Source organism: Pseudooceanicola sp. HF7 (genome assembly GCF_011806405.1).
In the GTDB taxonomy this organism is placed as follows: domain Bacteria; phylum Pseudomonadota; class Alphaproteobacteria; order Rhodobacterales; family Rhodobacteraceae; genus Pseudooceanicola.
In genome coordinates this window covers 1-57,540 of the sequence record NZ_JAATOW010000021.1, presented here as the reverse complement: position 1 = coordinate 57,540, position 57,540 = coordinate 1, and the positions used below count along the sequence as shown (strand labels likewise).

At 65.5% G+C, this 57,540-nt stretch carries 47 protein-coding genes, 2 tRNA genes and 1 pseudogene (1 of these 50 only partly in view); 21 read left to right on the top strand and 29 right to left on the bottom strand.

Features of this window, described 5'->3' with window-relative positions:
• Positions 1-816: the 5' portion of a TRAP transporter substrate-binding protein gene (locus tag HCZ97_RS12965; protein ID WP_167689136.1), read on the bottom strand. The gene continues 159 nt to the left of window position 1, outside the view; 816 of the gene's 975 nt are visible here — the first part of the coding sequence; it begins with the start codon at positions 814-816; its stop codon lies beyond the left edge, outside the window.
• A gap of 21 nt (positions 817-837) precedes the next feature.
• Positions 838-2,121 carry a TRAP transporter large permease gene (locus HCZ97_RS12960; protein ID WP_175581719.1) on the bottom strand — a complete coding sequence of 428 codons (1,284 nt, stop codon included), beginning with the start codon at positions 2,119-2,121 and terminating at the stop codon, positions 838-840.
• Positions 2,122-2,349: 228 nt separating this feature from the next.
• On the opposite strand from HCZ97_RS12960, the gene HCZ97_RS12955 reads away from it, so the two are divergent.
• On the top strand, positions 2,350-3,261 hold the full coding sequence (locus HCZ97_RS12955; protein ID WP_167689134.1) for a LysR family transcriptional regulator: 912 nt from the start codon (positions 2,350-2,352) through the stop codon (positions 3,259-3,261).
• An 81-nt stretch (positions 3,262-3,342) separates the two neighbouring features.
• Here the strand turns inward: HCZ97_RS12955 and HCZ97_RS12950 are convergent, their stop codons facing one another.
• Positions 3,343-6,474 (bottom strand): efflux RND transporter permease subunit, encoded by a 3,132-nt coding sequence (locus HCZ97_RS12950; protein ID WP_167689133.1) that lies wholly within the window; start codon positions 6,472-6,474, stop codon positions 3,343-3,345.
• 20 nt (positions 6,475-6,494) lie between these two features.
• Complete coding sequence (locus HCZ97_RS12945) at positions 6,495-7,688, bottom strand: efflux RND transporter periplasmic adaptor subunit (RefSeq protein ID WP_167689132.1); 1,194 nt, start codon at positions 7,686-7,688, stop codon at positions 6,495-6,497.
• Between the two features lie 144 nt (positions 7,689-7,832).
• On the opposite strand from HCZ97_RS12945, the gene HCZ97_RS12940 reads away from it, so the two are divergent.
• Positions 7,833-8,540, top strand: a complete 708-nt coding sequence (locus tag HCZ97_RS12940; RefSeq protein ID WP_167689131.1) for a TetR/AcrR family transcriptional regulator — start codon at positions 7,833-7,835, stop codon at positions 8,538-8,540.
• A gap of 52 nt (positions 8,541-8,592) precedes the next feature.
• Here the strand turns inward: HCZ97_RS12940 and HCZ97_RS12935 are convergent, their stop codons facing one another.
• Positions 8,593-9,237: an SGNH/GDSL hydrolase family protein gene (locus HCZ97_RS12935; RefSeq protein WP_167689130.1), complete on the bottom strand. Its 645-nt coding sequence runs from the start codon at positions 9,235-9,237 to the stop codon at positions 8,593-8,595.
• Between the two features lie 270 nt (positions 9,238-9,507).
• Here HCZ97_RS12935 and HCZ97_RS12930 point away from each other — a divergent pair, with 270 nt between their 5' ends.
• On the top strand, positions 9,508-10,770 hold the full coding sequence (locus HCZ97_RS12930; protein WP_167689129.1) for a sodium:proton antiporter: 1,263 nt from the start codon (positions 9,508-9,510) through the stop codon (positions 10,768-10,770).
• Between the two features lie 92 nt (positions 10,771-10,862).
• Here the strand turns inward: HCZ97_RS12930 and HCZ97_RS12925 are convergent, their stop codons facing one another.
• A complete protein-coding gene (locus tag HCZ97_RS12925) occupies positions 10,863-13,235 on the bottom strand; it encodes an arylsulfatase (protein ID WP_167689128.1) in 2,373 nt (790 codons plus the stop codon).
• A 267-nt stretch (positions 13,236-13,502) separates the two neighbouring features.
• A tRNA-Leu gene (locus HCZ97_RS12920) sits at positions 13,503-13,588 on the bottom strand.
• 277 nt (positions 13,589-13,865) lie between these two features.
• On the opposite strand from HCZ97_RS12920, the gene HCZ97_RS12915 reads away from it, so the two are divergent.
• Together HCZ97_RS12915 and HCZ97_RS12910 are read left to right on the top strand one after the other, a co-directional pair.
• On the top strand, positions 13,866-14,444 hold the full coding sequence (locus HCZ97_RS12915) for a YqaA family protein (RefSeq protein ID WP_167689127.1): 579 nt from the start codon (positions 13,866-13,868) through the stop codon (positions 14,442-14,444).
• A gap of 1 nt (position 14,445) precedes the next feature.
• Positions 14,446-14,907 carry a disulfide bond formation protein B gene (locus HCZ97_RS12910; protein WP_167689126.1) on the top strand — a complete coding sequence of 154 codons (462 nt, stop codon included), beginning with the start codon at positions 14,446-14,448 and terminating at the stop codon, positions 14,905-14,907.
• A 15-nt stretch (positions 14,908-14,922) separates the two neighbouring features.
• Here HCZ97_RS12910 and HCZ97_RS12905 read toward each other — a convergent pair whose 3' ends face one another.
• The 9 genes from HCZ97_RS12905 to pdxH form a co-directional block, all read right to left on the bottom strand.
• Entirely contained in the window at positions 14,923-16,896 is a 1,974-nt protein-coding gene (locus HCZ97_RS12905; protein ID WP_167689125.1) for an MDR family MFS transporter, read from the bottom strand.
• A gap of 132 nt (positions 16,897-17,028) precedes the next feature.
• Complete coding sequence (locus HCZ97_RS12900; protein ID WP_167689124.1) at positions 17,029-18,021, bottom strand: DUF456 domain-containing protein; 993 nt, start codon at positions 18,019-18,021, stop codon at positions 17,029-17,031.
• A 158-nt stretch (positions 18,022-18,179) separates the two neighbouring features.
• Positions 18,180-18,410, bottom strand: a complete 231-nt coding sequence (locus HCZ97_RS12895) for a DUF2188 domain-containing protein (RefSeq protein WP_167689123.1) — start codon at positions 18,408-18,410, stop codon at positions 18,180-18,182.
• Positions 18,411-18,631: 221 nt separating this feature from the next.
• Positions 18,632-22,273, bottom strand: coding sequence for a vitamin B12-dependent ribonucleotide reductase (locus HCZ97_RS12890; protein ID WP_167689122.1), 3,642 nt, complete (start codon positions 22,271-22,273; stop codon positions 18,632-18,634).
• A gap of 558 nt (positions 22,274-22,831) precedes the next feature.
• Positions 22,832-23,386: a cytochrome b gene (locus HCZ97_RS12885; protein WP_217701784.1), complete on the bottom strand. Its 555-nt coding sequence runs from the start codon at positions 23,384-23,386 to the stop codon at positions 22,832-22,834.
• A 247-nt stretch (positions 23,387-23,633) separates the two neighbouring features.
• A tRNA-Pro gene (locus HCZ97_RS12880) sits at positions 23,634-23,710 on the bottom strand.
• A gap of 71 nt (positions 23,711-23,781) precedes the next feature.
• On the bottom strand, positions 23,782-24,378 hold the full coding sequence (locus HCZ97_RS12875) for a DUF192 domain-containing protein (protein ID WP_167689121.1): 597 nt from the start codon (positions 24,376-24,378) through the stop codon (positions 23,782-23,784).
• Between the two features lie 29 nt (positions 24,379-24,407).
• Complete coding sequence (locus HCZ97_RS12870; protein WP_368484371.1) at positions 24,408-24,929, bottom strand: cold-shock protein; 522 nt, start codon at positions 24,927-24,929, stop codon at positions 24,408-24,410.
• A 149-nt stretch (positions 24,930-25,078) separates the two neighbouring features.
• Positions 25,079-25,699, bottom strand: coding sequence for a pyridoxamine 5'-phosphate oxidase (pdxH, locus tag HCZ97_RS12865; protein WP_167689119.1), 621 nt, complete (start codon positions 25,697-25,699; stop codon positions 25,079-25,081).
• A 340-nt stretch (positions 25,700-26,039) separates the two neighbouring features.
• On the opposite strand from pdxH, the gene fabI reads away from it, so the two are divergent.
• The 3 genes from fabI to gpt are packed head-to-tail and all read left to right on the top strand — an operon-like array spanning position 26,040 to position 27,994.
• Positions 26,040-26,846, top strand: a complete 807-nt coding sequence (gene fabI, locus HCZ97_RS12860) for an enoyl-ACP reductase FabI (protein WP_167689118.1) — start codon at positions 26,040-26,042, stop codon at positions 26,844-26,846.
• 2 nt (positions 26,847-26,848) lie between these two features.
• Entirely contained in the window at positions 26,849-27,460 is a 612-nt protein-coding gene (locus tag HCZ97_RS12855; RefSeq protein WP_254871508.1) for a LysE family translocator, read from the top strand.
• Between the two features lie 12 nt (positions 27,461-27,472).
• Positions 27,473-27,994: a xanthine phosphoribosyltransferase gene (gpt, locus tag HCZ97_RS12850; protein WP_167689117.1), complete on the top strand. Its 522-nt coding sequence runs from the start codon at positions 27,473-27,475 to the stop codon at positions 27,992-27,994.
• A 77-nt stretch (positions 27,995-28,071) separates the two neighbouring features.
• On the opposite strand, the gene HCZ97_RS12845 is transcribed toward gpt, so the two are convergent.
• Positions 28,072-28,938: an NAD(P)H-binding protein gene (locus HCZ97_RS12845; RefSeq protein WP_167689116.1), complete on the bottom strand. Its 867-nt coding sequence runs from the start codon at positions 28,936-28,938 to the stop codon at positions 28,072-28,074.
• A 105-nt stretch (positions 28,939-29,043) separates the two neighbouring features.
• Here HCZ97_RS12845 and HCZ97_RS12840 point away from each other — a divergent pair, with 105 nt between their 5' ends.
• The 3 genes from HCZ97_RS12840 to HCZ97_RS12830 all read left to right on the top strand — a co-directional run bounded on the left by HCZ97_RS12840 (position 29,044) and on the right by HCZ97_RS12830 (position 32,866).
• Entirely contained in the window at positions 29,044-29,499 is a 456-nt protein-coding gene (locus HCZ97_RS12840; RefSeq protein ID WP_167689115.1) for a helix-turn-helix domain-containing protein, read from the top strand.
• Between the two features lie 257 nt (positions 29,500-29,756).
• Entirely contained in the window at positions 29,757-30,929 is a 1,173-nt protein-coding gene (locus HCZ97_RS12835) for an aminotransferase (protein WP_167689114.1), read from the top strand.
• Positions 30,930-31,027: 98 nt separating this feature from the next.
• Positions 31,028-32,866, top strand: a complete 1,839-nt coding sequence (locus HCZ97_RS12830) for a SurA N-terminal domain-containing protein (protein ID WP_167689113.1) — start codon at positions 31,028-31,030, stop codon at positions 32,864-32,866.
• Positions 32,867-32,994: 128 nt separating this feature from the next.
• On the opposite strand, the gene HCZ97_RS12825 is transcribed toward HCZ97_RS12830, so the two are convergent.
• Entirely contained in the window at positions 32,995-34,170 is a 1,176-nt protein-coding gene (locus tag HCZ97_RS12825; RefSeq protein ID WP_167689112.1) for a divergent polysaccharide deacetylase family protein, read from the bottom strand.
• A gap of 217 nt (positions 34,171-34,387) precedes the next feature.
• On the opposite strand from HCZ97_RS12825, the gene trpD reads away from it, so the two are divergent.
• From trpD to lexA, 6 genes are all read left to right on the top strand, one after another.
• The gene (trpD, locus tag HCZ97_RS12820; protein ID WP_167689111.1) at positions 34,388-35,404 is read left to right on the top strand and encodes an anthranilate phosphoribosyltransferase; all 1,017 of its coding nucleotides are present in this window, start codon (positions 34,388-34,390) and stop codon (positions 35,402-35,404) included.
• On the top strand, positions 35,401-36,057 hold the full coding sequence (locus HCZ97_RS12815) for a uracil-DNA glycosylase (protein WP_167689110.1): 657 nt from the start codon (positions 35,401-35,403) through the stop codon (positions 36,055-36,057). The genes trpD and HCZ97_RS12815 overlap by 4 nt, the downstream gene beginning before the upstream one ends.
• The gene (gene trpC / locus HCZ97_RS12810) at positions 36,054-36,875 is read left to right on the top strand and encodes an indole-3-glycerol phosphate synthase TrpC (RefSeq protein WP_167689109.1); all 822 of its coding nucleotides are present in this window, start codon (positions 36,054-36,056) and stop codon (positions 36,873-36,875) included. The genes HCZ97_RS12815 and trpC overlap by 4 nt, the downstream gene beginning before the upstream one ends.
• A 12-nt stretch (positions 36,876-36,887) precedes the next feature.
• Positions 36,888-37,361, top strand: coding sequence for a cyclic pyranopterin monophosphate synthase MoaC (gene moaC, locus HCZ97_RS12805; protein ID WP_167689108.1), 474 nt, complete (start codon positions 36,888-36,890; stop codon positions 37,359-37,361).
• Positions 37,358-38,530, top strand: coding sequence for a gephyrin-like molybdotransferase Glp (glp, locus tag HCZ97_RS12800; RefSeq protein ID WP_167689107.1), 1,173 nt, complete (start codon positions 37,358-37,360; stop codon positions 38,528-38,530). Before moaC ends, glp begins: the two co-directional genes overlap by 4 nt.
• A gap of 115 nt (positions 38,531-38,645) precedes the next feature.
• Positions 38,646-39,347 (top strand): transcriptional repressor LexA, encoded by a 702-nt coding sequence (gene lexA, locus HCZ97_RS12795; RefSeq protein WP_167689106.1) that lies wholly within the window; start codon positions 38,646-38,648, stop codon positions 39,345-39,347.
• Here lexA and HCZ97_RS12790 read toward each other — a convergent pair.
• The gene (locus HCZ97_RS12790) at positions 39,341-41,419 is read right to left on the bottom strand and encodes a ComEC/Rec2 family competence protein (RefSeq protein ID WP_368484370.1); all 2,079 of its coding nucleotides are present in this window, start codon (positions 41,417-41,419) and stop codon (positions 39,341-39,343) included. The two genes, lexA and HCZ97_RS12790, sit on opposite strands and share 7 nt — an antisense overlap.
• Positions 41,420-41,501: 82 nt before the next feature.
• Between HCZ97_RS12790 and gltX the strand changes: the two genes are divergently transcribed.
• On the top strand, positions 41,502-42,911 hold the full coding sequence (gene gltX, locus HCZ97_RS12785) for a glutamate--tRNA ligase (RefSeq protein ID WP_167689104.1): 1,410 nt from the start codon (positions 41,502-41,504) through the stop codon (positions 42,909-42,911).
• Between the two features lie 76 nt (positions 42,912-42,987).
• Positions 42,988-44,283 carry a citrate synthase gene (gltA, locus tag HCZ97_RS12780; RefSeq protein WP_167689103.1) on the top strand — a complete coding sequence of 432 codons (1,296 nt, stop codon included), beginning with the start codon at positions 42,988-42,990 and terminating at the stop codon, positions 44,281-44,283.
• A gap of 181 nt (positions 44,284-44,464) precedes the next feature.
• Here the strand turns inward: gltA and HCZ97_RS12775 are convergent, their stop codons facing one another.
• From HCZ97_RS12775 to HCZ97_RS12730, 10 genes and pseudogenes are all read right to left on the bottom strand, one after another.
• Complete coding sequence (locus tag HCZ97_RS12775; protein WP_167689102.1) at positions 44,465-45,241, bottom strand: enoyl-CoA hydratase-related protein; 777 nt, start codon at positions 45,239-45,241, stop codon at positions 44,465-44,467.
• Between the two features lie 72 nt (positions 45,242-45,313).
• Positions 45,314-45,742, bottom strand: coding sequence for a cytochrome c-type biogenesis protein (locus tag HCZ97_RS12770; protein WP_254871512.1), 429 nt, complete (start codon positions 45,740-45,742; stop codon positions 45,314-45,316).
• A 65-nt stretch (positions 45,743-45,807) separates the two neighbouring features.
• Positions 45,808-47,766 carry a heme lyase CcmF/NrfE family subunit gene (locus HCZ97_RS12765; protein WP_167689101.1) on the bottom strand — a complete coding sequence of 653 codons (1,959 nt, stop codon included), beginning with the start codon at positions 47,764-47,766 and terminating at the stop codon, positions 45,808-45,810.
• 107 nt (positions 47,767-47,873) lie between these two features.
• Positions 47,874-48,464: a holin family protein gene (locus HCZ97_RS12760; protein WP_167689100.1), complete on the bottom strand. Its 591-nt coding sequence runs from the start codon at positions 48,462-48,464 to the stop codon at positions 47,874-47,876.
• Positions 48,455-49,069: a holin-associated N-acetylmuramidase gene (locus tag HCZ97_RS12755; RefSeq protein WP_167689099.1), complete on the bottom strand. Its 615-nt coding sequence runs from the start codon at positions 49,067-49,069 to the stop codon at positions 48,455-48,457. The genes HCZ97_RS12760 and HCZ97_RS12755 overlap by 10 nt, the downstream gene beginning before the upstream one ends.
• Before the next feature lie 98 nt (positions 49,070-49,167).
• On the bottom strand, positions 49,168-49,614 hold the full coding sequence (ccmE, locus tag HCZ97_RS12750) for a cytochrome c maturation protein CcmE (RefSeq protein ID WP_167689098.1): 447 nt from the start codon (positions 49,612-49,614) through the stop codon (positions 49,168-49,170).
• A gap of 9 nt (positions 49,615-49,623) precedes the next feature.
• On the bottom strand, positions 49,624-50,652 hold the full coding sequence (gene argC, locus HCZ97_RS12745) for an N-acetyl-gamma-glutamyl-phosphate reductase (protein WP_167689097.1): 1,029 nt from the start codon (positions 50,650-50,652) through the stop codon (positions 49,624-49,626).
• 94 nt (positions 50,653-50,746) lie between these two features.
• Complete coding sequence (locus HCZ97_RS12740; protein WP_167689096.1) at positions 50,747-51,559, bottom strand: glutamate racemase; 813 nt, start codon at positions 51,557-51,559, stop codon at positions 50,747-50,749.
• A 3-nt stretch (positions 51,560-51,562) separates the two neighbouring features.
• Positions 51,563-51,670, bottom strand: a pseudogene (locus HCZ97_RS20610) (acyltransferase); the annotation flags it as partial.
• A 175-nt stretch (positions 51,671-51,845) separates the two neighbouring features.
• The gene (locus HCZ97_RS12730; RefSeq protein WP_167689095.1) at positions 51,846-55,256 is read right to left on the bottom strand and encodes an indolepyruvate ferredoxin oxidoreductase family protein; all 3,411 of its coding nucleotides are present in this window, start codon (positions 55,254-55,256) and stop codon (positions 51,846-51,848) included.
• A 179-nt stretch (positions 55,257-55,435) separates the two neighbouring features.
• Between HCZ97_RS12730 and HCZ97_RS12725 the strand changes: the two genes are divergently transcribed.
• Both HCZ97_RS12725 and HCZ97_RS12720 read left to right on the top strand, forming a co-directional pair.
• Complete coding sequence (locus HCZ97_RS12725) at positions 55,436-56,353, top strand: LysR family transcriptional regulator (RefSeq protein WP_167689094.1); 918 nt, start codon at positions 55,436-55,438, stop codon at positions 56,351-56,353.
• 557 nt (positions 56,354-56,910) lie between these two features.
• The gene (locus tag HCZ97_RS12720) at positions 56,911-57,216 is read left to right on the top strand and encodes a hypothetical protein (RefSeq protein ID WP_167689093.1); all 306 of its coding nucleotides are present in this window, start codon (positions 56,911-56,913) and stop codon (positions 57,214-57,216) included.
• Positions 57,217-57,540 lie beyond the last annotated feature (324 nt).

The window sequence follows — 57,540 nt, the reverse complement described above, 5'->3', positions numbered from 1 at the left end:
TTCCAACGCCCATTCGCGGTTCACGGCGATGCCCTCGGCAATCGCCTCATCGACCCAAGCCTGCTCTTCCTCGGTCAGGAAGCTGTACCAGTCGTCAGACAGCATGATCACCTTGGGCACCGGGCCCGCCTTCAGCGGCGTGAAGTAGTCCAGCAGCTCGACCTGGCCGGCGGCCACGACGGTCGAAGGCGGATTGAAGTGCCCCACCGCAACGCCGGTCTGCAGCGCGTTCGGGGTCTCGGCCCAGCTGACGACCGTGGGCTTGGCGCCCCATGCGGACATGTAGGTCACCTGGTCGCCATTCTGGGCGCGCAGACGCATGTCGTCCAGATCCGCCATCTTCGTTACCGGCTTTTCGGTGTTGAACAGGCCAAGGGAGCCGCCGCGCATGGCGAAACCGGCCACCTTGATCCCGAGGCGGGAGGCCTCTTCGTTGATCCGGTCCAGCGCATCGCTCTCTTCGACCATGACGTCAAAGGAGGCCTCATCCGAGGTCAGGAACGGCAGGAACAGCGTGGAGGCCCACTTGGAGGCCTTCATCAGCGAACCGCCGTTGCCGATGTTGACCGCGATCAGGCCCTGGCTGGTCTGGTCGAAGCGGTCGCTTTCCTTGCCCATTGTGTTGGACGGATGGACAGTGACGCCGACACCATGCTCGGCCATGCTTTCGGCGAAGGCATTGATGAAGACATATTCCGCGTCGTTCTGCAGATCCTCGGTCCCGGCGAAGGCGATGACCACGTCATCCATGGCCATGGCGGCGGTGCCGGTCAGCGCAGCAAGGCTGACGGAGGCGGCAAGAAGGGTCTTTTTCATTGGTTTTCTCCTGTTGGTAGGTCAGTTCATGAGGCCGAGGTACCTCGGCAAGGTCAGGGAGATCGCGGGGACGTAGATCAGCACGCCCAGCAGGATCAGCTCGACAATCAGGAAGGGCAGCGTCGCGCGCACCAGGCGCCAGTAGCCAATGTCGACCACGGTCGACAGGATCAGCAGCACGCCCCCAAGCGGCGGGGTCAGCAGGCCGACGGTCAGGTTGAAGCCGACCAGGATGCCCATGTGTACCGGGTCGACACCCAGGGCGATCGCGGGCGGGATCAGCAGCGGGCCCAGCAGGGCCACGGCGGCCTTCACGTCCATGATCATGCCGGCGACCAGGAAGATGATGTTCAGCACGATCATGTAGCCGGTGGCGCTCAGCCCGATGTCTCCGATCAGCTCGGCCAGCTTGCGCGGCAGCTGCTCGACCGATGTGAGGTAGCCGAAGGTCGCGACAGCCACGAGGATGATGAAGACGGCGCCAGACAGCAGCACGGTGCGGTTCAGCGCCTCGCAGACGTCGCGCCGGGTCAGCTTGCCATAGAACATCCCCACGGCCAGCGCCGCGATGGAGGCCACGCCCGCCGCTTCCGCCGGGGTCATGAAGCCGAAAAGGATGCCCGAGAGGATGATCACCGGCAGCGACAGCGCCGGCAGCGCCTGAAAGAGAGAGGGCCAGAAGGCCGGAATCTCGGATCCCTTGCCACCGGGATGGCCGTGGCGATGCGCCATGATCGCGTTGACCACCATCAGCACGGCGGCCAGCATCAGCCCCGGCACCACGCCGGCGGCGAACAGCGCCACGACGGAGGTGTTCAGCAGCGCCCCGTAGAAGATCAGGATGATCGAGGGCGGGATGATCGGCCCGATGATCGACGAGGCTGCGGTGATCGCCGTCGCGTAATCGCGCGAATAGCCCTGCCGCTCCATCTCAGGGACCAGCGTGTTGCCAAGCGCGGCGGCATCGGCGGTGGCCGATCCGGAGATACCGGCGAAGAAGACAGAGGTCAGGATGTTCACATGCGCCATGCCGCCCTTGAAGCGGCCCAGCATGGACAGCGAAAAGCGGATCAGCGCCTGGGTCACACCGCCCCGGTTCATCAGCTCGCCGGTCAGGATGAACAGCGGCATGGCCAGGAAGGCAAAGACATCCAGCTGGCTCATGGCGCGCTGCGGCAGGGCCGCAAGGAAGCGCGCCTGGTCCTGGGTGAAGAACCCGACGATGGTGGCACCGCCGACGAAATAGGCGATAGCCGAGCCCGAAAGCAGCGTCGCGAAGAGGAAGAGGAACGGTAAGATCGGCATCAATATCTCCTTTCAGCGGAGACAACTGAACCCGAACCTCATAGGCAACACGATAAATATTGTCCAACCCATACATTCCACGTATAGGTTGCGCTGGTTTGTAACGTGAAATTGCCGTTGCGACAGCCTGTGCAAGCGCGGCCCGGCGCGATCCGCTGACCGGGCGGCCGCGGCGCCTGCGACGGCATGATGAAAAAATGAGCGCTGAAAAGCCTTGGGGATGGACAGATGAACGGCATCAACCTGCACCGGCTCCAGGTTTTCCGGACGGTTTTCGAAAACGACAGCGTCAGTGCCGCAGCCCGCGCCATGCGCCTGTCCCAGCCCACCATCAGCCGCCACCTGCAGATCTTCGAGGATGAGCTGGGCCTGACCCTGTTCCGCAACATCTCCGGTCGGCTCGAACCCACCTGGGAGGCACAGCGCCTTTACGCGGAAAGCGGCGGGCTGTTCGAGCGGCTGGGACAGGTCGAACGCTCGGTGGACTCGATCCGGCGCGGCAAGCAGGAGGCGCTGCGCATCATGGCCACGGCGGCGCTGGCCAATTCCGTGCTGCCCGACGCCATCGGCAGGCTGCACGGCCAGTTCCCCGACCTTGAGGTCGTGCTGGATGGCGGGCGGCAGGGCAACCAGCTGCCGGCCCTGCAGGAAGGATCCGTAGATCTGGGCGTCGGTGGCGCCTGGGGCAACAGGCCGGAGCTGCGGCAATGGATCATCGGGATGATGCCGCTGGTGGCCGTGGTGCCACCCGATCACCCCCGCGCGGAGGAAGAGGTCTTTGACCTCGCCTGGTTGCAGGGCTGCGACTACGTCAACCACAACATCCACGCACCGCTTGGCGCGCTGGTGGAAGCCGCGCTGACCCGGCGCGGGATCGAACCCCGCCGCCGCCTGACCGCGCTCAGTATTCCCTTCGCGGTGGGCCTGGCCCGGGGCGCGGGCCTGTGCACCGTGGTCGATCAGCTTTCGGTCAGCGCGCTGCGGGGCTCCGGCATGCGGATGCTGCCCCTGGCCGATCCGCTTGAGCTTGAGCTGGCGGTGGTCCAGCTGGCCAACCGGCCAGAGCGCAGTCCGGTCACCGCCTTCGTCTCTGCCATGCGCAGCGCCTATAGCCGCGTCCTGGCAGAGCCCCTTAACTGAAGCGGCCGCCCACGCACACAGAAAAAGGCCCGGCCCCTCAACGGGGACCGGGCCTTCTTTCCCGTCACATCAGGCCGGGTGTCAGCCTGCGCGGGCCGCCGCGCGGGCCTCTTCCCGGACCTTACGGGATCCGAACAGCCGCATGACCCCGACGAAGAACAGCGGCACGAAGAGCACGCCCAGCACCGTGGCAGAGATCGTGCCGGCCAGCACCCCTGCCCCGATGGCATTGCGCCCGCCTGCCCCCGCGCCGGTCGACAGGACCAGCGGCAGCACGCCAAGCGAAAACGCCATGGAGGTCATGATGATCGGCCGGAACCGCAGGCGCGCGGCCTCGATCGTGGCAGTCAGAAGGTCTTCGCCATCCTGAAGCCGCTCGCGGGCGAATTCCACGATCAGGATCGCGTTCTTGCCCGTCAGACCGATGACCGTCAGCAGGCCCACCTGGAAGAAGACGCCGTTTTCATAGCCGCCCATCCAGGCCCCGATCAGCGCGCCAAGCACACCGATCGGCATGGCCAGCATCACCGCGAAGGGGATCGTCCAGCTTTCGTACAGCGCTGCCAGCGACAGGAAGATCGCCGCCAGGGACAGCCCGTAAAGCAGGCCGGCTGCATTGCCGGACTCGCGCTCTTCCAGCGACAGACCGGTCCACTCCAGCGCGAAGCCGGGCGGAAGCTGGTCGACCAGGCGCTCCATTTCGGCCATCGCCTCGCCCGAACTGACGCCCGGCGCCGGAGAGCCCTGGATCTGCATCGCGGGCACACCGTTGTAGCGGTAGATCCCCTGCGCGCCCATTTCCCAATTGCCCGTCGCAAAGTTGGACAGCGGCACCAGCCCGCCGGAGGCATTGCGCACCCGCCAAAGCTCGGTATCCGTCGGGGTGGCACGGGAATCCCGGTTGCCCTGCACGTAGACGCGCTTGATCCGGCCGCCATCGATGAAATCGTTGACGTAGGTCCCGGCCCAGGCCGTCGACAGCAGGCTGCTGACATCGGTCGCGGTGACCCCCATCGCCCCGGCCTTGCGCCAGTCGATGTCCAGGTTGTACTGCGCCGCATCCTCAAGCCCGTTGGGCCGGGCAGAGCCGATCAGCGGGCTTTGCGCCGCCATGCCCAGCAGCTGGTTGCGGGCCTGCATCAGCTCTTCATGGGTCTGGCTGCCCCGCGCGGTCAGGTAGCTGTCAAAGCCGGAGACGTTGCCCAGCTCCGTCACCGCAGGCGGCACCACGGGGAAGACCATGGCATCGCGGATCTGCATCATCGCGCCAAAGGCCCGCCCGTTGATCGCCTGCACGCTTTGCGAGGGATCGGTCCGCTCGGACCAGTCCTTGAGCCGCACGAAGGCCAGCGCCATGTTCTGCCCCTGCCCGGCAAAGCCGAAACCGACGACGCCAAAGATGGCATCCACGTTCTCGGCTTCCGCGTTCAGGAAGTAATCCTCGACCTGGCTCAGAACGGCCTCTGTCCGCTCCATGGTGGCACCCGTGGGGGTCTGGATCATCACGAACATGATGCCCTGATCCTCTTCCGGCAGGAAGCCGGTGGGCGTGCGCATGAAGAGAGAGACCATGGCCGCGACCAGCATCAGGTAGATGACGCCAAGGCGGACGGGACGCCGCACGATGAAGCGCACCGCCCCGGCATAGCGCCCGGTCAGACCGTCGAAGCCACGGTTGAACAGGCCGAAGGGCCCGCGCTTGGTCCCGTGGCCGGTGTTCTTCAGCATCGTGGCGCAAAGCGCCGGCGTCAGGGTCAGCGCGACCACCACGGACAGCGCCATGGCCGACACGATGGTGACGGAGAACTGCTGGTAGATTACCCCTGTGGAGCCACCGAAGAAGGCCATCGGCACGAAGACCGCCGAGAGCACCATGGCGATGCCGATCAACGCGCCGGTGATCTGGCCCATGGACTTGCGCGTGGCCTCGACAGGCGACAGGCCCTCTTCCTCCATCACGCGTTCGACGTTCTCGACCACCACGATGGCGTCATCCACCAGCAGGCCGATGGCCAGCACCATGGCCAGCATGGTCAGCGTGTTGATGGTGAACCCAAGCGCTGCCATGATCCCGAAGGTGCCCAGCAGCACCACCGGCACGGCCAGGGTCGGGATCAGCGTGGCGCGGAAGTTCTGCAGGAACAGGAACATCACCAGGAAGACCAGCCCGATAGCCTCGATCAGCGTGTGCATCACGGATTCGATGGAGATTTCCACGAAGGGCGTGGTGTCATAGGGCACCACGTATTCGACGCCTTCCGGGAAGAAGGCCGCGAATTCCTCCATCCGGTGGCGCACCGCCTCGGAGGTCGACAGCGCGTTGGCGCCCGGCGACAGGCTGATCGCCATACCGGTTGCCGGCTGGCCGTTGTAGCGCGAGGTGAATTCGTAGCTTTGCGCCCCGATCTCCACGTCCGCCACGTCGTCCAGCAGCACGAGGCCGCCGTTGGTATTGGCCCGCAGCACGATCTGACGGAAGTCCTCGGGCGTCTGCAGCAGCGATTGCGCGGTGATCGTGGCGTTCAGCATCTGCCGTTCCGCCGTGGGACGGCTGCCGAAGGCCCCGGCAGAGATCTGGGCGTTTTGCGCCCGCACCGCGGCCACGACATCCGCCGGCGTGATTTCATAGGAGGACAGCCGCGACGGATCCAGCCAGATGCGCATCGCGTAGGGCGACCCGAAGACCTGGACAGAGCCGACACCGGTCACCCGGCTCATCTCGTCCACGATATTTGTCTGCAAGTAGTCGCTCAGGTCGGTCTCGTTCATGCTCCCGTCAGAGGAGATGAGCGAGATCACCATCAGGAACCCGGCCGAGGATTTCTGCACCTGGATCCCCTGCCTCTGCACGCTTTCGGGCAGCAGCGGGGTGGCCTGGCTCAGCTTGTTCTGCACCTGCACCTGGGCGATGTCGGGATCTGTCCCGGTCTCGAAGGTCAGCGTGATGGAGGCCGCGCCGGCAGCAGAGGAGTTGGACGACATGTAGCGCAACCCGTCCAGCCCGGTCATCTGCTGTTCGATGACCTGGGTGACGGTATTGGCCACGGTCTGGGCCGAGGCGCCGGGATAGACCGCACGCACGGCGATGGTTGGCGGCGCGATCTGGGGATACTGCGCCACCGGCAGGGTGAGGATGGATAGAAGTCCCACACCCATGATGAGGATGGAGATCACCCAGGCGAAGATCGGGCGATCAATGAAGAAACGGGCCATGTCTGCGAAGGCTCCTTGGGTCAGTCCTGCGCCGCGGCCGGGGCCGCAGAGGGATCGGTCTGGGTTTCGGCAGGCGCCGCGCGCTCTTCAGCGTTCACGGTCGCGCCGGGCGCAACCTTCTGCAGCCCTTCGACGATGATGCGGTCCCCGGGCGCCAGCCCGTCAGAGACGACCCACATGTTGCCCTTGTCCTGAAGCACGGTCAGCGCGCGGGGTTCCACCACGCCTTCGGCATTCACGATCATTGCCGTGGGGTTGCCGTCGCGGTCCCGCGACACGCCTTCCTGGGGCGCAAGGTAGACACCCTCTACCGTGTTGGTCGGCATCTCCACCTGGACATACATGCCGGGCAGCAGGAATTCGTCCGGGTTGGCGAATTCCATCCGCAGCTGGATCACCCCGGTCTGTTCATCGACATGGGGTTCGGCCGCGGTCAGCTGACCGGTGTGCTCATAGGTGCTGCCATCGGCCAAGGTCAGTTCGACCTCGGCACTGTCGGCCCGCGGCTCGGTGGCACCCGATCCGCGACGCCAGGCCAGCAGGTCCGCCGCCGATTGCGTCACATCCACGTGGACCGGGTCCAACAGACGGATGGTGGCCAGCGGCGTGGTCTGGCTGGCGGTGACCAGGGCACCCTGGCTGACCTCGGACAGGCCGATCTGGCCGGAAAGCTCGGCGCGGATCTCGGTCCGTTCCAGCTGGATCTGGGCAGAGCGCAGCTGCGCATCCGCCACTTCCACGGCGGCCTGGGCCACGTCGCGCGACGACAGCGCATCATCCAGCGCCTGCTCACTTGAAACGCCGCGTTCGCTCAGCTTCTGCATCCGCGTATATTCGCGCTGCGCCGCGCCCAGCTGCGCCTTGGCCTGGGACAGGCTGGCGCTGGCCTGTGCCACGCTGGCCTCGTAGGTCATCGGGTCGATCTGGTACAGCAAGTCCCCCGCCTCGACCGCGGTCCCTTCGCTGAACAGGCGCTTGGTGATGACACCATTGACCTGCGGACGCACCTCACTCTGGGCAGAGGCCCGGACCCGGCCCGGCAGGGTCGAGGTCAGCGTCAGGGTTTGCGGCTGCATGGTCACCACCGTCACCGTGGGCGGCGGCATCCCTTCCTGCGCGCGCGCCGGCGTGGAAAACGCCGCCAGGGCGATCAACAGGCTCGTGGCGGACACGATCAGGGAGCTGACACCATGCCCTTTGTATGTCTGGGCCATTTTCGGCTCCTTGCTATGCGACGGGGACAATCGGCTTGCAGCCAGGCCCCAACTGAAAATATGAAGACTGCGCAGTCTCATAATTTGAGGCGCAGAGGATGTGCAAGCCCATACTGCGGCGCGGCGTAAATGTGTGGTGACTCAGTGACCGAAAATCAGCGAAGCGATCAAGACGGGGGCGAACCGCGCTCCGGCTGCTGCGAAGGCCGTGGCAAGCCGGGCCGCCCAGTGGTCTATTCGGCCGATGAACGGCGCCGGATCATCCTGGACGTGCTGGACAAGCGTTTCGGATCGGGCGGCGTGCAGATGCTGACCATCAGCGCCATTGCCCGGGAATCCGGCATGTCACGCCGCACCCTGTATGAGCTGTTCGAGGACCGCGACGGCCTTCTGATGGCCTATATGGAGCGGCTGGTAGACCAGTGCCTGCAACCGCTCGCACCCGAGCAACACGCCCTGCCCCTTGAGGACCGTCTCAGGCTTCTGCTGGCCCGCCGCCGCAAGCCGAACTGGGACATGCCGCTTGCGATCCTGCGCCATGCGGTGGTGTCCGGCCCCGACTCCCCAGAATTCGGGCGCCGCTGTCTTGAGATCGGTCCGCGTCGCTGGGAATCCCTGATCTGCATGGAGCTTGACCGCTCTGTCAGCCGCGAAGAGCTGCCAGCCGATTTCGACAGCCGTGCAGCAGCGGAACTGCTGCGCGACATGATCCAGATCCCCGTGCTGGACCCGATGCTGGATGACACCTTCCGCCCCGATGAGGCGACGATCAACGCGCGGATGAACCTGGGGTTGAAGGTCTTCCTGTCCGGGATCGGTCTGCAACCCGGCAAGAACGCCCCGGAAAGCTGATCTGCAAGGGGCGCGCGGCCCGCGAAACGGGAACGCCCGCGCGACCCCGCCCTTATCGTTTCAGAAGTGGCGCGATCTGCTCTGCGATCCGGGCCGATCCCTTCGGCGACGGATGAGTCTTGTCAGAGGCGAAAAGCGTCAGGTCGTCAGGCCGGAAGCGTTCGTCCATGTCCACCAGCGTCACGCCCGCATCCGCTGCCGCCATCCGGCCCAACCGGGTTTCCAGCACCTGGTAGGGCGCTTCGCAGCTGGTGCCCGCATAGGCCGGCGCGGTGTAGTAATCCGCCCAGATCACCTGTGCCCCGCGTTGCCGCAAATCGCCCACAAGCGCCGGGATCGCGCCGCCGGTCCCGTCTTCGGTGATCAGCTGGTCCAGCACATCGCCGCAATCGGAACACTCGCAGCGCCCGGCAAGGTCATTGGCGCCCCCGTTCAGTACGATCCAGGGCGCCGTGACCCCGCTCAGCTGGCTGGGGATGTTCAGCGGGCCCGCCCCGCTCATGACCCGCGCCAGGGGCAGCGACACATCCCCGACCGGCTCGCGCAGCTCGGCCTCAAGCCGGTCCGCGACGGACCCACCGGCAGAGCGGTTCCAGGCCATGACGGAATCACCCGCCACCACGATACGGGCATCTTCGGGCACGCCGCGACCGCAGGCGGCCAGTAACAGGAGAGGGAACAGGATCAGGCGTTTCATGGCGGGAAAGATGGTCCTCGCCGTGACGCCGGCAAGGCACGCGCGCTGCCAATCGCGTGAGCTGCGCCCCTGGCCGGGCGCGCTTGGCTGCCGCCGAAATGCCCGCGTCCCGAGGGGATATCGACACAGCTTCGCGGCCCAAGACCCCCATTCCGGCCGAACCGGCCCTGATTTCGCCCGTCAACGCGCTATCTGCCCAAAGGCAGCATTCGGCTGCCCCCAACAACAGCCCCGGCCCTGCGCCTAAACCCGGACGGACCTGAACAGACTATGACCTCGGACGCATTCTTCGGCCTCAACCCCTACCATATCGCCCTGGCCGTGATCGGCGTGATCGTCATATCGGCGCGCTGGCTGCCCCGCCTCGTGTCGCGGGATGAACCGGCCTCAGCCCCGCTGATGATCATCTTCGGTGCCGCCGCCGCGCTGCTCGTGCCCGGAATGCCGGCGATCCCGGACCCGCGCACCGCAACCGGCGCATGGGAGGTCGTCAGCGAACTGGCCGTGATCGTGGCGCTTTTCGGCACCGGCATGCGCATCGACAGCCTGCGGCCCTGGCGCAAATGGGGCCCGACGGCGCGCCTGCTGGCGGTGGCCATGCCGCTGACCATCGCCTCGGTCGCCCTGCTGGGCTTCCACCTGGGCGGGCTGACCGCCGCCGGGGCGATCCTGCTGGGCGCGGTCGTGGCGCCGACCGACCCGGTGCTGGCCGCCGATGTCCAGGTCGGCCCCCCGCAGGAGGGGCAGGAACACCCTGTCCGCTTCACCCTGACGACAGAGGCCGGGCTGAACGACGGGCTGGCCTTTCCCTTTGTCTACATGGGTCTGATCGTGGCGGCAGAGGGGCTGAACCCCGGCGCCTGGGCGCTGGAGTGGCTGGCCCTTGACGTGGTTTACCGCATTGCCGTGGGCGCCCTTGCCGGCTGGGCCGGTGGCCGCGCGCTGGCGCTGGTGCTTTTCGCGGTCCCCAAGGGCGCGCCGCTTGCCAACACCGGATCCGGCGTGGTGGCCCTGGCCGGTGTCCTGCTTTGCTACGGTTCGACCGAGCTTATCGAAGGCTACGGCTTCATCGCCGTCGCCGTCATGGGCATGACCCTGCGCCGGATGGAGGAAGACCACCAGTTCCACCGCCAATTGCATGATTTCACCGAATCCATCGAACATGCGCTGACGGCCGTTCTGCTGATCGGCCTTGGCGCCATCCTGCCGCTGGTCTTTGCCCAGCTGACCTGGACCCATGTCGCGATCGCGCTGGTGCTGATCCTGGTCATCCGGCCCCTGTCGGGCTGGATCAGCCTGATCGGCACCCGGATGCCGCACCGCGACCGCGCCGTCATTTCCGTCTACGGCGTACGCGGCATCGGCTCGATCTACTACCTCTGCTACGCGATGACCCACATGCAGTTCGTGGACGAAGCCCAGCTCTGGGCGCTTGTCGGGCTCATCATCCTGCTCTCCACCATCCTGCACGGCTTCAGCGTCAGCTGGGCGATGCGGCGGATCGAGGACCAGGCGCCCGCCCCTTCAGACTGAAAAACCGTGACAGCGCTCAGCTGCCACGGTTTCCGGGCTCAGGGCCCTTGTTCGTCGTCCTGCGCAACGGCAGGCGATGACCGCGTGTCGCCTTACTGCAGTTCCACCGTGACCTGCTTGATCCTACCGGTGAAGGCAAAGGGCGCCTCTTCGCGGTAGGCCGGCGTCACTGTCGAGCCCAGGTCCATGCCGATGTCCAGCGTCTCTGTTGCCGAGTAGCGCGAGGGCACGACCTTCTCGATATCGCCGCTGGCGACCTCGGTCCCATCAACAAGCAGCTTGGCCGTGCCGCCCGTGACCTCTTTCCCGGCCTCGAAGGGAAGCTGCTCATAGATCATCGTCACGCTATGCGCGCCCGGCTCCAGCGGGGTTTCACCGGCAACCCGGTACACCTCCTTGGCGAAGAAGTTGAACTCATAGACCGGCACGCCGTCCTCAAGATACAGCGTGTAGCCGGCCGATGAGCCGCCGTTGGCGATCATCACGCCGCTTGCGCCCTCTTCCGGCACCTCGATTTCTGCCGTGATGGTGTGAGAGCGCTGGTAGGCCGGCGCGGCACTGCCTTCGGGAACCCGGGTCGTGCCCGGCGCATAGTTGAACACGTCCCGCCCACGGGTGACCGAGGGGCGCTCCGGGTTCAGGGCCCGATCAGAGAAGCGATCGTCCAGCGGGTAGACCTGGAACTTCTCGGCCTCTTCATCGAACATCGCCTGCAGCTCTGCCAGCTTCTCGGGGTTCTCGGCTGCAAGGTCATGGGCCTGCGCGAAGTCCTCCTCGATGTTGTAGAGCTCCCAGGTGTTATTGTCGAAACCGACCGAGCCGGTCAGCTCCCAGGGGGCGCCGTGGAAGGACGCGGCGACCCAGCCGTCATGGTAAAGCGCGCGGTGCCCGCCGGTCTCGAAGTACTGGGTGTCCCGCGTTCCGGGCGCTTCGGCATCGTCAAAGCTGTATTCCATGCTGACGCCCGCCATCGGGATCTGCTCGGCCCCATTCACCACCTCCGGTTCCGGAATGCCGGCGGCCTCCAGGATGGTCGGGGCGATATCCACGGCATGGTGGAACTGTGTCCGGATGCCGCCGGTATCGCTGATCTGTGCCGGCCAGCTGATGACCATGCCGTTCCGGGTGCCCCCGAAATGCGACGGCACGCGCTTCATCCACTGGAACGGAGAGGACCCCGCCCAGGCCCAGCCGACAGGATAATGGTTCTCATGCAGCGGGCCGCCGATCTCGTCCATCACGGGCAGCTGGTCTTCGACCGTGTCGGGCACGCCGTTCTGGGTCATCATGTTGTTCAGCGTGCCGGTGATGCTGCCCTCCGCGCTGGGTCCGTTGTCGCCCGCGATCAGGATGACCAGCGTGTTTTCGGCGCCGGGCATGCTGCGCACCTTCTCGATCAGGCGGCCGATTTCATGATCGGTCTGCGCCAGGAAGCCGGCAAAAACCTCCTGGTGCTTGCTGAAGAGCTTTTGCGCATCCGCATCCAGCGAATCCCAGGCCCGGATCTCTTCCGGTCGCGGCGTCAGGTCAGTCTCCTCAGGCACAACGCCGATATCCTTCTGCCGGGCCAGGGTCTGTTCGCGGACCGCGTCCCAGCCCTGGTCGAACTCTCCGGCGAACTTGTCGATCCATTCCTGGCTGACATGCAGCGGCGCATGGACCGCGCCCGGCGCAAAATACATGAAATAGGGCTTTTCCGGCGCAATGGACTGCTGCAGGTTCAGCCATTCGATCGCATCGTCCACCAGGTCGACGTTCAGGTTGTACCCCTCTTCCGGGGTCAGCTCCGGCTCGACCGGGATCGTGTTGCGGAACAGCTGCGGATCCCATTGGCTGGTCTCACCGCCCTGGAAGCCGTACCAGTACTCAAAGCCCAGCCCGGTCGGCCAGTGATCGAATGGCCCCATGGGAGAGGTCTCCCAATCCGGCGTGTTGTGCCACTTGCCGAAAGCCGAGGTCGAATAGCCGTGATCCTTCAGGATCTCCGCGATGGTCGCGGTGGAGCGCGGCCAGATGCTGTCATAGCCCGGATAGCCAGTGGAGAGTTCGGTGATCGTGCCAAAGCCGCTCTGGTGGTGGTTGCGCCCGGTGAGCAGGGCCGCGCGGGTCGGCGAACAGATGGCGGTGGTGTGGAACCGGGTGAAGCGCAGCCCCTCTTCGGCAAGGGCATCCATGGCCGGGGTCGGAACCGGCCCGCCAAAGGTGCCGGGCTGGCCGAACCCAAGGTCGTCGATCAGCACGACCAGGACGTTGGGCGCCCCTTCGGGCGGTGTCACCGGCTGCGGGTAATCCTGGGTCGATCCCTCGAATGTTTCGGTGATGACCCCTTCGAAAGGTGCAGGCGGCAGCGGCAGGACGGATCCGTCGCGCGGCGCATCCTGTGCGCTTGCCGAGGCCGCCGCCGTGATCAGAAGAAGGAGGCTACCTCCTTGAATTGCATGCCTGAATTGGAATGGATGGGCCATGGGCGTACCTCTGCAATCACTGAATCGGGTGGTGAAAAAAGGTTAACACACAATTAGGACTTGTATAGGTGAGTCCTTTTTCAAGCACCACCTGCAAACATGCGAACATGTTCGGCTCCCGCGAATGCAAACCCGCGCCCGTCCGACCAAGCCTGGGCCAATCGGGGCGCGCCGCGGCGGCAGCGCAGATTCGGAGACCGCGGGAAAACGCGTGAAGGGCCCGCCCTGACGGCGTGCGATCATTCGGAAAAAAACTGAAGATGAAGATGGTACCCAAGGTCGGACTCGAACCGACAAGACCGTTAAGTCGGGGGATTTTGAATCCCCTGCGTCTACCATTCCGCCACTTGGGCCCGGCGCAGCGCGCTGTGCCGCTCCGATTTAACGAGGCCGCGCGCGAAGGTCCAGAGGAATGCGTGCGCGAAATGCCGCTCCGAAGGGCGATAATCGCGGATATGCGCCCTGCCCCGTCCTGCTCGCGCCCGAGCGCCCGTGAAACCGCCGCCTCGGCGGCAAACGCCCCTCGTGCTGCAAGGACCCGGCCCAATCGCTTGACCGCTGCACCGCCGCATGATTTCTGAGGTCCATTGCCAAGGCCCCCCGCGCGGGGCGCAACAGGACCCAAAGATTTTGCTCAAAAACCTTTACCACAAGACCGTTCGCATGGCCGACAGCCCCTATGCGCTCTGGGCCCTTGCTGTCGTCGCCTTCATCGAAAGCTCCTTCTTCCCGATCCCGCCGGATCTGCTGATGATCCCCATGATCATCGCCGCGCCCAGCCGCGCCTTCCTGATCGCGCTGGTCGCCATGGTCGCCTCCGTGCTGGGCGGGCTCTTCGGCTACGGCATCGGCATGTTCGCCTTCGAAGGCATCGGCCGCCCCATCCTGGAACATCTCGGCAAGGCCGACGGCATCGACGCCTTCAACCAGCGCTTCAACGATGCCGGTTTCTGGGCGGTGCTGATCGCGGGCATGACGCCCTTCCCCTACAAGGTTATCACCATCATGTCGGGCTGGACGGCGATGCCGCTGGGCACCTTCATCGTGACCTCCATCGTCGCGCGCGGCCTGCGGTTCTTCATCATCGCCGGTCTGCTGTGGAAGTTCGGCTCACCCATTCGTGACTTCATCGAGAAGCGGCTCGGGCTTGTCCTGACCCTCTTCTGCGTGGTTCTGATCGGAGGATTTTTCCTGGTGAAGTACCTCTGACATGAATTTCCGACCCTCTGTCCTGATAGCCTCCGGCGGGTCCGCCGCGCTTCTGCTGGGGGCGCTCGGCTTCCAGTTCATCGGCGGGCTGCACCCCTGCCACCTGTGCATCCTGCAACGCTGGCCGCACCTGGCCGCCGTGCTGATCGGGGTCGCGGCCCTGGCCACCGGTAAGCGGGTGCTGGCATTGCCGGGCGCACTGGCAGCGGCGATCACGGCCGGGATCGGGATCTATCACACGGGGGTGGAGCGCGGGATCTTCGAAGGCCCCACCACCTGCACCAGCTCCGATCCGGGCAGCATCTCCACCGGCGAACTTTTCGATCAGATCATGACCGCGCCCCTCATCCGCTGTGATGAGGTCGCCTGGTCCCTCGGCGGACTTTCCATGGCAAGCTGGAACGCCATCGCCTCGCTCGTGCTGGTCGGGGTCTGGCTTTACGCCTACACCCGCCGCGCCTGAGAGGCGCCGCCGCCCTCAGGCGGCCGCGTCGTGCTGGGGCAGCGGCAGACCGTTCATCAGGGACCGTGTCATCTCCAGCAGCCTCTCGCGCACCTCGGCATGGTCCTCGGGCTTCCAGCGCGCCACGAAATCCTCAAGCCGGTCCAGGTAGGCCTCTGTCATGACGGTGGTGGCCTCCTGCCCGGCGGCGGTCAGGCGCAACTGGCCGCCCTCCTGCACCGCGTAGCCACGGTTCACAAGCCAGGCCACCCCCGGTCCCATGCGGCCCGGCGTTGCCTGGAACTGCACCTCCAGCGCGGCGGGGTACAGCGTGCCGCCCTGCTGGTCCAGATGCGCCATCAGCCACAAGCCGTCCGGCGGCATGTCCATGTTCAGCCCCGCGGCAATGCGCGTCAGCGCTTCCCAGCGGTTCTCATCCCGGGTGATCCGGTCCAGGATCATGGTCAGCTCTTCCAGGTTGGAGGCATCGCGCGGGCTCATCCAGCCCGTATCCACCGCGCCGGCCCGCGTCTTCAGCGGCACCGCCTTCATCATCCAGCACAGCGCGAAGGCCAGCAGAGCGGCCAGCGCGGCGATGACGAAGACCGGCGACAGCGCAGCGGTGAAGGCCGCGAAATAGGCCTCTCTCACGGGCGGATCCAGCGCCGCCACGGCCTCTGCGCTGGTGGCCTGCACCACGTCCAGGTGATCGGGCAGCGTGACCTCAAGCCGCGCCAGCAGGCCAGAGGTGAAGATCGCGCCAAAGATCGCCACCCCCACCGAAGACCCGATGGAGCGGAACAGCGTCGCGCCCGATGTCGCCACGCCCAGAAGCTCGTAATCCACGGCGTTCTGCACCGCCAGGATCAGCACCTGCATGACCATGCCCAGCCCCAGGCCAAGCACCATCAGGTAGGCAGAGACGCGCACTCCCGCGGTCTCCGTCCCGATGGTGGACAGCAAGAGCAGGCCGAGGGCCATGATCGCCGTGCCCGCCACGGGAAAGAACTTGTACCGCCCGGTGGCGCTGATGATCTGACCGCTGACGATAGAGGTTAGCAACATGCCCCCCATCATCGGCGCCATGGCCAGGCCCGCGTCTGACGGGCTTTCGCCCCGGATCACCTGCAGATAGGTCGGCATGTAGGTGATCGCCCCGAACATGGCGATCCCGACGATGAAGCTGACCGCAGTGGACACGGCGAAATTGCGGTTCTTGAACAGGCTCAGCGGCAAAAGCGGCTCTGCCACGCGGGCCTCCGTCCACAGGAAACCCGCCGTGCAAAGCACCGCCGCCAGCATCATGGCGATGCCCAGCGGGCTGCCCCAGGGCACCTCGTGCCCGCCCAGGCTGGCCAGCAGCACGACAGAGGACAGCGCCACCGCCAGCAGCGCCGATCCGCGCCAGTCGATCCTTGCGCCGCCTGTTGCGGGGGGCGCCTTGAAGACCAGCCCGATCACCACGAAGGCCAGCAAACCCAGCGGAATGTTGACGTAGAAGATCCACCGCCAGGAGGCATGTTCCACGATGAAGCCGCCCAGTAGCGGCCCGATCAGGGTGGAGCCGCCGAAGACCGCGCCGAAGATCCCCTGGTACTTGCCCCGGTCGCGCGGGCTGACGATATCGCCGATGGCCGCCTGACTGACCACCATCAGCCCGCCCCCGCCCAGCCCCTGGATGGCGCGGAAGGCGATCAGCTCTCCCATGGTCTGGGCCATCCCGCAGAGCGCCGATCCCAGCAGGAACAGCCCGATGGCCGCCTGCATCACCAGCTTGCGCCCGTAAAGATCGCCCAGCTTGCCATAAAGCGGGGTCGAGATGGTCGTGGCCAGCATGTAGCCCGTGACGATCCAGCTCAGGTGGGTCATGCCGCCCAGCTCGCCCACGATGGTGGGCAGCGCCGTCGCCACGATGGTCTGATCAAGCGATGCCATGAGCATCACGAGCATCAGCGCGCCGAAAATGGTGAAGATCTCCGTCCGGGTCGGGATCGGTCTCGGGTCCGTCATACAGCGCGTCCTTCAGGCAGGAGATGACCTAAGGATAGCTGCATCCCGCGATGTTCAAAGGACTTTTTGCACGCAAACCACGCGGATGCGCGCCGCCGCCCATCGGCCCGGCCCCGGCAACGGGCGCGCGCCCTACTGCGCGCCCGTGGGCCCCTCGACCAGCCGATCCACGATGACCCGCGCCAGCGCCAGGTCCGCAAGGGCGGCGCGCACGCTGGCGCGGAATTCCTCTGGCCCGACTTCGAAGGCCTCGACCTCCAGGAACTTGCGCCGATCCTCGATCAGAAGCTGGAATTGCTGCCCCTCGAAGCGCGCCGAAAGCGCCTTGGGCTCAAGCCCGCGGACCATGGCGACCTCCAATAGGGCATCCAGGAACAGGCCGCTGATCACCTCGCCCGCGTCCTGCGGCTGGGTGGACCAGACCTGGTATTCGCCCGCGCCCGGGCCCGTGCCCATGTCGACCGGGTGCAGCCCGTCGGGGCGCAGGCGCTTGTGGGTCTTCCACTTTGCCCGCGGCTCGATCCGGATCACCGGGACGCGGCGTGGCACCGCCATCTCAAGCAGCAGACCGGCGAAGACCACCACCGTGCGCGTCCTGCGCTTGCCGCCTTGGTGGTAGCTTTCCACCCGGGTCAGGCGCAGCTCCGCCATGCGGTAATCCACCCCGCGCCACGCGCCGGAGAACCCATCCTGAACGCTTGACCCGCTCGATCTGCCGACCATGCGCGCCGCCGACAGCCCCGACAGATTGACGAAACCCGCGGACGGGTCGGACTCATAACGCGCAATCCCGGCAAAGCGCGCCAGCACCGGCGCCACCTCGGCCTTGACGGCAGCGTTGAAACGGCGGCGCTTGGCCTCCCACAGCGCGCGGCCAATCATCGCGATGAAGACCCCGGCGAACAGGCCGATGAAGCGCGACATCACCGTGTCGCCCAGCGGATCGAACAGGAAGAAGCCCACCGCGATCGCGGCCCCCACCCCGGCCAGCGACCAGCCCAGACGGGACGCGCGGCGCGCCACGCGCTCGGCCTCTTCCCGGCTGGCGGCATAGACCGGCCAGACCTCCTCTGCGAAAACCCGGGCAAAGCCCGCCTCATGCGGGGCGTCTTCTGTATATTCCATGGCAGCCTCCTGCGCAGAGACATACCCGTAACACCCCGTTACGCAAGGGAAAAGGCCGCCCCGAAGGGCGGCCCTGATCTCTGATTGCCGTCTGCTGACGACCCGCAGGTCGGCTGAAAGCCAAGGCCAAAAGGCCCCCGGCAAATCACCGCCGGTGCTCAGCCTTTCGTGCGCACGGGATCATGCCCGTAGGTATTGCGCTCACGGATCGTGCCGTCTTCCGCTTGCAGGTAGGCCTCGCCCTTCGTGCCGCGTGCCAGCTCCTTGGCACGTTCCCAGGCCTCTTCCTGGGTATCGAAACGCTCGGTCGCCTCTTCGTTCCCTTCGCGGCGCACTTGCCATCCGCCGTCGGGGTGAGATGCCGCCCAATAGTCTTCGGGATTTGCCATGAGAATTTCTCCTTGGTCATAGCAGTTTCTGGAAAACCAGGGACCTCCTTGCGGAAATCCCTGCATGGTTAGGCACGAAATTGATCTCACACGTCGAGGCCTGTTCCCCTGGATCACGCAACTCGCAAGAGCCGAGTTCACTTGTTCCCGAAACGTGCCATCGTCCTTCGGAAAAAGCCGGGGCGCGGACCTGTGTGTGCCGCGCCCCGACCTTTAAACTCTTAACTGCAGCCCGAGGTTCCCCCGCAGGTGTTGCACTTCATGCAGGTGCCGTTGCGCACAAGGGTGTAATTGCCGCATTCGCCGCAGGCCTCGCCCTCATAGCCCTGCATCTTGGCCTTGGCCCGCGCATCCATCGAAACGGAGCCAGAGCTGATCGCCGTCGTGGTCGCCGCTGCCGCCGCCGCGCCGGAGGCCACCGCGACAGAGGGCGCCGCCATGGTCGCCGCATCGCCCAGCCCGCCGTTCAGCACCAGCAGTTCCTGCGGAAGCCGCTTGCGCAGGTAGCCCGTGGAAGAGATCTGCTTGAGCACTTCCAGCGACTTGGTCGCCGCGCCCTCGGACAGTTCGCGGATGTTGGACACCCCCTCCTGCTCGCCCCGGCCGATATCGTCGAAGGTCGCGCCCTGCGGCTTCACATGGGCCAGGTCCGTGCGGTCCAGGTAGGACACGGCCAGCTCGCGGAAGATGTAATCCAGGATCGAGGTCGCGTTCTTGATGCTGTCGTTGCCCTGCACCATGCCCGCCGGTTCGAACTTGGTGAAGGTGAAGGCATCCACGAATTCCTCCAGCGGCACGCCGTATTGCAGGCCGACCGACACCGCGATGGCGAAGTTGTTCATCATCGCCCGGAAGCCGGCGCCTTCCTTGTGCATGTCGATGAAGATTTCGCCCAGCTTGCCGCCTTCGTATTCGCCGGTGCGCAGGTAAACCTTGTGCCCGCCCACGATGGCCTTCTGGGTGTAGCCCTTGCGGCGTTCCGGCATCTTCTCGCGGCCACGGGCCACTTCCTTGATGACCAGTTTCTCCACGAATTTCTCGGCCAGGACGGCGGCCTTTTCCTGGGCGTTGCCGCTCTCCAGGATCTCGGCGGCCTCGTCGTCATCCTCCACCAGGGCGCTGGCCAGCGGCTGGCTCAGCTTGGAGCCGTCGCGGTACAGCGCATTGGCCTTGATGCCCAGGGACCAGGACAGCTCATAGGCCGCCTTGCAATCCTCGATCGTGGCGTCATTGGGCATGTTGATCGTCTTGGAGATCGCGCCGGAGATGAAGCTTTGCGCCGCCGCCATCATGGTGATGTGGCTGTTGACCGACAGGTAGCGCTTGCCCTTCTTGCCGCAGGCATTGGCGCAGTCGAAGACGCTCAGGTGCTCGTCCTTGAGGAAGGGCGCGCCTTCCAGCGTCATGGTCCCGCAGACGTGGTCGTTGGCTGCCTCGATTTCCGCCCGGGTAAAGCCCAGGTGGCGCAGCAGGTCAAAGGCCGGATCGTTGATCTTCTCCGCCGGGATGCCCAGCGTTTCGCGGCAGAACTCTTCGCCCAGGGTCCACTGGTTGAAGACGAAGCGGATGTCGAAGGCGCTACCAAGGGCGGCATCGACCTTTTCCAGCTCACGCGGGCCGAAGCCGTGCCCGATCAGGGAGGTGTGGTTGATCGCCGGGCAATTGCCAAGGGATCCGTGGCCCACCGCATAGGCGATCATTTCCTCGATCTGGGCAGAGCCATAGCCCAGCTTTTCCAGCGCGGCCGGGACCGAGCGGTTGATGATCTTGAAGTAGCCGCCGCCCGCAAGCTTCTTGAACTTCACCAGGGCGAAATCGGGCTCGATCCCGGTGGTGTCGCAATCCATGACCAGGCCGATGGTGCCCGTGGGGGCGATCACGCTGGTCTGGGCGTTGCGGTAGCCGTTGCGCTCGCCCAGCCGGACGGCCTCGTCCCAGGCGGACATGGCCAGTTGCGGCAGGCGCTCGTCCGGGCAGTTCACCAGGTCCAGCGGCACCGGCTTCACGTCCAGCCCCTCGTAGCCCTCCGTCGCGCCATAGGCGGCGTTGCGGTGGTTGCGCATGACGCGCAGCATGTGATCGGCATTGCGTTCATAGCCCGCGAAGGCACCCAACTCTCCGGCGATTTCGGCGCTGGTGGCATAGGCCACGCCGGTCATGATCGCGGTCAGCGACCCGCAAAGCGCGCGCCCCTCGTCGCTGTCATAGCTATAGCCCATGTTCATCAGCAGCCCGCCGATGTTGGCATAACCCAGGCCCAGGGTACGGAAATCATAGGACAGCTGGGCGATTTCCTTGCTCGGGAACTGCGCCATGGTCACGCTGATTTCCAGCGTCAGTGTCCAGAGCCGCGTGGCATGCATGTAATCGTCGACCTGGAAGCTGCCATCCTCAAGGAAGGTCAGCAGGTTCATCGACGCCAGGTTGCAGGCGGTGTCATCCAGGAACATGTATTCCGAACAGGGGTTGGAGCCCCGGATCGCGCCGTCTTCCGGGCAGGTGTGCCAGGCGTTGACGGTATCGTGGTACTGGATGCCCGGATCGGCACAGGCCCAGGCCGCATGGCCGATGTCTTCCCAGAGGTCGCGCGCCTTGATGGTCTTTGCCACCTTGCCGTCGGTGCGCCGGATCAGCTCCCAGTCGGCATCTTCCTTGACCGCCTTCAGAAAGGCATCCGTCACCCGGACGGAGTTGTTGGAGTTCTGGCCCGACACGCTGGCATAGGCTTCGCTGTCCCAATCCGTGTCATAGGTGGGGAACTCGATGCTGGAATAGCCCTGCTTGGCGTAATCCAACACCCGCTTGATGTAGGTCTCCGGGATCGCGGTCTTCTTGCTGTCGCGGATCGCGGCCTTCAGCGCGGGGTTCTTGGCCGGGTCCACCGCGTCCTCGGACACGCCGTCCCATTGACGGATCGCGCCGAAGATCGCGTTCAGCTTCTGCTCGTGCATCTTGGACCCGGCGACGATGGAGGCAACCTTCTGCTCCTCCTTCACCTTCCAGTTGATGTATTCCTGGATGTCCGGGTGATCGGCATCCACGATCACCATCTTCGCTGCTCGACGGGTCGTGCCGCCCGACTTGATTGCGCCTGCGGCCCGGTCCCCGATCTTCAGGAAACCCATGAGGCCGCTGGATTTGCCCCCGCCCGACAGCCGCTCGCCCTCTGCCCGCAGGGAGCTGAAGTTGGTGCCGGTTCCGGAGCCGTACTTGAACAGCCGCGCTTCACGCACCCAAAGGTCCATGATGCCGCCATCGCTGACCAGGTCGTCCTTGACGGACTGGATGAAGCAGGCGTGCGGCTGGGGATGTTCATAGGCGCTCTTGGACTTGGTGAGCTTACCGGTCTTGTAATCCACGTAATAATGGCCCTGCCCCGGACCGTCGATGCCATAGGCCCAGTGCAGCCCGGTGTTGAACCACTGCGGGGAATTGGGCGCGGCCCTCTGGGTGGCCAGCATAAAGCGCATCTCGTCGAAATAGGCGCGCGCGTCAGCCTCGGTGCTGAAGTAGCCGCCCTTCCAGCCCCAGTAGGTCCAGGCGCCGGCCAGCCGGTCGAAGACCTGCTTGGAAGAGGTCTCTCCGCCCATCTCCGCGCCCTCGGCCGGGACGGAGCGCCACAGGAACTCCGGCACGTCCTTCTCGCGGACCTTCTTGACCTTGCTGGGCACGCCAGCCTTGCGGAAGTACTTCTGCGCGATGACGTCGCTGGCAACCTGGGACCAGGTGACCGGCACTTCAAGTTCATCCAGCCGGAAGACGATCGTGCCGTCGGGATTGCGGATCTCGGACACCGTGGTGCGGAATTCCAGCCCCTCGTAGGCGTCTTTTCCTGCTTGGGTGAACTTGCGCTCGATCTTCATGCCTGGGCCTCATCGTCAGATTGTGCGGTTTGAACGTCCCGGCCGTGCGGCGGCCGGTCTGCTGAAAGCTTGGCGATGGAAGCGCTGTGGAAGACAAAAGAAGACCGCCCCGCAACGCGGGTGAGGAAGGCCCTTCGCCGGGCGTCCTGTCCTGCTCTGTCTACTTAGCTTGGGCCCACTACATCTAGTGGATACTCCCCTCGCCGGGTCAATCTGCGGTATTGTACGCGTATCGGTCAATTCCATTTGTCATGTTTTTTTGGATTATTTTTGTTGACCGTTGTTATCCCCAGGGCCGCGATTCTCAGGCCAAAACCATCCCCTGCCGCCGGGTCGGAAAAAGCCCTTTTGTTACAGACCATTTGCCGGCGTGGCTCAGGATATGCGTGAACTTCTCCACAGCGTGCTGAGGATAAGCTTTTGTTAATAAATTAGGTTCAACCACCAGATATCGCGAGGGGTTCTGGCTCGTCCCTACCAGATCTGGGGGCAACCGGCAGAGAATCGCCCCCGAATTGGTCACGCCTTTCCTGCGAATCCCGCGCGGCGATGCGGCCCTCAGGCCATGCGGCGCAGCGTGCCGTCGCGCAGCAGCCATTGATGGACCAGCGCCATCAGCACATGCCCCGTCACCAGCACCAGCAGCGTCCAGGCCAGAAACCCATGCACTGCATCGGCCGGCGCGGTCATCCATGGCACGGCAGTCTCCCGCCCCGCAAAAACCTCTGTGCCAAAGGCGCGCAACGGGCGCGTCCCGCCCAGGGCGCGCAGCAGCGCGAGCGACGGCACCACCAGCAGCAGAAGATAGAGCACCCCCTGCCCGGCCTTGGCCAGTTTGCCCAGCCATCCGTCCCCATGCGGGGGCCGCCGCCCCGCGTTCAGCCCCGCCCAGACAAGCCTCAGCAGGATGAGGGCCAGCAGCATCAGACCGACGCTGGCATGCGTACCCACGAAAAAGGCCGCCAAGGGCTGGCGCCCCAGCACCAGCTTCACCGCCATGCCCAGCCATTGCCAGGCCAGCAAGGCGGCCATGGCCCAATGCAGCACGCGGGTGACCGGGCCATAGCTGTCGGGGCGGTCCATCAGACCGCTGCGGGGGGAAGGGCTTGTCATGTCAGTCTCCGTCAGGAACGCTCTGGAAAAGGGCGCCTTGGTAGACCGAAGCCATGCCTGGGCGGGCGGCGCGATCTTGCCTGCCCGGCGGCGCTTGGCAAGACGGACCCGGTCACGCCTGGGTGAGCACCCCCGGCAAAGGCCCCCTGAAACCCGCGCACCCCTTTGAAACGGAAAAGGCCCGGCGCGGGGTTTCCCCTACGCCGGGCCTTTGCTCTCAACCTTCCGCCTGCGGAGGGTTGGAAAATGGTCGGGGCGGAGAGATTCGAACTCCCGACCCTCTGTTCCCAAAACAGATGCGCTACCAGGCTGCGCTACGCCCCGGACCGTGCGCTTCTTTAGCGAAGCCCGTGGCAATTGAAAAGACGTTTCCGTCGCCTTTCAGTGGCTTTCGCTTATTGCAGGACGGGCGCGGGTGCGGACCCTGCGTCAGCCTCTCCTGCTGCATCTGTCGCCGGCTCCGGCAACGGGCCGTCGCCCTCGGCGGGCGCGACCGGATCGCTGTCGGCACAGGGCCAGGCGGCCAGCGCGGGATCGATCCGGGGATGGCGCAGCACCGCGCCGGGGGCGATGCCCATGCGCGCGGCCAGCCCGCCGTTGATCTCAAGCACGTATTGCACGTTGTCCCCGCCGGGCAGCGACGTGGTGTCCTGCGGCTTGCCGGTGCGGATCGCCTGCACCCGCCCATCGGGATTGAGGTAGAGGATATCCAGCGGGATCAGCGTGTTCTTCATCCAGAAACTGCGCGGACCCGGCGCTTCGAAGACAAAGAACATGCCCGCGCCGCTCGACATCTGCTCCCGGAACATCAGCCCACGGGCGCGCTCTTCGGGCGTCACGGCCAGTTCCACGCGAAAGCGCGCCACGCCATTGTCTGACCGGATCTCAACCCGGTCCGGGCGGCAGGCCTCTTCTGCGAAAATCGGCGCCGCGGCCAGGCTGGCCAGCGCAAGAGCGGTGAAACGGATGGCCCGGGTGATCGGCAGTCTCATGGAGCGTCCTCTTCTGCGCCGGGCATCGGTTACTTGATCGCGGCTTCCCAGGCGCTCACCTCGGATGCCATGCGGCCCCGCTTGCCGTCAACGATGCGCAGGGCGACGGCCTCTCCGGGCCCTAGATCCGCCAGGCCAGAGGCCCGCAATACCTCGATATGTATAAAGACGTCCTCGGCGCGTCCAAAGACATTTGCGAATCCGAAGCCCTTGATCTTGTCGAACCATTTCACCCGTGCCGGTTCCAGCGGCAGATCGCGGATCTGCTCGGCGGTGAATTCCTCGAAATCGGCAAGCGGGATCGTCCCGCCCTCCGGCCGCTCGATCTGAAGAACCTCGATCGCCTGTTCGCCGCGGTCCGTGCTCTGGACCACCAGGGACACGCGCGCGCCCTCCGCGACCGAGTTCTGGCCGAAATTGCGCAGCACATTGGCGTGCAGCAAGATGTCCTTGCCGCCGCCCTCTGCCAGTACAAACCCGAAACCCCGCACGGGATCGAACCATTTCACCCGGCCTTCGACGGTCCGGCTGATGTTTTCTCGCTGGTTCACTTGATACCCCACCGTCTTTGCCCGCCCCCGCCCTGTCCCGACCGGCAGCGGCAACACATTACTCATACGTATAAATTTGCCCAGGAAAGATCGTGATCCGACGCCACTAGGCAGGCCGCGCCGAATCGCAGGCAGACATATCCGCGAAATTAAGGGTTCAAACGGTTAACAACCCATGAATCAGTTCCACTTTCGCGCGACCAGCGGAACCGATCATGCAACCTGAAGGCGCCATCAGCCCAAAATTCTATCTCAACAGGGGTAATCCTATAGCCGCCCCAGAACGGCGGGCGTGGCGGATTGGGCCCCTTCTTGGCAGAGACCTTGGCAACTTCGGCCATCAGCGTGGCCCGGCTGTCCAGCGGCTGGGACTGCTTGGAGGCCCAGGCCCCCAGGCGCGACTTCACCGAGCGCGACTTGTAATAGGCATCCGCTTCCGGCCCGTCGAAACGGGTGATCTCTCCGCGCACGCGCAGCTGGCGGCGCAGGGTCTTCCAATGCATCACGAAGGCCGCCTTGCCGGCGCTGTCCAGCTCCTTGCCCTTCACGCTTTCATAGTTCGTATAAAAGACGAAACCGTCGTTCAGGATATCCTTCAGCAGAACCATGCGGACATTGGGCAGGCCGGTGGGATCCACAGTGGCCAGGGCAATGGCGTTCGGGTCGTTGATCTCGATGGCTTCGGCATCGGCCAACCAGTTGCGGGCAATCTGGAAGGGGTCCTCGCCGGCGAAGATTCCGGTGCGATCGGGCCCGTTGGGATCAGACATGGGCATGTTCTCCTGATGATGATCCGCAATACCGCGAGCGATGTCTCAAGGGCAAGGCCCGCCCCGGCCCGGCGTCTGAATTCGCGCCAGCTGTTGACGCAAAGCCCCCCGGCCGCAGCCCCTGCCCCCTTGACGCCCGCACATTCCTGCAAGCCCCGTTTCGCAAAAACGCCCGGGCCCCGCGCGCCCCAGGGCACCGCGGCATCGTGATCACAGCCTCAAACCGCGTCCCAAGCGACCCCCGCCCACGGGCCCGGCAGACTTGAAGCGCTCCCCCCTATCGCCTAAAGGAGTCTGACCGGATCAGACCGGGCAGAAAAGCAGAAGGCGGAGAGCGCGAATGGCGAACACTCTGATGGCGGGCAAGCGGGGCCTCATCATGGGGCTGGCGAATGACAAATCCATCGCCTGGGGCATCGCCCAGGCGCTTGCGGATGCAGGAGCAGAGCTGGCCTTCACCTATATGGGTGAACAATTCAAGAAACGCGTCGTGCCGCTGGCCGACAAGCTTGGCGTGACCAGGCTGTATGACTGCGACGTGGGCAACGAAGCCTCCATCGACGCAGCCTTCGACGCGTTGAAGGCCGAATGGGGCGAGATCGATTTCATCGTCCATGCCATCGGCTTCTCCGACAAGGGCGAGCTGCGCGGGCGTTACATCGACACCAGCCGCGCCAACTTCTCCATGACCATGGACATCTCCGTCTACAGCTTCACCGCCGTGGCGCAGCGTGCCGAAAAGCTGATGCCCAACGGGGGCTCCATGCTGACGCTCACCTATTACGGCGCCGAACAGGTCATGCCCCATTACAACGTCATGGGTGTTGCCAAGGCCGCGCTTGAAGCCTCGGTGAAATACCTGGCCGAGGACCTGGGCAAGGACGGCATCCGCGTCAACGCGATCTCTGCCGGCCCGATCAAGACCCTGGCCGCCTCCGGCATCGGCGATTTCCGCTACATCCTGAAATGGAATGAGCTGAACTCCCCCCTGCGCCGCAACGTGACGATCGAGGACGTGGGCAAATCCGCCCTCTACCTTCTGTCGGACCTCGGCTCCGGCGTGACGGGTGAGAACCTGCATGTGGATTCGGGCTACCACATCGTCGGCATGAAAGCCGTCGACGCGCCCGACATCGACAAGAGCTGACCTTGCTCGCCGTCCTGCTCCCCGTTTTCGCGGTCCACCTGCTGGCCGCGATGAGCCCCGGACCCGCCGTGCTGATGACCATGCGCGTCTCCATGACGCGCGGGGTCCATGCCGGCGTGATGTTCTCTTTCGGGCTCGCCATCGGGGCGCTGGTCTGGGCCTGTGCCGCGCTTTTCGGCTTGGCCGCCCTGTTCGAGGTCGCGCCGCGCCTGCTGATCGCGATGAAGCTGATCGGCGCGCTCTACCTTGTCTGGATCGCCATCAAGATGTGGCGCGGTGCCGCCACGCCGCTGGTGATCGAGGGCGCAGAGCCGCTGCGCCGCTCTCCCCTGCGGCTGACGCTGCTGGGGATCACCACGCAGCTGGCCAACCCCAAGCCGGCCATCTTCTTCGGCGCGGTCTTCATCACCCTGGTGCCGCCCCATGCCGATCCCGCGACCTTCGCGGCGGTGCTGGCCGTGGTCTTCTTCAATGAAGCCGCCTGGAACATCCTGCTGGCGCGCCTCTTCTCGCTTTCGCGGGCCAGGGCCTGCTATACCCGCCTCAAGGCACCCATCGACCGCGTCCTCGGGGCCGGGCTTGCCGCCCTGGGCCTCAAGATCGCCACGACCTGAAGGATCAGAGTCATGACTGAATTCCTGCCCCATGAAAAAGGCTTCCACGTTTCCTGGGACCAGCTGCACCGCGATTCCCGTGCGCTGGCCTGGCGCCTGGACAACCACGGTCCCATGGACGGCGGCGCCTGGAAGGCCGTCGTGGCCATCACCCGCGGCGGCATGGCCCCGGCGATGATCGTCGCGCGTGAGCTGGACATTCGCACCGTGGATACGATTTCCGTGAAATCCTACCATTCCGGCGGCGGCAAGGCCGATCAGCGCCGCGAGGCAGAGGTGCTGAAATCCCCCGATGCAGAGATGATGGGTGACGGCACCGGCATCCTGATCATCGATGACCTGGTGGACACCGGCAAGACGCTGGAACTGGTGCATTCGCTCTATCCCAAGGCGCATGTCGCCACGGTCTACGCCAAACCCCAGGGCCGCCCGCAGGTCCAGACCTTCATCACGGAGGTCTCCCAGGATACATGGATCTTCTTCCCCTGGGACATGGCGCTGCAATACGTCGAACCCTATCGCGGCAAGGACTGATCCCAGACCCGCATCGCGACCCAAACGAAAACGGGCGGCCCCAGCAGGCCGCCCGTTTGCTTTTTATCCCTCAGACCTCAGAGCGCCTTGTAAGCCGCCGCCAGGTCTTCTTTCCAATCGGATGACTTGCGCCCGATCAGCCCCTCCAGCTCTGCACTGCTGCCGTTGAGGTCGCCGTTGGCGGCATGGGCGGAACTGTCGGCCAGCATATGCGCCACAACCTCCGGCAGGCCGCTTTTCAGGTAAACGTCCTTCAGCGCGGCCTCGGGCATATCGGCATAGCCAACCTCCTTGCCGGCAAGACGCCCCGCCTCGGCGGCGAATTCTTCCATGTCGTAGCTTTGCGATCCGGCCAGCTCATAGGTCCCTTCCGGGCTGTCGGAGGTCAGGACCACGGCGGCGGCCTCGGCGTAATCGGCCCGGGCGGCGCTGGCATAGCGGCCCTTGCCGCTTGCCCCGATAAAGGCCCCGGCCTCAAGCGATTGCGCCAGGCCCATCAGCATGTTCTCCGTGTACCAACCGTTGCGCAGGAAGGCGAAAGGCAGGCCAGAGGCGCGGATCGCCTCTTCGGTCGCCTTGTGATCGACGGCCAGCCAGAGCCCGCTTTCCTCGGCCCGCAGGATGGACGTGTAAGCGATCAGGCTCACGCCCTCTGCCTTGGCGGCCTCGATCACGCTGGCATGCTGAGCCTGGCGGTCATTGCCCACTTCGCTGCCCGAAATCAGCAGCACCCGGTCGATGCCCTTCATCGCGGCGGCCAGGGCCGGCGCATCGCCATAGGCGCCCATGCGGACCTCGACGCCCTGCTCTTTCAGCGGCGCGGCCGCCTCTTCGCGGCGCACCAGCGCCACCACCTGCTCCGGCGCGACGCGCTTGAGCAGCTCACTGACCACGAGGGAGCCCAGCTGGCCCGATGCACCGGTGACGAGGATCTTTCCGTCCATGTTCTGTCCTTTCAGGGAATCGACCAGCCTTCCGGATGGTCTCAAATTGCGATATGGTCTCATATCTAGACCTATTGGCCGCGCCCGTGAAGGAGGCAGTAATTCATGACCAGGGAACATCCGGGTAACCCCGTCGTCCTGACCCCCGCTGCCCGGGAAGTGCTGCGCGGCTTTTCCCGCAACTCCGCCGCCGGTTTCGCCCCCGGGGCGGATGCAAACCTGGGCGCCTGCCCGGTGCGCGACGTGCTGGCCCGCGTCGGGGACAAGTGGAGCCTGCTGATCCTTGTCGCCCTGTCAGAGCAGCCCCGCCGCTTCAGCGCCCTGCAACGCGAGGTCGGGGATATCTCGAAGCGGATGCTGACCCAATCCCTACGCATGCTGGAACGCGACGGGCTGGTCTCGCGCCAGGTCTTCCCGACCAAGCCGCCCTCGGTCGAATATGCGCTGACCTCACTGGGTGAGGCCGCGCTGGTCCCGGTGGCCGGGCTGCTGCACTGGGCCTCCGGCGCTCATGAACAGATCCGCGCCGCCCGCGCCGCCTACGACGCGCTTGAGGGCTAAGGATGGCGCGCCGCTTAACCGGGCCATGATTGCGCCCCCCGCGCCCTGCGGCACGCGAAACCGGCGTCCCAAGCGCCGTCCTACCCCACGGCCGCTTCCCCTTCTCCGGGCGCTTTGCTAGCGTCCGGCCAACCCCGTGAAAGCCTTACCAGGGCCTCACCGGACCGCGCGCTGCGCACCGACGTGATACCGACGTCATACCGACACGATACAGACGCGCCACCGACCCGCTTTTTCGCCCTTTCGGAGACCCCTGAATGACCGCCTTTTCCACCCGCACCTCCGCCACCTTCCTGCCCCCCGTGATGGAGGCGCGGCGCTGGATCGCGGGGGTGGATTTTCCCCCGGACCGGCCCCTGATCAATGTCTCCCAGGCGGCCCCAGTGGCCCCGCCGCCCGCGCCGCTGGTCGCCGCCATGAAAGAGGCGCTGGACCAGACCGAGACGCATCTTTACGGCCCCGTCCTGGGCCTGCCCGCGCTACGCGCCCGGATCGCGGCAGACTGGTCCGCGGCCTATGGCGGCACCCTGCGCGCGGCCCAGGTGGCGATCACCGCGGGCTGCAACCAGGCCTTCTGCGCCACCATGATGGCGCTGACCCGTGAAGGGGATGAAGTTCTTATTCCAACCCCCTGGTACTTCAACCATAAAATGTGGCTCGACATGTCCGGCGTCCGGGCCGTTCCGCTGCCCTGCGAAAGCGATTTCCTGCCCGATCCCGACCGCGCCGCCGCCCTGATCACGGAGCGCACCCGCGCCATCGTGCTGGTCACGCCCAACAATCCCACGGGCCGCGAATACCCGCCGGAGCTGATCGCGGCCTTCCGCGACCTCTGCCGGACGCGCGGCCTCCGGCTGGTGCTGGATGAGACCTATCGCGATTTCCATGCCTCGACTGAGGCCCCCCACGCGCTGTTCCAGGACCCCGACTGGGACGATACCCTGGTGCAACTTTATTCCTTTTCAAAGGCTTATCGCCTGACCGGTCACCGCACCGGCGCCATCGTCACCTCCGAAGCCCTGCTTGCAGAAATCGAGAAGTTCCAGGATACCGTGGCCATTTGCGCCCCCCAGCTGGGCCAGCACGGCGCGCTCTGGGGGATGGAGAACCTCTCGCAATGGCTGGCCGGCGAACGGGCAGAGATCCTCTCGCGCCGCGCCGCCATGGAAGCCGGGAAAGAGCGCCTGGCTGACGCCGGCTGGACCCTGCATTCCGTCGGGGCCTATTTCGCCTATCTCTCTCATTCCACTGGGAAATCCTCCGCCGATCTGGCGCCGGAACTGGTGCGCACCCATGGCATCCTGATGCTGCCGGGCACCATGTTCATGCCGGCCGATGACCCCGCCGGACAGGCCCAGATGCGCGTCGCCTTCGCCAACCTCGACAGCGCCGGGATCGCCAGCTTCCTCGACCGCCTCACCGCGAACTGATGATGGGTCCGCTTGCCCCTTGTCGGGCAAGCCTTTAACAAGACCAGCAATGAAGAAACGGCGCCCCAGAGGCGCTTGCTATCGGCAGAGGGAGCCCCATGGCGAACAAGAAATCCAAGGTGCTGATGTGGGGCCTTCTGGGCCTGCTGGTCGTCGGCCTCGGCGGCTTCGGCGCCACCTCCTTTTCCGGCTCCGTCCAGGAAGTCGGCCATGTAGAGGACAAGCCCATCCGCCTGACCGCCTATGCCAACGGCGTTCAGAACCAAATGTCTCAAATGTCTCAACAATTCGGCCAGACCATCGGCTTCCAGCAGGCAGAGATGTTCGGCATTCCCAACGCCGTGCTCTCGGGCCTGGTGACCGATCGGGCACTGGATGTCGAAGCCGAAACGCTGGGCCTTTCGGTGGGCGATGACACCGTGGGCCGCTCGATCATGCAGATCCCGGCCTTCCAGGGGCCGAACGGCGATTTCTCCCGAGACAGCTACGAGTTCGCGCTGCAGAACGCCGGCCTGACCGATTCCGAGTTCGAGGCCGATCTGCGCGATGAAAGCGCGCGCTCCCTGCTGCAAACCGCCGTGATCTCCGCCACGCGGATGCCGCCGGCCTACCTGGATACGCTGGTTTCCTATTCCGCCGAAACGCGCCAGATCACCTATGCCCGCGTCTCCTACGCGCAGCTTCAGGACGAGGTCGCCGAACCCGACGATGCCGCGCTGGAAGAATTTTACAACGCGAATATAGATACTTACACGGCGCCAGAGAAGAAGCGGATCACCTATGCGCTGCTCTCGCCGGACATGGTGATCGACCAAGTCGAGATCAGCGATGAGGCGATCCGCGATCAGTACGAGGCGCGCATCGACGAATTCGAACAGCCCGAACGCCGCCTTGTCGAACGCCTTGTTTACCCCAGCGAAGAGGCCGCGCAGACCGCGATGGACCGCCTGACCGCCGGTGAAGTCGACTTTGACACGCTGGTCACGGATCGCGGGCTGAAGCTCTCGGATGTGGACCTGGGCGATGTGGCGGTCGAGGATCTCGGCTCTGCCGGAGAGGCCGTCTTTGACGCCGCCTCCGGGGATGTCGTCGGCCCGCTCGCCAGCGATTTCGGCCCGGCCCTGTTCCGCGTGAACGGGGTTCTTGGTGAAACATCAACCGATTACGAGGAAGCCGCCGCCCTGATCCGCGATGAGCTGGCCGCCGATGCCGCGCGCCGCCTGGTCACGCAATCCACCGAACCGGCGGATGACCTGCTGGCAGGCGGGGCCACCCTGGAAGAGCTTGCCGAAGAAGAAGGCATGGCGCTGGAAACCATCGACTGGGCACCGGGCATGAGTGACGGCATCGCCGCCTACGCCGATTTCGCCGAAGCCGCAGAGGCCCTCACGGAAGAGGACTATCCCGCGATCCTGTCGCTGGACGATGGCGGCATCTTCGCCATGCGCCTGGACGAAGTCGTGCCCGCCGCTCCGATCCCCTTCGATGAGGCCCGCAGCCAGGTTGCCAAGGACTGGATCGCCGATGCCCGCCGCAAGGCCTTCCGCGACCGTGCCGAAGAGCTGATGGCAGAGATGGACGCCGGTGCAAGCTTCACCGACCTCGGCCTGACGCCGATGACCGATGAAAGCGTCACGCGCAACGGCCAGGTTCTTTCCACGCCCGAAGGCTTCAACGATCTCGTCTTCGCCATGGAAGAGGGCAGCCGCCGTGTGACCGAAGGCTTCGATGCCGCGCTGATCGTGCAGCTTGATACCGTCACTCCCCCGGCAGAGGATGATCCCAACCTGGAGTCCATGCGCTCGGCACTTGGGCAGCAGATCTCCAGCTCGCTGGCCAATGACCTCTACCAGATCTACGCCCAGGACATCCGCAACGGCGTGTCGGTCTACATCAACCAGGAAGCGCTGAACGCGGTGAACGCTCAGTTCCCCTAAGCCCCTGAAGGTGCATCGAAACCTGGAAGGTCCGGGCTCAGATCGCCGCCAGAGCCTGCTTAAACAACATGGGCCGCGCAATTGCGCGGCCCACTCCTTTGGATCTGTTCTTTTACGGGCCGGGGCGCTCAGTCCTGCGCCGCCTGCCCTTCGGTCAGCACCGCAGAGACCGGCGCAAGCGCCACGCCATCGGCCCGGTCCGTCAGACCCCAGACCAGCAGGGCCGACAGGGTCTCCGGCCGCAGGTGGCCCAGCATGACCACGCCGTTCCCGGGCCGCGCCAGGTTGGCGCCAAAGTCCAGGAAACGGCGCATCAGCGCGCGATCCTCGCCTGCGCCGTCGAATTCACGGAATAGCGTTGCCGCCGGCACGCCTTCGCGTTCGGCGATCTTGCGGGCCACGTCCTCGCCCTCCGGATAAAGCACCAGGCCGTAGCCCTGTTCGGACAGGCGGGCGGCCAGCGCGGTTGCCCCGTCTGCGCCCTGTTGCAGGGCGCCCGGCGCGGCTTCCAGCAGGCCCACGCTCTCGGGCAGCGCGGCAAACCAGTCCTGCCCCGCGTCGCCCCGTGCCAGCACTTCCAGACCCGCCTCGCGGTAGCGCGCCATGGCCTCTGCCGCGCCCTCCTGGGCGGGGTCGATGGCGATGCTCAGCGGATGGGGGAACTCCCGCAGGCGGTTCAGCAGCGCCGGCGTAGCATCCCCCTCGTCGATCAGCACCACCGCCATGCGGGGCCGGCCATCCGCGCCCTCGAAGGGCATGGCGTTGCTCTCGATCGCGGGCAGAGCCGGCGCATCCGGCGTGGGCTGTGCGTCGGGCTCGGGTTGGGCACCGGCCTCGGGATCAGGTTGCGGCTCCGGGCGGATCAGGCCGTTTTCTGCCGGCTCAGGCTCCGGGAAGGGCTGCGCAGGCGGGGGTTTATCCGGGGTTTCAACGGCTTCAGGCTGCGGATCAGCTTCGGGCCCTTCTCCGGCTTCGGGTGCAGGTTGACCCTCTGGCGCCGCCGTGGCGGCAGGCTCTTCAGCTTCCTCGGTCACCTCGACCGGGGCCGCGTCGCTCTGCGGTGCCTCTTCAGCCGCATCCGCTCCCGGCGCGGTCTCTTCCACGCTCTGCGCTGCGCTTTCCGGTTCCCCGATTTCCTGTTCCGCGCCGGGCTCTGCCGCCTCGGCAGGCACATCCACTGCCGTTTCCTCCACGGCATCGGACCGGCCGATCTGCGGATAGGGCAGCAGCCCTAGCGCCACGACCAGCAGCCCGATGGCCACCACCACGCCCCAAATCAAACCTGTAATTGTTCCGCGCAGCACGGAATGCTCCTTCCTGCGGGGTTGGCCCCGCTTCGCACGCCATCACCGCGTGACACGAGCGCTCCGGAGCGCGGTAAACGCGACGGAGGCCCTTGACGCTGCGACGCTGGCGCGGGATTGATGTTCGCGGCCTTTCCGGCCGGTTTTGCCCAGCTATTGGGTCCGGGCCGGACTATACCACCATATCCGGCCTCGGAAAGAGGAAGAGGAAAACCCGATGTCCGATGCCATCAAACCGCTCATCGCAGCTGCAGCCAGCCGCCCGCTTACCCGGGAAGAGGCAGAAACAGCCTTCACCATCCTCTTTGAGGGCGAGGCGACACCAAGCCAGATCGGCGGCCTGCTGATGACCCTGCGCACGCGGGGCGAGACGGTGGATGAATACGCCGCCGCCGCCGCCGTCATGCGGGCCAAGTGCAAATCCGTCACCGCCCCCGCAGGCGCCATCGACATCGTCGGCACCGGGGGCGACGGCAAGGGCACGCTGAACATCTCCACCGCTGCGGCCTTCGTCGTGGCCGGGGCCGGCGTGACCGTGGCCAAGCACGGCACCCGCAACCTGTCGTCCAAATCCGGCTCTGCCGATGCGCTGTCCGAGATGGGCGTGAACGTCATGGTCGGCGCCGAGATCGTCGAGAAATGCCTTGAGGCCGCCGGCATCGCTTTCATGATGGCACCCATGCATCACCCGGCCATGGCCCATGTCGGCCCGACGCGGGTGGAACTGGGCACACGCACGATCTTCAACATCCTGGGACCGCTGACGAATCCCGCGGGCGTCACGCGCCAGCTGACCGGGGCCTTCAACCGCGATGTCATCCGCCCCATGGCCGAAACCCTGGGCAAGCTCGGCTCCGAAAAGGCCTGGCTGGTGCATGGGGCCGACGGCACGGATGAGCTGACCATCACCGGCGTCAGCTGGGTCTCTGCCCTGGAGGAAGACGGCTCCATCCGCGATTTCGAGCTTCATCCCGAAGAAGCCGGCCTGCCGATCCATCCCTTTGCCGATATCGTCGGCGGCACCCCGTCCGAAAACGCCCAGGCCTTCCGCGCGCTGCTGAACGGTCAGCCCTCTGCCTACCGCGATGCGGTTCTGCTGAACGCCGCCGCCGCACTGGTGGTCGCGGGGCGCACGCAGGACCTGAAAGAGGCCTGCGGAATCGCCGCCGAAAGCATCGACAGCGGCGCGGCCCTGGGCCGGATTCAGACCCTGGCCAAGATCACCACCGCATGAGCCTGCCCGACAGCTGGGCCCACCTGCCCTTTTTCACCACCGATTACCCCCGGATCGCCGCAGCCATCGCGGCGGACCCGCGCCAGATCCTGCCGCCGCAAGAGCAGCGCTTTGCCGCGCTCGCGCTCTGCCCCCCGCAGGACACGCGCGTCGTCATCCTGGGCCAGGATCCCTACCCGACGCCCGGCCATGCGCATGGGCTGGCCTTTTCGGCAGAGCCAGAGGTCAGGCCGCTGCCGCGCTCGCTCGGCAATATCTACAAGGAAATGCAGGAAGACATTGGCGCCTGCCCGCCCAATGCCGAGCTGCGCTTCTGGGCCCGCCAGGGGGTGCTGCTGCTCAACACCGCGCTCTCGGTCCCGGCGGGTGAGGCCAACGGCCACGCCAAGCTGGGCTGGACAGAGCTGACCCGCCAGGTGCTCAGCACGCTGTCGGACCGGCCAAGGGCCTTCCTGCTGTGGGGGAAACCCGCGCAGGGGTATGCGCGTTACATCACCGGGACGGATCACCTGATCCTCGCCAGCCCTCATCCTTCTCCGCTGTCCGCGCGGCGTGGATTTTTTGGCAGCCGCCCATTTTCATCGGTAAACAACTGGCTTACTGACAGGGGCGAGCCGCCGATCAACTGGACCAATCCGGGAGCCGCGACATGACAGAAAACGTCCTCGACCGCATCAAGGCCTACAAGCTGGAAGAGGTCGCCGCCGCCAAGGCAGAGCGCTCTCAGGCCGATATCGAAGATGCCGCGCGCAATGCCCCGGCTATTCGCCCCTTTGCCGAAGCGCTGAACACCAAGGCCCGCGAAGGCTTTGGCCTGATTGCCGAAATCAAGAAGGCATCGCCCTCCAAGGGGTTGATCCGCGAAGATTTCGATCCCGCCGCCCATGCCGCTGCCTATGAAGCCGGGGGCGCTGCCTGCCTCTCCGTGCTGACGGACGGCCCCTCTTTTCAGGGCGCGCCCGAATTCCTGGTGCAGGCGCGCGAAGCCTGTGAGCTGCCGGTACTGCGCAAGGATTTCATCTATGACACCTATCAGGTCGCCCAGGCCCGCAGCTGGGGCGCCGATTGCATCCTGCTGATCATGGCCTCCCTTGAGGACGGCCAGGCGGCAGAGCTGGAGGCCGCCGCCTTTGAATGGGGCATGGATGTGCTTATCGAGATCCACGACAAGGAAGAGCTTGAGCGCGCCACGCTGCTGAAAAGCCCCCTGATGGGCATCAACAACCGCAACCTCAAGACCTTCGAGACGACGCTGGAAACCTCGCGCAAGCTGGCCCGTATCGTGCCCGAAGATCGCACCATCGTGTCGGAAAGCGGGCTGAACACGCCCGATGACCTGACGGAGCTGGCCCAATACGGCGCGCGCTGCTTCCTGATCGGCGAAAGCCTGATGCGGCAGCCCGACGTGGAAAGCGCAACGCGCGAGATCCTGAGCCAGGCCAAGGTGCCCGGCATGTCCGGCATGCTCTGAAAGGGTCGCGTCATGGCGCTCACGCATTTCGATGGCAAGGGCGACGCCCATATGGTCGATGTCTCGGAAAAGGCCGCGACCGCGCGGCTGGCCGTGGCAGAGGGCTGGGTGAAGATGCAGCCCGAAACCCTGGCGATGATCACTGGCGGGAATGCCAAGAAGGGCGATGTGGCCGCCGTGGCTCGTCTGGCCGGGATCATGGGCGCCAAGCGCACCTCTGACCTGATCCCGCTCTGCCATCCCCTGCCCATCACCAAGGCCGCGGTAGAGATCAACCCCGATCCCGACCTGCCCGGCCTGCGGATCGAGGCAACGGTCAAGACCTCCGGCCAGACCGGGGTGGAGATGGAAGCGCTGACAGCCGTCTCGACCGCTGCCCTGACGATCTACGACATGGTCAAGGCCGCGGATCGCGGTATGGAAATCGGCGGCATCCGCTTGCTGTTGAAGGAAGGCGGCAAATCCGGCCGCTTCCAGGCCGAATGATCACCGTCACGCAGGCCCTTGAGGCGCTCTTTGCCCTCGTGCGCCCGCTGCCCACGGAAACCGTGGACCTGCGCCAGGCTGCGGGCCGCGTCCTTGCCAGCCCTGCCGTGGCGCGCCGCGACCAGCCCCCTTTTGCCGGCTCCGCCATGGATGGCTATGCCCTGCGCAATGCAGAGGCCACGCCGGGCGCCCGCTTCCGCGTGGTGGGCGAATCCGCTGCCGGTCACCGTTTTGACGGCACCCCGGGGCCAGGCGAATGTATCCGCATCTTCACCGGCGCCCCGGTGCCCGAAGGCTGCGATCGCGTCATCATCCAGGAGGATGTCACGCGCGACGGCGACACGATCACCCTGGGCGACACCCTGGACAAGGGCATGCACATCCGCCCGGCGGGCGCCGATTTCCGCATCGGTGATCAGCTGCAGGCCCCCCGCGTGATCTCACCCTCTGATGTGGCGCTGCTGGCGGCGATGAACGTGCCCCGGGTGCCCGTCACCCGCGCGCCGGTCGTGGCGCTGATCTCCACCGGGGATGAGCTTGTCCTGCCGGGCGAAGACCCCGGCCCCGACCAGATCATCTCTTCCAATACCTTCGGGCTTGAGGCCCTGTTCCGGGCCCTTGGCGCACGCACCCGGCTGCTGCCCATCGCGCGGGACACCCGCGAAAGCCTTTTCAGCTGTTTCGAGCTTGCGCGCGGGGCGGACCTGATCGTGACCATCGGCGGGGCCTCCGTTGGCGATCATGACCTCGTGGGGCGCGTGGCGCAGGAGCTTGGCCTGGACCAGAGCTTCTACAAGGTGGCCATGCGGCCCGGAAAACCACTGATGGCCGGGCGGCTTGGCGATGCCATGATGATCGGCCTGCCCGGTAACCCGGTCTCTGCCATGGTCTGCGGCCATGTCTTCGTGGCCCCGGTGCTGCGCGCCATGCTGGGCCTTCCCGCCCAGCCCGCGCCGCGCCAAAGCGCCCCGCTGACCGAAGCCCTGCCCGCCAATGGCCCGCGCGAACACTACCTGCGCGCCGTGCTGACCCCGGGCGGCATCGCGGCCGCGCCGCGCCAGGACAGCTCGCTCCTGACGGTGCTGGCAGAGGCCAATACCCTGTTGATCCGACCCGCCAATGCCCCGGCCGCCGCCCCGGGTGAGCGGGTCGACTACCTTGTCCTTTGACATCATTCCGCCGGCCAAGTGCTTCATATTCCAAGCGGATTGACACAAAACGGGAACACCTGTAGAACAAACCCAAACAAGGGGCGAAAAGCCCACTGATTGAGGAGCCACAGGCATGTTGACCCGGAAACAGCTCGATCTGCTGGAATTCATCCACAAGCGGGTGCAGCGGGACGGCGTGCCGCCCTCCTTCGATGAAATGAAGGAAGCGCTGGACCTGCGGTCCAAGTCCGGGATCCACCGTCTGATCACGGCGCTTGAGGAACGCGGCTTCATCCGCCGCCTCGCCCACCGGGCCCGCGCGATAGAGATCGTCAAACTGCCCGACAGCATTGCCAAGGCGCCCTCCAACTTCACGCCCCGCGTGATCGAAGGCGGGGCTGCCAAGCCCGCGCCGAAACCCGCCACCCCGCCGATGCCCGATGGCGTTCATGCCATCGAACTGCCCGTCATGGGCCGCATCGCCGCCGGCGTCCCGATCGAGGCTATCTCGGAACCCTCCCACAACATCGCCGTGCCCGGTGCCATGCTGCGCTCCGGCGCGCATCACTATGCGCTTGAGGTGAACGGGGATTCCATGATCGACGCCGGGATCAACGACGGCGACGTGGTGATCATCCGCGAGACCGCCACCGCCGATGACGGCGATATCGTGGTGGCACTGGTGGATGGCAAGGAAGCCACCCTGAAGAAGCTCTACCGCAAGAAGGGCGAAGTGGTCCTGGTGGCAGAGAACCCCGCCTATGAACCCCGCAACCTGTCGCCTGACCGGGTGCGCGTGCAGGGCCGGCTTGTCGGGCTGATCCGCTCCTACTGAAGGGCGGCCAGCGGGATGGCTTTCGTCTTTGGCAGGATCTCCCGCAGCTGATCCTGCAGCGCCGGGATCTGTCCCGGTGCGGACCAGTATCGCCTGCCCGTCACCTGCCGCGCGGTGACCTCCCACCAGCCCTCCGCAGTCGCATAAAGCGCCACGGCTCCGCTTTGCCGCAGGCTGTCCAGATCGTAGATCCGGCAGCCTGTCGTGCCCGGGGCCAGCTCTGCGGCGGTGTTCAGCACCAGCACGCCCCCCGCGGGGCATGGCCCAGCCGCTGCGGCTGCGCGCTTGCCGGTCACATGACGGACGGGGCCGTCGGGCCAGCGCCCTGCCGCCACCTCCTGGCTGGCCCGGTCACCGTCGTTTTCCAACCAGACCGTCGCCACGAACCCCTGCGCGCGCTCTCGGCTCAGGGCGCGGCCGTCCGGCGTCATCACGCCGACCAGCCCGCCGCTTTCCGCGATCAGCACCCCTGGCCGCGTGGTCTGGGACCAGAGCCAGAAGGCGGCCAGGATCGGCAGCACCCCCAGCCAGCGCCACCGCCCGACCCAGAGCACGATGACAAGCGCGCCAAGGGCCAGCATCGGCAGCACCTCCGGCGCGGGGGCGCGGACCGTGCCGCGTGCACCCTCCAGCGCGGACACACGGGCCGCCACCCAAAGGATCCAGTCCAGCCCCAGCCCCATGACCCAGAGCGGCAGCGCCTGCAGCCCGAAGGGCATGGCGATCACCGCCACCAGCGCCGCAGGGATCACCAGCGTGCCCATGACCGGGACGGAAAGCAGATTGGCCAACAGCCCGTAATGGGCGATCTGGTTGAAATGCGCCGCCGCCACCGGGGCCGTGGCCGCCCCCGCCACGGCAGAGGACAGCACCAGCGTCAGCACCTTGCCCTTCCAGCCCGCAACCCGCCAGTCGCGCTCCCGCATCCCGGCAAAGACCGCCACCAGCGCCAGCGTCGCGGCAAAGGACATCTGGAAGCCGGGGGACAACAGCGCCTCTGGCCGCAGGATCAGGACGATCAACGCAGCCAGCGCCACCGCCCGCAGGGAAATCGCCTTGCGCAGGACCATCACGGCGATCAGCGCCACCGCGGCCATGACATAGGCCCGCTCCGTCGCGATGGAGCCGCCCGCCATCAGCAGGTATCCCGTCGCCACCACCAGCGCCGCCCCCGCCGCCATCGGCTTGATCGGCCAGTAGAGCGTGGCGCGCTGCGACAGGGCCAGCCCCTTGCGCACGGCGACAAAGACGAAGCCCGCCAGCAGCCCCATGTGCAGCCCGGAGATCGCCAGCAGATGCGCCAGGTTTGACACCCGCAGCGTCGCAAGCGTCTCCTGCCCCATGCCGGAGCGGTCCCCCGCCGTCACCGCTGCCGCAAAGGCCCCGGTTTCCCCCGGCAGCCCCTGCTGAAAGGCGCGACTGAGCGCCATGCGCCAGCGAAAGATCACGCCCTCGCGGGGGTTTGGCGGCTCCAGCAGCATTAGCGGCACACGAGTGTAGCCGACCGCGCCAAGGCGCAGGAACCAGGAATGACGCTGGAAATCAAAGCCGCCGGGCTCCACCGGCCCGCCGGGGGGCGAAAGGTGGGCAGTGGTCATGACGCGGGCGCCGGGGCGCGGCTCTGTCCCCTCAGGCCCGTGCAGGGAAATCCGCACCCTTTCCGGTACGCGATCGGGGGGCACGCGGTCCAGCCGCACGCGATCCAGCGTCAGCCGCACCGCGTCAGAGGCCGACCTGTCGATGCCCACGATCCGCCCCTCCACGGGGCCATAATAGCGCCAGCCCAGCACCGGGGCCGCGACCGACTGCGCCCGCCATCCGGCCAGCACAAGCCCGCCGCAGATCAACGCCAGTCCCAGCAGCAGCGGCTGCACCACCGGCCCCGCGCGCCAGGAGGCAAGGGCCGCAACCAACCCGAACAGGAAACACCCCGCCAGCCAGCCCAGCCCCGGCTCTGCCCGCAGCGCGAAAAACAGGCCAATGCCAATCCCAAGGCACACCGGCACCCAATGAAACAGGTTGCCCCGCTGGGCCAGCAAGGCCCCCGCAAGGTAAGCTCCGGTCCGCTGCACTTGTCTCGCCTCCGGCCCGCCGATAGACAATGCCGGAAACGCTATCCGGCGCATGGTTAATCAATCGTTAGGACCCGAACCCTTGTCAGAACAGGTCGTCACCCGCTTCGCCCCGTCCCCCACCGGCTACCTGCATATCGGCGGGGCCCGCACGGCACTTTTCAACTGGCTCTTCGCGCGCGGTCGCGGCGGCAAGTTCCTGCTGCGGATCGAGGATACGGATATCGCCCGCTCCACGCCGGAAGCCACCCAGGCAATCATCGACGGCATGGCCTGGCTGGGCCTGGACCACGACGAAGAGATCGTCTCCCAAGCGGGTCGCGCGGATCGGCACCGTGCCGTGGCGCTTGAGCTGCTGGAAAAGGGCGCGGCCTACAAGTGTTTCTCCACCCAGGAAGAAATCGAGGCTTTCCGCGAAGCAGCCCGCGAAGAGAAACGCTCGACCCTCTTCGTCAGCCCCTGGCGCGACGCGGATCCCGCGACCCATCCCGATGCGCCCTATGTCATCCGCCTGAAGACCCCGCTTGAGGGCACCACCGTGATCCAGGACCAGGTCCAGGGCGATGTGAAGATCCGCAACGACCAGCTGGACGACATGATCCTGCTGCGCTCGGACGGCACGCCGGTCTACATGCTGGCGGTGGTTGTCGATGACCACGACATGGGCGTGACCCATGTGATCCGGGGCGACGATCACCTCAACAACGCCGCGCGCCAGATGGGGATCTACACAGCCATGGGATGGGACCTGCCCGTCTATGCCCATATCCCCCTGATCCACGGGCCCGACGGCAAGAAGCTGTCCAAGCGCCACGGCGCTCTCGGGGTCGAGGAATACCGCGACATGGGCTACCCGGCTGCGGGCATGCGCAACTACCTGGCGCGGCTGGGCTGGTCGCATGGCGATGACGAATTCTTCACCGATGCCCAGGCGATGGAGTGGTTCGGCTTCGACGGCATGGGTAAGAGCCCCGCGCGCTTCGACTTCAAGAAACTGGCCAATATCTGCGGCCGGCACATCGCCGCCACAGAGGATGCTGCACTGCTGCAAGAGCTGCTGGCCTTCCTTGCCGTGACCGGGGCAGACCCGCTGCCGGATGCAAAAAAATCTTTGCTCGAAGACGCCATGCCGTTTTTGAAGGAACGCGCGAAGACCTTCCCGGAACTCCTTGATAAGGCAGCATTTGCCCTCGCCGATCGCCCCATCGAACCCGAGGAGAAAGCCGCCAAGACCCTCGATCCAGTATCCATTGGTATACTGGGTGAATTGACGCCGCATCTGCAAAATGCTAGCTGGACCCGTCTGGAACTGGAGGGTGCACTCAACGCTTTCGCCGAGGCGCGGGAGATGAAATTCGGCCAGTTGGCCGGACCTCTCCGCGCAGCACTGGCGGGACGCAGTGCGACGCCTTCCGTATTCGACATGATGCTTGTCCTTGGCCGTGACGAATCCGTCGCCCGGATCGAGGACGCGGCCAAAAGAGCGGCTTAACGTTTCGTTGAGACCGCGCATGAGATGAACGGCGCCGGAAAAGCCGGTGCGGGAAACGAGGAAGGGAACTCACTGAATGTCTGATTCGAACAAGACGGCAAAGTTGACGGTCGGGGATCAAAGCTGGGACTTTCCCATTCTCTCGCCGACGGCCGGCCCGGATGTGATCGACATCCGCAAGCTCTACGGCACCACGGGCATGTTCACCTATGACCCCAGCTTCACGTCGACCGCGGCCTGTGACAGCGCCATCACCTATATCGACGGGGAAGAAGGCGTGCTTCTGCACCGCGGCTACCCGATCGACCAGCTGGCGGCCAAGTCGCACTTCCTCGAAGTCTGCTACCTGCTGCTCTACGGTGCCCTGCCCGATGCTGCCCAGCTGGAAGACTTCGAAACCCGCGTGACGCGTCACACCATGGTGCACGAACAGATGCACCGCTTCTTCACCGGCTACCGCCGCGATGCGCACCCGATGGCCATCATGGTCGGTACCGTTGGCGCCATGTCCGCCTTCTACCATGACAGCACCGACATCTCCGATCCCTGGCAGCGCGAGGTCGCCTCGATCCGCCTGATCGCCAAGATGCCGACCATCGCCGCCATGGCCTACAAGTACACGATCGGCCAGCCCTTCGTGTATCCGCGCAACGACCTGGACTATGCCTCCAACTTCCTGCGCATGTGCTTCGCGGTTCCGGCCGAAGAATACGAAGTGAACCCGATCCTGGCCCGCGCCATGGACCGGATCTTCACCCTGCACGCCGATCACGAACAGAACGCCTCCACCTCCACGGTGCGCCTGGCCTCCTCTTCCGGGGCCAACCCCTTCGCCTGCATCGCGGCCGGCATCGCCTGCCTCTGGGGCCCGGCCCACGGCGGCGCCAACCAGGCCTGCCTGGAAATGCTGCGTGAAATCGGCTCGGTCGACAAGATCCCCGAATACATCGCCCGCGCCAAGGACAAGAACGATCCCTTCCGCCTGATGGGCTTCGGCCACCGGGTCTACAAGAACTTCGACCCCCGCGCGAAGGTCATGAAGGAATCCGCAGACGAGGTGCTGGAACTTCTCGGGATCGAGGACAACCCGACGCTGCAGGTCGCCAAGGAGCTGGAAAAGCAGGCCCTTGCGGATCCCTACTTCGCCGACAAGAAGCTGTTCCCGAACGTCGACTTCTACTCCGGCATCATCCTCGAGGCGATGGGCTTCCCGACCTCCATGTTCACCCCGATCTTCGCGCTGTCGCGCACCATCGGCTGGGTCTCCCAGTGGAAGGAAATGATCGAGGAGCCGGGCATGCGTATCGGCCGTCCGCGCCAGCTCTACATCGGCGAGACCGAGCGCGACTACACCGACGTCGAGAAGCGCTGATCTTCCGCGCAAACGACCAGTCCGGGCGGCGAAGGATCGCCCCCGGAAACGGGTGTCGAAAAGCACAAGGGTCGCCTGGCGATCCGACCGAAAAAGGCGGGGCTCGATGCCCCGCCTTTTTCGTTTTCCCTCTACGTTGCAGCGCGCCCCGCGCGCGGCCTGCCCCGCTGGATGTCGGGCCTCAGCGGCCCTCGAAATGGGCCGGTCGTTTCTCCAGGAAGGCCATGACGCCCTCCTTGAAATCACGCGACACGCCGCAGGCCCCCTGGGATTTGCCTTCCAGGGCCAGCTGCTCTTCCATGTCGTTGTTCCAGGTCGCGCGCACGATCTTCTTGATCTCGCCGTAGGCCAGGCTGGGCCCGGTCGCCAGGTGGGCCGCGCGCGCCTTCCAGTGGGTTTCAAAGCTCTCGTCGGGCACCGCTTCCCAGATCATCCCCCAGTCCGAGGCCTGCTGCGCCGTCACCGGCTCTGCAAAGAGCGCGGCCCCCATGGTCTTTGCCATGCCCATGGAGCGCGGCAGGAAATAGGTCCCCCCCGCATCCGGCACCAGGCCAATCCGGGTGAAGGCCTGCAGGAAATAGGCGCTTTGCGTCGCGATCACCACGTCCGCGCAGAGCGCCAGGTTCGCCCCCGCGCCCGCCGCCGCGCCATTCACCGCGCTGATCACCGGCACCGGGCAGTCCACGATGGCGCGCAGCATCGGCAGGTATTCGTCCCGCAGGGTGCGCTCCATGTCCGGGGTTGCCACGTTGGCGCGGTCCGACAGGTCCTGCCCGGAACAGAAGGCCTTGCCCTCTGCCGTCAGCACCAGCACCCGCGCCTCCTGGCTCAGGCTGCGCACCGCATCGGTGATCTCCGCCCGCATCAGGCTGTTGAGCGCATGCATCACCTCCGGCCGGTTCAGCTTCAGAACCGCAACACCGTCGCTCAATTCGAATGTGATCGTCTGATAGGTCAAGGGGTCACTCCTCCCGTCTTGTTCGCGGGAATGGAACCCTGTGACCACGGCCCCGTCAAATTGAACGAGGCGTCACTGCCGCAAAATCTCTTCCAGGCGCTTTTCCTCGGCCTCCGACAGGCTGTCTGCTTCGTCCGCGCGACCGCGGCGGCGGATGAAGACCACGCCCAGGCCAAGCCCGATGATCAGCATCGCCGGCCCCGCGCCCCAAAGCAGCCAGTTCGCCCCGGTGCGGCGCGGCTCCAGCAGCACGTATTCGCCGTAGCGGTCGGTGACGTAATCCACGACCTCCGCATCGCTGTCCCCCGCCACCAGGCGTTCACGCACCAGCAGGCGCAGGTCTCGGGCCAGGTCGGCGTTGGAATCGTCGATGTTCTCATTGCGGCAGACCAGGCAACGCAGTCCCTGGCTGATATCGCGGGCGCGCGCTTCCAGGGCCGGATCTGGCAGGATTTCGTCCGGCTGCACCGCCATGGCGGGCATGGCCAGCGCCAGCATCATTGCAGCCGTCCCAAGGCCGCGCCGCAGCGCGCGGGCTCCGCGCATCATCCGCATCATGGCCACCCTCATTCCGCTGCAACTCCCTTGGGCGCCTTTGCCGCGCCGGCGGCAACGCGGAACCGCCGGTCAGACAGGCTGAGCGCGCCGCCAAGCGCCATCAGGATGGCCCCGCCCCAGATCCAGTTGGCCAGCGGCTTGTAATAGCTGCGCATCGCCCAGCCGCCCCCCGCCTGCGGATCGCCAAGGGCGATGTAGATGTCGCGCAGGAAGCCGTTGTTGATCGCGGCTTCCGTCGTGGGCATGCCGGCCACCGGGTAGACGCGCTTTTCAGGATGCATCATGCCGATCTCGCGGCCGTTCCGGGCCAGGCGCACATCCCCCATGGTCGAGATGTAATTTGGCCCCTCGACCTCGCGGACGTTTTCCAGCGTGATCTCGTAGCCGGCTAGCTCGACGCTGTCGCCCGGCTGGACCACGCGGATATCCTCCTGCTGCCAGGCCAGCATCGCGGCGACACCGGCCATCGTCACGCCCAGGCCGCCATGGGCCACGGCACGGCCCCAGTCAGCGCGCGGCAGGCGCGTCAGACGGCGCAGACCGCCGCTGCCAGTGCGGTTCCACAGGTCCGTCGCGGCCCCGGCCACCAGCCAGGCGCCAAGGCCCATGCCGATCGGCCCCAGGCCCGAGCGCCCCGTCTGCATCGCCCAGAGCAGCACCATCACCGCCAGGGCGAAAATCGCCGCCGGGATCAGCTTTTTCATCGCCCGGCCCAGCTTGGCCCGCTTCCAGGGCAGCATCGCCCCGATCGGCATCGCCAGACCCAGGACGACCATGAAGGGCGTGAAGGCCATGTTGAAGAAGGGCGCACCCACCGACAGCTTGCGATCAAAGGCCATCTCGGCCACCAGCGGCCAGATCGTCCCGACAAAGACCACAAAGGCCGAGACCGCCAGCAGCAGGTTGTTCAGCACCAGTCCCGTTTCCCGGCTGACCAGCCCGAACACCCCCTTGGAGGCCATGCTTTCTGCCCGCCAGGAAAACAGCACCAGAGCGCCGCCCATGAAGAAAGCGGTGATCGCCAGCAGGAAGACCCCGCGTTCGGGATCATTGGCAAAGGCATGGACGGAGGTGATGACGCCGGACCGGGTGATGAAGGCCCCGATCAGCGAGAAACCGAAGGCAATGATCGCCAGCAGGATGGTCCAGCTTTTCAGGCTCTCGCGTTTTTCCACCACGATGGCGGAATGCAGCAGCGCCGCCGCGATCAGCCAGGGCATGAAGCTGGCGTTTTCGACCGGGTCCCAGAACCAGAAACCGCCCCAGCCCAGCTCGTAGTAGGCCCACCAGGAGCCAAGCGCGATGCCCACGGTCAGGAACAGCCAGGCGGCCAGCGTCCAGGGGCGCACCCAGCGGCCCCAGGCGGCATCGACCCGCCCCTCGATCAGGGCGGCCACGGCAAAGGAGAAGCTCATCGAAAGGCCAACGTAGCCCAGGTAAAGGAAGGGCGGATGGAAGGCCAGGCCCGGGTCCTGCAGCAGCGGGTTCAGGTCCTGCCCGTCAAAGGGCGGCACCGCCAGGCGCAGGAACGGGTTGGAGGTGAACAGCGAAAACGCCAGGAAGGCCAGGCCGATCGCCCCCTGCACCCCCAGCACGCGGGCGCGCAGGCTGGGCGGCAGGTTGCCGCCAAAGACCGCCGCCGCCGCGCCGAACAGCGCCACGATCGCGATCCACAGCAGCATGGAGCCTTCGTGATTCCCCCAGACGCCGGTGATCTTGTAAAGCAGCGGCTTGGCCGAATGGCTGTTGGCCCAGACCAGCTCCAGCGAGAAGTCAGAGGTGATGAAGCCATGCATCAGGCAGCCGAAGGACAGCGCCACCAGCAGGAATTGCGCCAGGGCCGCCGGCTCCGCGGCGGCCATCCAGCCGGGCCAGTGTTTCCAGGCCCCGACCAGCGGCACAACCGTCTGGAAAAGAGCCACGGCAAAGGCGAGCGTCAGGGCGAAGTGACCAAGTTCTGCTATCATGCCCCGCTTATAGGACGGGCGGCGGCTGCGGGCCAATTCAAATAAGCGTTTGGGCGCGACAGAATTGTCGCGCCCCCCGTCTTCTTCCAGTCGTCTTCCTGTCCGCCCTATTGGCGGGAAAGCCAGTCTTCCAGCGCAGGGTTGGGATCACCTGGACGGTCCGAACGCGCCGTGTTCTCAGGGGCTTGCCCCGTGTTCGCGGCCCCTTGCCTGCCGGACATGAGCCGCCGGTCGCGCGCCATGGGCTCCAGCGTGTGCAGGCCTTCGCTCACCTGCGGCACCCGCGCCATGACCTGCGCCAGGTCGCGGCGAAACTGCTGGCCCTTTACCTGGTGACGCGCCCCGAAATAAAAGCTGACCACGGCCCCCAGAAGCCACCACAGCGCCTCCGGCACCAGCGCCAGCCCCTGCATGCGCGCGGCGAACCAGACCGGGTCCACCATGGCGGCCACGATCAGACCCATCGCGCCAAAGGCCATTGCCGGACGTGGCAGGCGATTCACCCCATCGATCACCCGGTCAAAGCCCGAGCGCTCGCTGCGGAACTCCGCGCCGAACTGGGTCAGCGCATTGGCCAGCGCCTCGTGATCGCGCTGCGCCCCGGCCTCCGCATTGGGGCGAAAAACCTCTGCCGTGTCGCGCAAGACGTTGCGACCGTTGCCGAAAATCATGCCTAGCCCCATGTCGATCAGCCCCATGCCGCGGTCCTTTCGCGAAATTCTTCCTGGCTCATGTGATAGCGCGGCGTGATGAATTCCTCTGCCCGGCGGATCCAGCCGCCCTTGGTGCCGGCGCGGGTGCGGGCGTACTTGCGGCTGGCGGGGCGGCCATCGGCCAGGCGGAAGTAATAGTTGCGCCGCGCGATCCCGTAGGCATCCGCGATATGCTCGGGTGCCTCGAAACAGGCAGCGCGGGCGGCATGGACCGTCTGCGGGCCGATCACCCCGTCCACGCTCAGCGACTGGCCCATGTCGCGCAGGAGTCCCTGCAGGATCTTCACCGCATTGCTGCCCGCGTTCACATACATATCGAAGACAGAGGCCTGCAGCACATCCGGCAGGTCGCAGATCCGGGGCCGCTCGTAATAGTCGCGCAGGAAGATCTCGATCGCCTGGTCGCGGCTCAACGCGCGCACATCCCGCTCCGTCACCGCGCCATCGCCATCCAGGTCCATGCCCAGGGCGCGCAGGGTGTGGATCGTCACGCCATGATTGGTGGCCCCGCCCGGATCGTCGGGGTCATTCACATAGCCACCCTCGCGGGCGACGATCTGTTCTGCGATGGTGCGAACGGCGATACCCATGCGGCTTCTCCTGCTGATATGCAGGACAAACCATGGCACAGGTCGGTTAATCGGTGCCTTAAACGGCGTACGCAGCCCCGCCGGGGCCGCGTTGCGCGTCAGCTTTCGGCCGGGGCCTCATAGACGCCCTGTTCCTTCAGCGCGTCGATGACTTCCTTGGGCATGTAGCTTTCGTCGTGCTTGGCCAGAATCTCCGTCGCAACAAAGATCCCATCCACGTAGCTGCCGGTCCCGATCATGCCCTGACCTTCCGCGAAGAGATCCGGCAGGATGCCGCGGTAGGTCACGGGCACCGTCGCGCCCCCATCGGTGACAGAGAAATGCACCACCTCGCCCGAATCCCGGACCAGGGAGCCCTCTTCCACCAGACCGCCCAGGCGGAAGACCTCACCGGGCTGGGGCAGTTCGGCCATGATCTGGCTGGGGGAGCGGAAGAAGTTGATCCCGTCGCGCATCGCGTAGCCCACAAGCCCCGTGGCCAGCGCCAGGGCGATGAAGGCCAGCACGATGATCTGGATACGGCGTTTCTTCTTCAGGCCCTTCATGTCCTCACCTCACGGGAACAGCGGCACACCCATAAGACCATCGGTCTCGGGCAGGCCCAGCATCAGGTTGGCGTTCTGCACGGCCTGGCCAGAGGACCCCTTGCACAGGTTGTCCAACGCCGTGACGACGATGGCACGGCCCGGGATCCGGTCCGCGACCACGCCGATATGCACGAAGTTGGAGCCCCGCACATGGTGGGTCGAGGGCGTCTCGCCCATCGGCAGCACCTCGATGAAGGGCTCATCCGCATAGGCCTTTTCCAGAGTGGAAAGAATGGCTTGCGCGTCACCCTTCACGTAAGATGTGCAGAGGATCCCGCGGTTGGCCGGCAGCAGATGCGGCGTGAACTGCACCTGGACGGGCCGCCCGGCGAGCGCAGAGAACTCCTGTTCGAACTCGCCCTGGTGACGGTGGGTGCCACCGACCGCATAGGCGTTGTAGCCCTCCGAAAGCTCGGCATGCAGCAGGTTTTCCTTCAGGCTGCGCCCGGCGCCGGAAACGGCGCATTTCATGTCCAGGATGATCTCGTCCAGGTCGATCACGCCGGCTTCGATCAGCGGACGGATGGTGAACTGGCCGGTGGCCGCGTTGCAGCCCGTCCCTGCCACCAACCGCGCGCCGGCGATCTCGTCGCGGTAGAACTCGGTCAGGCCATAGACGGCCTCTTTCTGCATCTCCGCGGCGGCATGGGCGTTGCCGTACCATTTTTCGTATTCTGCGGGGTCGCGCAGCCGGAAATCGGCCGACAGGTCGACGATCTTCAGGCTCTTGGGCAGCTCGCGGATCACTTCCTGGCTGGTCTTGTGGGGCAGCGCGCAGAAGGCCAGGTCGATCTTGTCAAAGTCGATCTGGTCCACGGTCACCAGGTCCGGCAGACCCAGGTGGCGCAGGTGCGGATAGACCTGGGCCATGCTCTGCCCGGCCTTGGAATTGGCGGCAAGGGCGGCGACCTCCATCCCCGGATGGGTGGCGATCAGGCGGATCAGCTCCGCCCCGGTGTAGCCGGAAGCCCCGATGATTGCGATTTGTTTTGCCATGTCAGCCCTTTCAGCGCGGCCCTCGGCCCCGCTCTATATATAGTCGGTCCTTGCAGGAATTTGCGAGAGATCAAATGCCGCGGTGATTTCACATCTACGCGGCGTGAAAATCGATCTTTCGTCGCAGGAATTGGGTGGCGTGGTTGGACACGCGCAGCGGATCGCCGGTGGTCAGGAACATCGGCACCTCGCCCGGGCCCCGCATCGCCGGATGGCGCTCCAGGTAATCCCCAAGAGAGGCCGCGACCAGCTTGGCCTGGCTGTAGACGGTCACATCGCTGCCAAGCGCCGCCTGGAAGATCTCTTCCAGCAGCGGGTAATGGGTGCAACCAAGGATGGCGGCCTGGGGCTTGGGCATCTTGCGCTTCAGCGCCTCCACGTGGGAGCGCACCAGCGCCTCGGCCAGGATCATGTCGCCCTCTTCGATGGCATCCACGACACCGCCGCAGGCCTGCGCCTCCACGTCCACGCCGATGGCGCGGAAGGCCAGTTCCCGCTGGAACGCACGAGAGGCCACCGTGGCCGGGGTGGCAAAGAGCGCCACATGTTCGACCGCGACGTTGCGGGGGGGCGAATTGTCGCCCCACTGGCGCTCTGTCAGCGCCTCGATCAAGGGCACGAAGACGCCCAGCACCCGCTTGTCGGAGGGCAGCCAGTTTTCCTGCATCCGGCGCAGCGCGGCGGCGCTGGCGGTGTTGCAGGCCAGGATCACCAGGTCGCAGCCGGCATCGAACAGCCGCTGCACGCCGGCCCTGGTCAGCTCGTAGATGTCATCGGCATCGCGCACGCCATAGGGCGCATTGGCATTGTCGCCCAGGTACACGAAGGGCACCTGCGGCAAATGCCGGGCACATGCGTCCAGCACGGTCAGACCGCCCAGACCCGAATCGAAAATGCCAACTGCCATGGATCAGTTCCGGTGCTTGTCTTCGAACGCGAAGCCGTAATCACGGGATTTCAGAGGCTTCGGCGACAGCTCATACGTTGCTTTGCGCAGGAAATCCATCATTGCTTTGTTCGCCCCCGCCCTTGCGGCAAGCGCCTGCAAAGCTATGGGCTGTCCGCCCGCCTCCACGCCCGCAATCGCAGCAGGGACAAGGCCCGATGCGCGCCAGCCCTATAGGCGAACCCCGACATGTGATGAAGGCCGCCCGATCCCGGCGGCCTTCATGGTGGACGCAGCGGTGCTCCGCCTATTCGGCAGCTTTCGGCACCCGGTCCTCTGGCAGGCCGTCCAGCTCTGCCAGCAGGGCCTCGCGGCGCTTGGCGGCCTCGGCCTCGTTGGCGATCTTGACCGGGCCAAAGCCGCGGATCTCCAGCGGCAGGGCGGCCAGGGCCAGCGCGACCGCGCGGCGGTCTTCCGGGAAACCCTCCAGCAGGCGCTCCATGTCGCCCTCGTACTGGGTGATCAGCGCCCGCTCCATGCGCCGCTCTGCTGCGCGCCCGAAGGGGTCCAGCCGCGTGCCGCGCAGGATCTTGCCATGAGACAGCAGGCCAAGCGGCAGCAGGAACCAGGGCCCGAAGCGGCGCTTGGGCGGACGCCCCTCCTTGCCCTCTGTCCCCAACGTGGGCGGCGCCAAGTGGTAGGAGATGCGGAAATCGCCCGCAAAGGTCTCTTTCGCCTTCCGGCGCGTGCTCTTCAGCAGGCGCGCGACCTCGTATTCATCCTTGTAGGCCAGCAGCTTGTGATAGCTCTTGGCGACGGCCTCGCGCAGGGCGGGATCCTCGAAGCGCTCCACGGCCTTGCGGTAGCGTTTGGCCAGCCGCCGTCCCTGGTAGGCGCGCAGGTGATCGGCGCGGAAGTCGATTTTTTCCGCCAACGTCTTCTCTGCCGGGGCACGCACCGGGTCCAGCAGCGCCTCTGCCTGATCGGGATGCAGCGCCGTCCAGCGCCCGATCTCGAAGGCGCGCAGGTTGGCCTCCACCGCCTGCCCGTTCAGGCCCACGGCCTCCTTGATGGCAGAGCGGCTGATCGGCACCAGCCCCAGCTGCCAGGCAGCGCCCAGCAGCAGCATGTTGGAAAAGATGCTGTCGCCCATGGTCACCCGCGCCAGCGCGCTGGCATCGAACAGGCGCAGCCCCCGGCCCAGCCGGGCCTCAAGCTGCAGCACCAGCCGGTCGGCGGGCAGGGAGAACTCCGTATCACGAGTGAAATCGCCGGTGATGATCTCATGGCTGTTGACCACGGCCCCCGCCCGCCCCGGACGGGTCAGGCCCAGGGTCTTGCCCCCCGCCGTCACAACAAGGTCCCCGCCGATCACCGCGTCGGCCTCGCCATTGGCGACACGGATCGCAGTGATGTCGCCCGGGGTCTCGGCCAGCCGCAGGTGGATATGCACCGCGCCGCCCTTCTGGGCCAGCCCCGCCATCTCCATCATGCCAGCACCCTTGCCGTCGATCTGGGCCGCCTGCGCCAGCACCGCGCCGATGGTGACAACCCCCGTGCCCCCGACGCCGGTGATGATCATGTTATGCGTGCCCTCGATCGGCGCGATCGCGGGCTCCGGCATGTCCGGCAGGTCGATCGCCTTCGTCTCGGGCCGTTCCTTGCGGATCTCGGCCCCTTCCAGGGTCACGAAACTGGGGCAGAACCCCTTCAGGCAGGAGAAATCCTTGTTGCAGGAGCTCTGGTCGATCGCGCGCTTGCGCCCCAGCTCTGTCTCTTGCGGCACGATGGAGACGCAGTTGGACTGCACACCGCAATCGCCGCAGCCCTCGCAGACATCGGTATTGATGAAGACGCGCTTGTCGGGATCCGGGAAGGTGCCGCGCTTGCGCCGGCGGCGCTTTTCCGCCGCGCAGGTCTGCACGTAGATGATGGCACTGACGCCCTCGATCTCGGTGCAGGCCTTCTGCACCTCGTCCAGCTCGGCGCGTTCGTGGATCTCCACCTCCTTGGGGAAGAGCGACAGGTCCAGCTCTTCCTTTTCGTCATGGACGGCATAGACCCGGCTCACGCCCATCGCCAGCAGCTCCCGGGCGATCTGGTAGGCGTCCAGCCCGCCCTCGTTCCCCTGCCCGCCCGTCATGGCGACCGCATCGTTGAACAACACCTTGTAGGTCATGTTCACGCCAGACATCACCGCCGCCCGGATCGCCTGCACGCCCGAGTGGTTGTAAGTCCCGTCACCGATGTTCTGGAAGACATGGGGCGTCTTGGAAAACGGCGCCTCGCCGAACCAGTTCGCGCCCTCTGCCCCCATGTGGGTAAAGCCCAGCGTCTCGCGGTCCATCCATTGCGCCATGTAATGACAGCCGATGCCCGCATAGGCGCGGCTGCCCTCCGGCACCTTGGTCGAGGAATTATGCGGACAGCCCGAACAGAAGTAAGGCAGCCGGGCGGCGATATCGGTGACGGTATCGTTGCGCCGCACGTCCTCCAGCGCGGCCAGCCCGGCCTCAAGCGCGGCACTGCTGCATCCCTCTTCCGTCAGGATCTGGCCCAGCCCCTCGGCGATCATCACCGGATCCAGCTGCATCTTGGCCGGGAACAGGACCTTGCCGTCCTTTTCCGCGCCATGCACGCGCGGCGCATCGGCGCGCCCGTAGAGCGTTTCCTTGATCTGGCTTTCCAGGATCTTGCGCTTTTCCTCGACCACCACGATCAGGTCCAGCCCCGCGGCCCATTCGCTGAAGCTCTGCCGATCCAGCGGCCAGACCTGCGCGATCTTGTAGGTCGTGATGCCCAGGCGCTCCGCGTCGCCCTCCGCCAGCCCCAGCAGGCTGAGCGCATGTTGCAAGTCCAGCCAGTTCTTGCCGGCCGCCACGAAGCCGATCCGCGCACCGGGCGCGCCCCAGCCACGCTGGTCGATCCGGTTGGCCCGAGCATAGGCCTCCGCCGCGTGACGCTTGAAATCCAGCATCCGGGCTTCCTGCTCCACCGGGCTGTCGACCAGCCGGATGTTCAGCCCCCCCTCTGGCAGATCCATCTGCGGCGTCACCAGCTTGACCCGATCCGGGTTGCCGTCGACCACCGCCGTGGCCTCTACCGTGTCCTTCATCAGCTTCAGCGCCGTCCAGACCCCGGCAAAGCGGCTCAGCCCGTAACCGTAATGGCCCAGGTCCAGGATCTCCTGCACCCCGGCGGGGCTGAGAACCGGCATCATCGCATCCATGGCCGCCCATTCAGAGGCATGCAGCACGGTAGAGCTTTCGCCCGTGTGGTCATCGCCCATGGCGACAAGCACGCCGCCATTGGGATCGGTCCCGGCCATGTTGGCGTGGCGGAAGGCATCGCCCGAGCGGTCCACCCCCGGCCCCTTGCCGTACCAAAGCCCGAAGACCCCGTCGAAACGGCCCTCACCCCGAAGGCCCGCCTGCTGGCTGCCCCAAAGTGCCGTCGCCGCGAGGTCCTCGTTCAAGCCTTCCTTGAAAAGAACATCCGCCTCCTTGAGCAACGGGCCGGCCCGTCGCATCTGCATGTCCACCGCCCCCAGGGGCGATCCGCGGTATCCTGTGACATATCCTGCCGTATTGAGCCCGGCGCGGGTATCGCGCGCCTTCTGCGCCAGCATCAGCCTTACCAGCGCCTGCGTGCCGTTCAGCAGCACGCTCCCGCGGGTAAGGTCGAATCTGTCATTCAGGCTGATCCGAGGTTGGGTCACCTAAGTTGCCTCCTCTGTGCCTTGAGATGGAGCAAGCCTAGGCCAGGCACCGAAGGGTTTGAAGGGAAATTGAAAAATTAACCTGTCCTTCCGGAATGAGCGCCTTTATGACAAGCGCCAACCGCACGCGGCACGAAATCATTGCGCCGACCATGAAAAGCACATCAGAATAAGTCGAGATGGACTGGGACAAACTCAGAATATTCCACGCTGTGGCAGATGCCGGAAGCCTGACCCATGCGGGAGATGCACTGCATCTTTCGCAATCGGCAGTCTCACGCCAGATTCGCGGCCTTGAGGAATCGCTCAACACCACCCTCTTCCACCGCCATGCCCGTGGCCTGATCCTGACGGAACAGGGCGAACTGCTGTTCGACGCCACCCGCGCCATGGCCAAGCGGCTGGATACCGCCACCGCGCGCATCCGCGATTCCGAAGAGGAAGTCTTTGGAGAGCTGCGCGTGACCACGGCTGTCGGCTTCGGCACGCTCTGGCTGGCCCCGCGCCTGGTCAAGCTTTACGAGAAATACCCCGATCTCAAGATCGACCTGATGCTGGAAGAGCGCGTGCTTGACCTGCCCATGCGCGAAGCCGACGTGGCCGTGCGCATGAAGGAACCCTCCCAGGCCGACCTGATCCGCAAGAAGTTGATGTCGATCCGGATGCGCTGCTATGCCTCCAAGGCCTACCTTGAAAAGCGCGGTCACCCGGAAACGCTGGAAGAGCTGAGCAACCACCGCATCATCTGCCAGGCGCCCTCCGCGCCGCAGGTCTCCGGCGGGGCGTCGCTCATTCACAAGCTGCTGGCCCATGACGTGGGCTCCACCCTGACGGTGAACAACTACTTCGGCGTGCTGCAGGCGGTGATTCACGACCTCGGCATCGGTGTCCTGCCCGATTACCTGATCGAGGAGTTCCCGACGCTCGAACGGGTCTTCCCGGATATCGAAAGTTCTGAGGTCCCCGTCTTCCTGGCCTTCCCCGAGGAACTGCGCCACTCCAAGCGAGTCGCGGCCTTCCGGGACTTCGTCCAGGAAGAGATCATGGCCCACAGACGCTCCATCCGGGAGCTGCGGGACCGCGAAGACGACGCCTGATCCGGGGTGTGGCAGAACGGTTTCTGACCATCCGGTAAAACTTTTATCGAAAATCTGCGATCAACCCACTGATTTCAGTGGGTTTTTCCATGTCCAAAATAGCAATGCAAACACTGCATAACAGGCTTGCAGGTTTTTTCGGACATAAAGCTTGATCGTTCACACTCCGGCGCATATTTCAGCTTTCGACGGTGATGTTGCTTAGCAGCGCATCATCTTCATACCTCCCTGTTGGACTTGGCCGGACCTTGTGTCCGGCCTTTTTTTTATTCCCCCCGAATCGTGATTTAAAGTACGCTCCGAAGGCGCCTGGCCTGCGGGCCATAGCCGTATTGGCATCGCGCCGGTCCGTGCGAGTCAGAATCGCGGAACTGAACTTCGCTGTTCAGTAAGTGTCATGAAAGTTTCAAGCTTTCTGTCACAAAAACTTCGTGCGCACCTGCACAATCCATTCCCCATTTGGGGAAGTACCGTGCGACCCCGAACGCTCCTAAATCGCTGTCATCGCTGACGGGCACAACGCTCTCGGCCACAGAATAGTACTAAGGAGCTTAGCCATGACCGGTTTCGCAAAATTCGCATCCGCCGCTGTTTTCGCAGCAATCGCCCCCCTCGCCGCCACTGCAGACGCCTACCGCAACGACGCAGGTCCCCTCGTCACCGCGCAGTCGCATGAGCAAGCCGCGACCGTGGTCCTGGAATCCAACAACACCGCGCTGCAAGTTGCCTACCGCAACGATGCAGGCCCGCTCGTCTCCAGCGAAGGCAAGGCCGACCTGCAGGGCAACGCCCCGGTCGTGACCCGGAACAACCAGCCGGTCACCGGCTCCAACTCTTCCGGCGCGATCATCCTGAACCGCTAAGAGTCGATCCATAGGGAAGCCTCCCTTCCCCGTGATCCCGAAAGGGGGTGCAGAGATTTCTGCACCCCCTTTTTCCGTTTTTATTCATTGGCTTAACTCTGTGCCCGCCCAGTGCATTCCACCCCAGATGATCAAGGGGCCGGGCAGATTCTTTATGTGCGTTGATGCACACAAATGAAAGCAATCCGGCCCTTTCGTGCGACAGGGAACAAGCCTATCTCTCTCTCATCGCCAACGGACACAACGTCCACTGGCCCTCAGAAAACCAAACACAAGGAGCTTAGCCATGACTGGTTTCGCCAAACTCATCTCCGCCGCTGCCAT

Bases quoted from the DNA above. Each gene is read 5' to 3' on its own strand.
- HCZ97_RS12960 (WP_175581719.1), bottom strand. From the start codon at position 2,121: ATGCCGATCTTACCGTTCCTCTTCCTCTTCGCGACGCTGCTTTCGGGC.
- HCZ97_RS12955 (WP_167689134.1), top strand. From the start codon at position 2,350: ATGAACGGCATCAACCTGCACCGGCTCCAGGTTTTCCGGACGGTTTTC.
- HCZ97_RS12950 (WP_167689133.1), bottom strand. From the start codon at position 6,474: ATGGCCCGTTTCTTCATTGATCGCCCGATCTTCGCCTGGGTGATCTCC.
- HCZ97_RS12945 (WP_167689132.1), bottom strand. From the start codon at position 7,688: ATGGCCCAGACATACAAAGGGCATGGTGTCAGCTCCCTGATCGTGTCC.
- HCZ97_RS12935 (WP_167689130.1), bottom strand. From the start codon at position 9,237: ATGAAACGCCTGATCCTGTTCCCTCTCCTGTTACTGGCCGCCTGCGGT.
- HCZ97_RS12930 (WP_167689129.1), top strand. From the start codon at position 9,508: ATGACCTCGGACGCATTCTTCGGCCTCAACCCCTACCATATCGCCCTG.
- HCZ97_RS12925 (WP_167689128.1), bottom strand. From the start codon at position 13,235: ATGGCCCATCCATTCCAATTCAGGCATGCAATTCAAGGAGGTAGCCTC.
- HCZ97_RS12910 (WP_167689126.1), top strand. From the start codon at position 14,446: ATGAATTTCCGACCCTCTGTCCTGATAGCCTCCGGCGGGTCCGCCGCG.
- HCZ97_RS12905 (WP_167689125.1), bottom strand. From the start codon at position 16,896: ATGACGGACCCGAGACCGATCCCGACCCGGACGGAGATCTTCACCATT.
- HCZ97_RS12900 (WP_167689124.1), bottom strand. From the start codon at position 18,021: ATGGAATATACAGAAGACGCCCCGCATGAGGCGGGCTTTGCCCGGGTT.
- HCZ97_RS12895 (WP_167689123.1), bottom strand. From the start codon at position 18,410: ATGGCAAATCCCGAAGACTATTGGGCGGCATCTCACCCCGACGGCGGA.
- HCZ97_RS12890 (WP_167689122.1), bottom strand. From the start codon at position 22,273: ATGAAGATCGAGCGCAAGTTCACCCAAGCAGGAAAAGACGCCTACGAG.
- HCZ97_RS12885 (WP_217701784.1), bottom strand. From the start codon at position 23,386: ATGACAAGCCCTTCCCCCCGCAGCGGTCTGATGGACCGCCCCGACAGC.
- HCZ97_RS12875 (WP_167689121.1), bottom strand. From the start codon at position 24,378: ATGAGACTGCCGATCACCCGGGCCATCCGTTTCACCGCTCTTGCGCTG.
- pdxH (WP_167689119.1), bottom strand. From the start codon at position 25,699: ATGTCTGATCCCAACGGGCCCGATCGCACCGGAATCTTCGCCGGCGAG.
- fabI (WP_167689118.1), top strand. From the start codon at position 26,040: ATGGCGAACACTCTGATGGCGGGCAAGCGGGGCCTCATCATGGGGCTG.
- gpt (WP_167689117.1), top strand. From the start codon at position 27,473: ATGACTGAATTCCTGCCCCATGAAAAAGGCTTCCACGTTTCCTGGGAC.
- HCZ97_RS12845 (WP_167689116.1), bottom strand. From the start codon at position 28,938: ATGGACGGAAAGATCCTCGTCACCGGTGCATCGGGCCAGCTGGGCTCC.
- HCZ97_RS12840 (WP_167689115.1), top strand. From the start codon at position 29,044: ATGACCAGGGAACATCCGGGTAACCCCGTCGTCCTGACCCCCGCTGCC.
- HCZ97_RS12835 (WP_167689114.1), top strand. From the start codon at position 29,757: ATGACCGCCTTTTCCACCCGCACCTCCGCCACCTTCCTGCCCCCCGTG.
- HCZ97_RS12830 (WP_167689113.1), top strand. From the start codon at position 31,028: ATGGCGAACAAGAAATCCAAGGTGCTGATGTGGGGCCTTCTGGGCCTG.
- trpD (WP_167689111.1), top strand. From the start codon at position 34,388: ATGTCCGATGCCATCAAACCGCTCATCGCAGCTGCAGCCAGCCGCCCG.
- HCZ97_RS12815 (WP_167689110.1), top strand. From the start codon at position 35,401: ATGAGCCTGCCCGACAGCTGGGCCCACCTGCCCTTTTTCACCACCGAT.
- trpC (WP_167689109.1), top strand. From the start codon at position 36,054: ATGACAGAAAACGTCCTCGACCGCATCAAGGCCTACAAGCTGGAAGAG.
- moaC (WP_167689108.1), top strand. From the start codon at position 36,888: ATGGCGCTCACGCATTTCGATGGCAAGGGCGACGCCCATATGGTCGAT.
- glp (WP_167689107.1), top strand. From the start codon at position 37,358: ATGATCACCGTCACGCAGGCCCTTGAGGCGCTCTTTGCCCTCGTGCGC.
- lexA (WP_167689106.1), top strand. From the start codon at position 38,646: ATGTTGACCCGGAAACAGCTCGATCTGCTGGAATTCATCCACAAGCGG.
- gltA (WP_167689103.1), top strand. From the start codon at position 42,988: ATGTCTGATTCGAACAAGACGGCAAAGTTGACGGTCGGGGATCAAAGC.
- HCZ97_RS12770 (WP_254871512.1), bottom strand. From the start codon at position 45,742: ATGATGCTGGCGCTGGCCATGCCCGCCATGGCGGTGCAGCCGGACGAA.
- HCZ97_RS12765 (WP_167689101.1), bottom strand. From the start codon at position 47,766: ATGATAGCAGAACTTGGTCACTTCGCCCTGACGCTCGCCTTTGCCGTG.
- HCZ97_RS12760 (WP_167689100.1), bottom strand. From the start codon at position 48,464: ATGGGGCTGATCGACATGGGGCTAGGCATGATTTTCGGCAACGGTCGC.
- HCZ97_RS12755 (WP_167689099.1), bottom strand. From the start codon at position 49,069: ATGGGTATCGCCGTTCGCACCATCGCAGAACAGATCGTCGCCCGCGAG.
- ccmE (WP_167689098.1), bottom strand. From the start codon at position 49,614: ATGAAGGGCCTGAAGAAGAAACGCCGTATCCAGATCATCGTGCTGGCC.
- argC (WP_167689097.1), bottom strand. From the start codon at position 50,652: ATGGCAAAACAAATCGCAATCATCGGGGCTTCCGGCTACACCGGGGCG.
- HCZ97_RS12740 (WP_167689096.1), bottom strand. From the start codon at position 51,559: ATGGCAGTTGGCATTTTCGATTCGGGTCTGGGCGGTCTGACCGTGCTG.
- HCZ97_RS12725 (WP_167689094.1), top strand. From the start codon at position 55,436: ATGGACTGGGACAAACTCAGAATATTCCACGCTGTGGCAGATGCCGGA.
- HCZ97_RS12720 (WP_167689093.1), top strand. From the start codon at position 56,911: ATGACCGGTTTCGCAAAATTCGCATCCGCCGCTGTTTTCGCAGCAATC.